54 protein-coding genes and 3 pseudogenes (1 of these 57 cut by a window edge) are annotated in these 56,783 nt (G+C 54.1%); 28 read left to right on the top strand and 29 right to left on the bottom strand.

Going from position 1 to position 56,783, the window contains the following annotated elements; all coding sequences use genetic code 11:
• Positions 1 to 95: 95 nt before the first annotated feature.
• The 3 genes from CPH80_RS20480 to CPH80_RS21790 all read right to left on the bottom strand — a co-directional run bounded on the left by CPH80_RS20480 (position 96) and on the right by CPH80_RS21790 (position 3,609).
• On the bottom strand, positions 96 to 1,013 hold the full coding sequence (locus CPH80_RS20480) for a hypothetical protein (protein WP_172898574.1): 918 nt from the start codon (positions 1,011 to 1,013) through the stop codon (positions 96 to 98).
• A 223-nt stretch (positions 1,014 to 1,236) separates the two neighbouring features.
• A protein-coding gene (locus tag CPH80_RS20475) for an IS3 family transposase (RefSeq protein WP_227520279.1) occupies positions 1,237 to 2,804 on the bottom strand; the annotation gives its coding sequence in 2 pieces (ribosomal slippage) (positions 1,237 to 2,316 and positions 2,319 to 2,804; 1,566 coding nt in all).
• Positions 2,805 to 2,862: 58 nt separating this feature from the next.
• The gene (locus CPH80_RS21790) at positions 2,863 to 3,609 is read right to left on the bottom strand and encodes an IS1 family transposase (protein ID WP_143752942.1); all 747 of its coding nucleotides are present in this window, start codon (positions 3,607 to 3,609) and stop codon (positions 2,863 to 2,865) included.
• A gap of 78 nt (positions 3,610 to 3,687) precedes the next feature.
• Between CPH80_RS21790 and CPH80_RS20470 the strand changes: the two genes are divergently transcribed.
• Positions 3,688 to 4,644, top strand: coding sequence for an IS1595 family transposase (locus CPH80_RS20470; RefSeq protein ID WP_096280971.1), 957 nt, complete (start codon positions 3,688 to 3,690; stop codon positions 4,642 to 4,644).
• Positions 4,645 to 4,805: 161 nt separating this feature from the next.
• Here CPH80_RS20470 and CPH80_RS20465 read toward each other — a convergent pair whose 3' ends face one another.
• Together CPH80_RS20465 and CPH80_RS20460 are read right to left on the bottom strand one after the other, a co-directional pair.
• Positions 4,806 to 5,462, bottom strand: a complete 657-nt coding sequence (locus CPH80_RS20465; RefSeq protein WP_096281834.1) for an OmpA family protein — start codon at positions 5,460 to 5,462, stop codon at positions 4,806 to 4,808.
• Between the two features lie 81 nt (positions 5,463 to 5,543).
• Positions 5,544 to 6,560: an alpha/beta hydrolase gene (locus tag CPH80_RS20460; protein ID WP_096280969.1), complete on the bottom strand. Its 1,017-nt coding sequence runs from the start codon at positions 6,558 to 6,560 to the stop codon at positions 5,544 to 5,546.
• 79 nt (positions 6,561 to 6,639) lie between these two features.
• Between CPH80_RS20460 and CPH80_RS20455 the strand changes: the two genes are divergently transcribed.
• Complete coding sequence (locus CPH80_RS20455; protein WP_096280967.1) at positions 6,640 to 7,533, top strand: alpha/beta hydrolase; 894 nt, start codon at positions 6,640 to 6,642, stop codon at positions 7,531 to 7,533.
• On the opposite strand, the gene CPH80_RS20450 is transcribed toward CPH80_RS20455, so the two are convergent.
• The 4 genes from CPH80_RS20450 to CPH80_RS20435 form a co-directional block, all read right to left on the bottom strand.
• Entirely contained in the window at positions 7,511 to 7,765 is a 255-nt protein-coding gene (locus CPH80_RS20450; RefSeq protein ID WP_096281832.1) for a GIY-YIG nuclease family protein, read from the bottom strand. The two genes, CPH80_RS20455 and CPH80_RS20450, sit on opposite strands and share 23 nt — an antisense overlap.
• A 13-nt stretch (positions 7,766 to 7,778) precedes the next feature.
• Positions 7,779 to 8,687 carry a DMT family transporter gene (locus CPH80_RS20445; RefSeq protein WP_096280965.1) on the bottom strand — a complete coding sequence of 303 codons (909 nt, stop codon included), beginning with the start codon at positions 8,685 to 8,687 and terminating at the stop codon, positions 7,779 to 7,781.
• Positions 8,688 to 9,045: 358 nt separating this feature from the next.
• Positions 9,046 to 9,921, bottom strand: a complete 876-nt coding sequence (locus CPH80_RS20440) for a pirin family protein (RefSeq protein WP_096280963.1) — start codon at positions 9,919 to 9,921, stop codon at positions 9,046 to 9,048.
• Entirely contained in the window at positions 9,918 to 10,886 is a 969-nt protein-coding gene (locus CPH80_RS20435) for a glutathione S-transferase family protein (RefSeq protein ID WP_096280961.1), read from the bottom strand. Before CPH80_RS20435 ends, CPH80_RS20440 begins: the two co-directional genes overlap by 4 nt.
• A gap of 202 nt (positions 10,887 to 11,088) precedes the next feature.
• On the opposite strand from CPH80_RS20435, the gene CPH80_RS20430 reads away from it, so the two are divergent.
• From CPH80_RS20430 to CPH80_RS20410, 6 genes and pseudogenes are all read left to right on the top strand, one after another.
• A complete protein-coding gene (locus CPH80_RS20430; RefSeq protein WP_096280960.1) occupies positions 11,089 to 11,985 on the top strand; it encodes a LysR family transcriptional regulator in 897 nt (298 codons plus the stop codon).
• Between the two features lie 214 nt (positions 11,986 to 12,199).
• Positions 12,200 to 12,799: pseudogene (locus CPH80_RS23455) on the top strand (CHASE domain-containing protein); the annotation flags it as partial.
• Between the two features lie 419 nt (positions 12,800 to 13,218).
• Positions 13,219 to 13,518, top strand: coding sequence for a PAS domain-containing protein (locus CPH80_RS23450; RefSeq protein WP_096280956.1), 300 nt, complete (start codon positions 13,219 to 13,221; stop codon positions 13,516 to 13,518).
• A pseudogene (locus CPH80_RS23445) lies at positions 13,446 to 13,811 on the top strand (PAS domain S-box protein); the annotation flags it as partial. The gene CPH80_RS23450 and the pseudogene CPH80_RS23445, both read left to right, overlap by 73 nt.
• 32 nt (positions 13,812 to 13,843) lie before the next feature.
• Positions 13,844 to 14,197, top strand: coding sequence for a GGDEF domain-containing protein (locus CPH80_RS23440; protein WP_227520537.1), 354 nt, complete (start codon positions 13,844 to 13,846; stop codon positions 14,195 to 14,197).
• A gap of 191 nt (positions 14,198 to 14,388) precedes the next feature.
• The gene (locus tag CPH80_RS20410) at positions 14,389 to 16,965 is read left to right on the top strand and encodes an EAL domain-containing protein (RefSeq protein ID WP_096280952.1); all 2,577 of its coding nucleotides are present in this window, start codon (positions 14,389 to 14,391) and stop codon (positions 16,963 to 16,965) included.
• A gap of 64 nt (positions 16,966 to 17,029) precedes the next feature.
• On the opposite strand, the gene CPH80_RS20405 is transcribed toward CPH80_RS20410, so the two are convergent.
• Positions 17,030 to 17,869, bottom strand: a complete 840-nt coding sequence (locus CPH80_RS20405; RefSeq protein ID WP_096280950.1) for a 23S rRNA (adenine(2030)-N(6))-methyltransferase RlmJ — start codon at positions 17,867 to 17,869, stop codon at positions 17,030 to 17,032.
• Positions 17,870 to 18,052: 183 nt separating this feature from the next.
• On the opposite strand from CPH80_RS20405, the gene CPH80_RS20400 reads away from it, so the two are divergent.
• From CPH80_RS20400 to CPH80_RS20380, 5 genes are read left to right on the top strand one after another with little or no spacing between them, the layout of a single operon-like run.
• On the top strand, positions 18,053 to 19,351 hold the full coding sequence (locus CPH80_RS20400; protein ID WP_096280948.1) for an imelysin family protein: 1,299 nt from the start codon (positions 18,053 to 18,055) through the stop codon (positions 19,349 to 19,351).
• A gap of 33 nt (positions 19,352 to 19,384) precedes the next feature.
• Positions 19,385 to 20,782: a di-heme oxidoredictase family protein gene (locus CPH80_RS20395; RefSeq protein ID WP_096280946.1), complete on the top strand. Its 1,398-nt coding sequence runs from the start codon at positions 19,385 to 19,387 to the stop codon at positions 20,780 to 20,782.
• Between the two features lie 11 nt (positions 20,783 to 20,793).
• Positions 20,794 to 21,828 (top strand): imelysin family protein, encoded by a 1,035-nt coding sequence (locus CPH80_RS20390; protein ID WP_096280944.1) that lies wholly within the window; start codon positions 20,794 to 20,796, stop codon positions 21,826 to 21,828.
• Positions 21,829 to 21,839: 11 nt separating this feature from the next.
• Positions 21,840 to 22,940: a DUF1513 domain-containing protein gene (locus CPH80_RS20385; RefSeq protein ID WP_096280942.1), complete on the top strand. Its 1,101-nt coding sequence runs from the start codon at positions 21,840 to 21,842 to the stop codon at positions 22,938 to 22,940.
• Positions 22,933 to 24,270 carry an MFS transporter gene (locus tag CPH80_RS20380; protein ID WP_096280940.1) on the top strand — a complete coding sequence of 446 codons (1,338 nt, stop codon included), beginning with the start codon at positions 22,933 to 22,935 and terminating at the stop codon, positions 24,268 to 24,270. The genes CPH80_RS20385 and CPH80_RS20380 overlap by 8 nt, the downstream gene beginning before the upstream one ends.
• A gap of 24 nt (positions 24,271 to 24,294) precedes the next feature.
• On the opposite strand, the gene CPH80_RS20375 is transcribed toward CPH80_RS20380, so the two are convergent.
• The 4 genes from CPH80_RS20375 to CPH80_RS20360 form a co-directional block, all read right to left on the bottom strand.
• Positions 24,295 to 24,666 carry a DUF4870 family protein gene (locus CPH80_RS20375; RefSeq protein ID WP_096280938.1) on the bottom strand — a complete coding sequence of 124 codons (372 nt, stop codon included), beginning with the start codon at positions 24,664 to 24,666 and terminating at the stop codon, positions 24,295 to 24,297.
• A 71-nt stretch (positions 24,667 to 24,737) separates the two neighbouring features.
• A complete protein-coding gene (locus tag CPH80_RS20370) occupies positions 24,738 to 26,378 on the bottom strand; it encodes a methyl-accepting chemotaxis protein (RefSeq protein WP_096280936.1) in 1,641 nt (546 codons plus the stop codon).
• 238 nt (positions 26,379 to 26,616) lie between these two features.
• Positions 26,617 to 28,647 carry a PhoX family protein gene (locus tag CPH80_RS20365; RefSeq protein WP_096280934.1) on the bottom strand — a complete coding sequence of 677 codons (2,031 nt, stop codon included), beginning with the start codon at positions 28,645 to 28,647 and terminating at the stop codon, positions 26,617 to 26,619.
• 196 nt (positions 28,648 to 28,843) lie between these two features.
• The gene (locus tag CPH80_RS20360) at positions 28,844 to 29,137 is read right to left on the bottom strand and encodes a hypothetical protein (RefSeq protein WP_096280933.1); all 294 of its coding nucleotides are present in this window, start codon (positions 29,135 to 29,137) and stop codon (positions 28,844 to 28,846) included.
• Positions 29,138 to 29,398: 261 nt separating this feature from the next.
• Here CPH80_RS20360 and CPH80_RS20355 point away from each other — a divergent pair, with 261 nt between their 5' ends.
• Positions 29,399 to 30,700: an alkane 1-monooxygenase gene (locus CPH80_RS20355; RefSeq protein WP_096280931.1), complete on the top strand. Its 1,302-nt coding sequence runs from the start codon at positions 29,399 to 29,401 to the stop codon at positions 30,698 to 30,700.
• A gap of 24 nt (positions 30,701 to 30,724) precedes the next feature.
• Here CPH80_RS20355 and CPH80_RS20350 read toward each other — a convergent pair whose 3' ends face one another.
• Both CPH80_RS20350 and CPH80_RS20345 read right to left on the bottom strand, forming a co-directional pair.
• The gene (locus CPH80_RS20350; protein WP_096280929.1) at positions 30,725 to 31,504 is read right to left on the bottom strand and encodes a crotonase/enoyl-CoA hydratase family protein; all 780 of its coding nucleotides are present in this window, start codon (positions 31,502 to 31,504) and stop codon (positions 30,725 to 30,727) included.
• Entirely contained in the window at positions 31,504 to 33,306 is a 1,803-nt protein-coding gene (locus CPH80_RS20345) for an acyl-CoA dehydrogenase (RefSeq protein WP_096280927.1), read from the bottom strand. The genes CPH80_RS20350 and CPH80_RS20345 overlap by 1 nt, the downstream gene beginning before the upstream one ends.
• A 174-nt stretch (positions 33,307 to 33,480) precedes the next feature.
• On the opposite strand from CPH80_RS20345, the gene CPH80_RS21905 reads away from it, so the two are divergent.
• The 9 genes from CPH80_RS21905 to CPH80_RS20300 all read left to right on the top strand — a co-directional run bounded on the left by CPH80_RS21905 (position 33,481) and on the right by CPH80_RS20300 (position 42,073).
• Positions 33,481 to 33,645: a hypothetical protein gene (locus tag CPH80_RS21905; protein WP_166671492.1), complete on the top strand. Its 165-nt coding sequence runs from the start codon at positions 33,481 to 33,483 to the stop codon at positions 33,643 to 33,645.
• A gap of 370 nt (positions 33,646 to 34,015) precedes the next feature.
• Positions 34,016 to 36,817, top strand: coding sequence for a monovalent cation/H+ antiporter subunit A (locus tag CPH80_RS20335; RefSeq protein ID WP_096280922.1), 2,802 nt, complete (start codon positions 34,016 to 34,018; stop codon positions 36,815 to 36,817).
• Positions 36,817 to 37,185 carry a Na+/H+ antiporter subunit C gene (locus tag CPH80_RS20330; RefSeq protein ID WP_096280919.1) on the top strand — a complete coding sequence of 123 codons (369 nt, stop codon included), beginning with the start codon at positions 36,817 to 36,819 and terminating at the stop codon, positions 37,183 to 37,185. Before CPH80_RS20335 ends, CPH80_RS20330 begins: the two co-directional genes overlap by 1 nt.
• Positions 37,182 to 38,720, top strand: a complete 1,539-nt coding sequence (locus tag CPH80_RS20325) for a monovalent cation/H+ antiporter subunit D (protein ID WP_096280916.1) — start codon at positions 37,182 to 37,184, stop codon at positions 38,718 to 38,720. Before CPH80_RS20330 ends, CPH80_RS20325 begins: the two co-directional genes overlap by 4 nt.
• Complete coding sequence (locus tag CPH80_RS20320; protein ID WP_096280914.1) at positions 38,720 to 39,208, top strand: Na+/H+ antiporter subunit E; 489 nt, start codon at positions 38,720 to 38,722, stop codon at positions 39,206 to 39,208. The genes CPH80_RS20325 and CPH80_RS20320 overlap by 1 nt, the downstream gene beginning before the upstream one ends.
• Complete coding sequence (locus CPH80_RS20315; protein ID WP_096280911.1) at positions 39,205 to 39,474, top strand: K+/H+ antiporter subunit F; 270 nt, start codon at positions 39,205 to 39,207, stop codon at positions 39,472 to 39,474. The genes CPH80_RS20320 and CPH80_RS20315 overlap by 4 nt, the downstream gene beginning before the upstream one ends.
• A 15-nt stretch (positions 39,475 to 39,489) precedes the next feature.
• On the top strand, positions 39,490 to 39,822 hold the full coding sequence (locus CPH80_RS20310) for a Na+/H+ antiporter subunit G (RefSeq protein WP_096280909.1): 333 nt from the start codon (positions 39,490 to 39,492) through the stop codon (positions 39,820 to 39,822).
• 18 nt (positions 39,823 to 39,840) lie between these two features.
• Positions 39,841 to 41,484 carry a fatty acid--CoA ligase gene (locus tag CPH80_RS20305; RefSeq protein WP_096280906.1) on the top strand — a complete coding sequence of 548 codons (1,644 nt, stop codon included), beginning with the start codon at positions 39,841 to 39,843 and terminating at the stop codon, positions 41,482 to 41,484.
• Positions 41,485 to 41,602: 118 nt separating this feature from the next.
• Positions 41,603 to 42,073: a DUF4442 domain-containing protein gene (locus tag CPH80_RS20300; protein ID WP_096280904.1), complete on the top strand. Its 471-nt coding sequence runs from the start codon at positions 41,603 to 41,605 to the stop codon at positions 42,071 to 42,073.
• On the opposite strand, the gene CPH80_RS20295 is transcribed toward CPH80_RS20300, so the two are convergent.
• The 5 genes and pseudogenes from CPH80_RS20295 to CPH80_RS20275 form a co-directional block, all read right to left on the bottom strand.
• The gene (locus CPH80_RS20295; RefSeq protein WP_096280901.1) at positions 42,070 to 42,426 is read right to left on the bottom strand and encodes a translation initiation factor Sui1; all 357 of its coding nucleotides are present in this window, start codon (positions 42,424 to 42,426) and stop codon (positions 42,070 to 42,072) included. The two genes, CPH80_RS20300 and CPH80_RS20295, sit on opposite strands and share 4 nt — an antisense overlap.
• Positions 42,427 to 42,482: 56 nt before the next feature.
• Positions 42,483 to 43,013 carry a DUF4136 domain-containing protein gene (locus tag CPH80_RS20290; RefSeq protein ID WP_096280898.1) on the bottom strand — a complete coding sequence of 177 codons (531 nt, stop codon included), beginning with the start codon at positions 43,011 to 43,013 and terminating at the stop codon, positions 42,483 to 42,485.
• Between the two features lie 75 nt (positions 43,014 to 43,088).
• Positions 43,089 to 43,694 carry a YigZ family protein gene (locus CPH80_RS20285; RefSeq protein WP_096280895.1) on the bottom strand — a complete coding sequence of 202 codons (606 nt, stop codon included), beginning with the start codon at positions 43,692 to 43,694 and terminating at the stop codon, positions 43,089 to 43,091.
• 19 nt (positions 43,695 to 43,713) lie between these two features.
• The gene (locus tag CPH80_RS20280; protein WP_096280892.1) at positions 43,714 to 45,030 is read right to left on the bottom strand and encodes a sensor histidine kinase; all 1,317 of its coding nucleotides are present in this window, start codon (positions 45,028 to 45,030) and stop codon (positions 43,714 to 43,716) included.
• Positions 45,027 to 45,125, bottom strand: a pseudogene (locus CPH80_RS20275) (winged helix-turn-helix domain-containing protein); the annotation flags it as partial. The gene CPH80_RS20280 and the pseudogene CPH80_RS20275, both read right to left, overlap by 4 nt.
• A 239-nt stretch (positions 45,126 to 45,364) precedes the next feature.
• Here CPH80_RS20275 and CPH80_RS20270 point away from each other — a divergent pair.
• Positions 45,365 to 46,543 carry a GNAT family N-acetyltransferase gene (locus tag CPH80_RS20270; RefSeq protein WP_096280889.1) on the top strand — a complete coding sequence of 393 codons (1,179 nt, stop codon included), beginning with the start codon at positions 45,365 to 45,367 and terminating at the stop codon, positions 46,541 to 46,543.
• Between the two features lie 39 nt (positions 46,544 to 46,582).
• Here the strand turns inward: CPH80_RS20270 and CPH80_RS20265 are convergent, their stop codons facing one another.
• The 3 genes from CPH80_RS20265 to CPH80_RS20255 form a co-directional block, all read right to left on the bottom strand.
• On the bottom strand, positions 46,583 to 46,798 hold the full coding sequence (locus CPH80_RS20265; RefSeq protein ID WP_096280886.1) for a dodecin: 216 nt from the start codon (positions 46,796 to 46,798) through the stop codon (positions 46,583 to 46,585).
• 126 nt (positions 46,799 to 46,924) lie between these two features.
• Positions 46,925 to 47,236 carry an AzlD family protein gene (locus CPH80_RS20260; protein ID WP_096280883.1) on the bottom strand — a complete coding sequence of 104 codons (312 nt, stop codon included), beginning with the start codon at positions 47,234 to 47,236 and terminating at the stop codon, positions 46,925 to 46,927.
• A complete protein-coding gene (locus CPH80_RS20255; protein ID WP_096280880.1) occupies positions 47,233 to 47,967 on the bottom strand; it encodes an AzlC family ABC transporter permease in 735 nt (244 codons plus the stop codon). The genes CPH80_RS20260 and CPH80_RS20255 overlap by 4 nt, the downstream gene beginning before the upstream one ends.
• 428 nt (positions 47,968 to 48,395) lie before the next feature.
• Here CPH80_RS20255 and CPH80_RS20250 point away from each other — a divergent pair, with 428 nt between their 5' ends.
• Together CPH80_RS20250 and CPH80_RS20245 are read left to right on the top strand one after the other, a co-directional pair.
• The gene (locus CPH80_RS20250; RefSeq protein WP_096280877.1) at positions 48,396 to 49,496 is read left to right on the top strand and encodes a Leu/Phe/Val dehydrogenase; all 1,101 of its coding nucleotides are present in this window, start codon (positions 48,396 to 48,398) and stop codon (positions 49,494 to 49,496) included.
• An 85-nt stretch (positions 49,497 to 49,581) separates the two neighbouring features.
• On the top strand, positions 49,582 to 50,991 hold the full coding sequence (locus CPH80_RS20245; protein WP_096280874.1) for a sodium-dependent transporter: 1,410 nt from the start codon (positions 49,582 to 49,584) through the stop codon (positions 50,989 to 50,991).
• Between the two features lie 39 nt (positions 50,992 to 51,030).
• Here CPH80_RS20245 and CPH80_RS20240 read toward each other — a convergent pair whose 3' ends face one another.
• From CPH80_RS20240 to CPH80_RS20225, 4 genes are read right to left on the bottom strand one after another with little or no spacing between them, the layout of a single operon-like run.
• Positions 51,031 to 51,933 carry an NAD-dependent protein deacetylase gene (locus CPH80_RS20240; RefSeq protein ID WP_096280871.1) on the bottom strand — a complete coding sequence of 301 codons (903 nt, stop codon included), beginning with the start codon at positions 51,931 to 51,933 and terminating at the stop codon, positions 51,031 to 51,033.
• Positions 51,934 to 51,949: 16 nt separating this feature from the next.
• Positions 51,950 to 52,681 (bottom strand): spermidine synthase, encoded by a 732-nt coding sequence (locus tag CPH80_RS20235; RefSeq protein ID WP_096280868.1) that lies wholly within the window; start codon positions 52,679 to 52,681, stop codon positions 51,950 to 51,952.
• Positions 52,682 to 52,717: 36 nt separating this feature from the next.
• Positions 52,718 to 53,266: a DUF1415 domain-containing protein gene (locus CPH80_RS20230; RefSeq protein WP_096280865.1), complete on the bottom strand. Its 549-nt coding sequence runs from the start codon at positions 53,264 to 53,266 to the stop codon at positions 52,718 to 52,720.
• Between the two features lie 37 nt (positions 53,267 to 53,303).
• Complete coding sequence (locus CPH80_RS20225) at positions 53,304 to 54,890, bottom strand: ABC-F family ATPase (RefSeq protein WP_096280862.1); 1,587 nt, start codon at positions 54,888 to 54,890, stop codon at positions 53,304 to 53,306.
• 182 nt (positions 54,891 to 55,072) lie between these two features.
• On the opposite strand from CPH80_RS20225, the gene CPH80_RS20220 reads away from it, so the two are divergent.
• Complete coding sequence (locus CPH80_RS20220) at positions 55,073 to 55,351, top strand: peptidylprolyl isomerase (RefSeq protein WP_096280859.1); 279 nt, start codon at positions 55,073 to 55,075, stop codon at positions 55,349 to 55,351.
• A gap of 62 nt (positions 55,352 to 55,413) precedes the next feature.
• Here the strand turns inward: CPH80_RS20220 and CPH80_RS20215 are convergent, their stop codons facing one another.
• On the bottom strand, positions 55,414 to 56,232 hold the full coding sequence (locus CPH80_RS20215; RefSeq protein WP_096280857.1) for a DUF2059 domain-containing protein: 819 nt from the start codon (positions 56,230 to 56,232) through the stop codon (positions 55,414 to 55,416).
• 167 nt (positions 56,233 to 56,399) lie between these two features.
• Here CPH80_RS20215 and CPH80_RS20210 point away from each other — a divergent pair, with 167 nt between their 5' ends.
• A protein-coding gene (locus CPH80_RS20210) for a lysozyme-like domain containing protein (protein ID WP_413772275.1) crosses the window boundary here: on the top strand, positions 56,400 to 56,783 show its 5' portion. Its footprint extends 210 nt past the window's final position; only the first 384 of its 594 coding nucleotides appear in the window; the start codon lies at positions 56,400 to 56,402; the stop codon falls past the right edge of the window.

Below are 56,783 nucleotides of genomic sequence, written 5' to 3'. Positions count from 1 at the left end.
TTTTTTCATTCAAAATTTCTGAACGCAGACGTTTTGGCATCCCTGCTTCCCAACGAAAAAAGCCTGAGCTTTTGGCTTGAATTAGCCGGTCAACTCTATCCAGCATATCGATTGTAATAAATGATTTTCTCGACAGTAACTGGGGCTTTTGCAAGCCCCAGTTTCATGGCGGGTGTGTCCTTTTTCTTTGATCTTGTGCAGTAGTTGTAATGAATCCTGAATATGTCACCCACTATGGTGTACATCTCAGGGTTATATGCAGAGTATCCGTGCCAGATACGCCCCATCCCGGTGCCTGACTGGAATGGCCTTTCAAAGTACATAGACATCCTGCGGATATTCATAAAAAAGCGATCTACTGGAGCTAGGGTCACCATGCGGTAGAGGTTGGCCTGGTGCAGAATGTCGTACCTAGACACATTCGTCACCGCAGCCACCATTTTCTCCGGCTCTGCCTTGGACACCCATGGATGCTCAATCCAAAACTCAGGCGAGTTCGGAACCTTAATGGGTTTCTTTAAACGCTCCGCGATAATTCCGTTAGTTACATCCATTAGGATTTTGAAGGTCAGCTGTTTGACTGGGGTTCCTGACATTTTGGAAACCATGCGTTTGAAATTTGCTACCAGCTTTTCTTTCTCATCATTTGTTTTATTTTTCGAAGCCCTAACTAAGAACCCATCGGATCGGCCTTCTCCAATTTCCTCACGAAACGCAGAAATATAGGCCGTCTTCATCCCGCTATCCAGATCCAGAAAGAAGCGAGTTTTCCCTGTGCTCCTGAAAAACCGTTTCAGTAAAAAGAAGTGAGCCAGCATGGTGTATTCGTTATGAACCAAGGCACCGCGATTAGGAAGACTTTTTGTTTGATCGATGTTCTCCGACGAATCGGGAACATTAGAGCTTTTTTCGATCAGAGCTCTGATCTGAATTTCATCTCTAAGATTTCCGGCATATGGTAACTTCTCTCTAGGTAAGCGATTCTTTACAGCGTCATTGAACTCCTCGCTCAACCAGACTCTAGCGTGTTTTCGGTGGTGTTTTGGTCTTTCGTGATCACCACTATCAACTGAGTCCCGCTCTGCCAAACTGGAGTCCACAGAGCCATCGTAATTAAAGTTGAAAGCGAAAACGTAGCCTGAGTTCAAGCATGCCGTGGCAATTCCGTAGAGGTCGCAATTCCTTTTGTCACCTCGTTGACGGTGATTTGCAACCCAGTTGTCCATATAGCTGCGTTTAAGCAGCCTGTTTATTGCGCTCAATTTCCTGCAATTTTCCAGGGTTGAGGGATACGGCTCCGGCGACTGCCCAGTTTCGAGTATCACCAGACCAACGCCTAGGATTCAGACTCTTTGCTCGTTCATAAACCGCTTCACGTTTGGCTAACAACTCTGCATCAACACCCTGGTGCCGTTGTGCGGGCGTCACGAAGTTGATGCCGCTGTGCAGGTGCTCTTCGTTGTAAGCCTGCTCGAACAACAGCATCCATTTGCGCACCGCCGTTAGTGATGAAAAGCCCTTGGCTGGCCATTTTGGACAGTACTTTAGCGTCTTGAACAACGACTCTGAGTAAGGGTTGTCGTTGCTTACTCTGGGTCGGCTGTGAGACATCAGCATACCCAGGTCTGCCAGCCGCGCTTTCAGCGTGTAGGACGTCATCGGCGCGCCGTTATCTGAGTGCAGCACCGGTGGGTTTTGCCAACATCTCTCGCGTAACAGAGCTCGATCAATGAGCTTTTTGGCAAGCTCGCCAGACTCTGATTCGTGGATTTCCCACGCCACGATTTTGCGACTGTAGATGTCCATGATCAGGTACAGATACCAGTGCTGACCGCGCACCTCTGAGGGGCAATAGCTGATGTCCCAGCTCCACACCTGGTTCGGGCCTGTGGCGGTAAAGCTGGTGGGCTCAGGGACCTTGCGCGGCGGTTTCATGCGGCCCCGATGATTCACTTGCTGGTACTTTTTGAGCACTCGGTAGAATGAGGACTCAGAGGCCAGGTAAAGCCCTTTATCAGCCAGTCGAGGCACGATCTGGGACGGTGGCAAGCTCTGGTACTCCCGTTCATTGCAGGTGTCTAGAATGGCCGCTTCTTCAGCGTGAGTGAGCTGGTGTGGCTGCACAACGCGCTCCGCTTGCGGGCGTTGATCTTCCGCTACAGCGCCATTAGCCTGTCGCCAGCGCTTCAACGTGCGCTGACTCAGCTCCATCAAGTCGGCCGCCTTGTACCGGGCTGCGCCACTGGCGACAGCTTCGTCATAGTCGTTTAAAAGCCTTGTACGTTCGGTCAGCGGTGTTAACTGTCCTCGCTGTCCGGGTCCTCGCCGTACAAGGCTTCGAGCTTTTTTGACAGCACCAACAATGAGGTCGTTTCTGCCAGAACCCGATCCTTACGGCGCACTTCCGCTTGCAGCTTCTTGATGGTCTTACGGGCATCACGCTGCTGCTTCTGAGCGGCTTTCCCTTGCCCTTCTTGCAGACCGGCACCGTGTAGGCAGGCGTCTTTCCAGCGTTGTACCTGCTCGGGATACAGACCTTTCTGGCGGCAATACGCACTCAGTTCAGCTTCGGACATAGACGCCGTTTCGATCACGACGGCTAACTTGGCATCAGGAGACCCATCGTCTCCAGCATTACGATAACCCGGCACAGGCACCCCTTGTTGTCGACACTGTTTTAACCAATTGTACAGAGTCACTTCGGATATGCCTTCCTTTGCGGCCACCGACACCACACTGCGGTTCTGCGGAGGTAACAACTTCTTCAACACGGCCGCTTTACGTTCCTCGGAATAACGTGGCATGACTACTCTCATACCGCCCAATCTGACATGAATTCAGGCGAAATCGCCAACTGGACATCTAGGCTGGCAGAGGGGGTTGAGTCCAGTTGGTCATCAGAACTTGACGGTCTGTTGAAAGATAAAATCGCTCAAAAACTCTGCTCTCAAGTCTTCTCTCTCGCTCAGAAACAAACGATAAACACTGGCGATGAATAAATCTGATTTTGTCGTAAACCGTTTTTTCTGAAATATCCAAAACATCAGCAATACGGTTGATCGGTTGTTTGTTGACCAGGAGCTTGAATAGTAACCTGTTTAAATGAGGCTTGGAGTGCTTGCGAGCCTTCGGTTTACCACAAAAACTCTTCCGACAGTGAAGGCAAATATACCTTTGGTTTCCGCTAGTCGTTTTGCCATTCTTTTTGACGGAAATAGGCTTTTTATCCATATTGCTTGAGCATTTTGAGTTTGGGCAGATAATTGATTTTGGATCTAGGTGGCTCGATATCCTACTAAGCTCTTCGTGGACAGCCTGATTACTCTTTAGAGCGGTTGATACAGCATTAACATCTTCACCCAGAGCTTTTTTCTTGGAGCAAATCTCACAAATCAGAGATGCCTTGGCTTTACCCCTTCCAGATAGACGATAGGATCCGCCGCCTCTCTGGAAGGCTTCAGGAAAACCCCCTTCACATCCATCAATATTTTTGATCGGACTAAGCGTTAAAAAATTCTCACACGTCGGATTTCGACATCCATTGACTTGAATACCTTCGAACGGGAAGGGAATGCGGGGCGGTTTATTCTGGAAAGATTTCTTTCCCATAAAAAGAAGCGCCTATACTGTCTGTATATGGCGCTGTTGTGCTTATCTGTTGGTGGTCTACACTTACTCCATACCTGAATGTATTTGGAGGCTACCGTGCAGCACGATGATTTCAACGACCTTCTACGCCGCGTTCCTGACTTCACCACCCCACAGTTGAAAAGGCTACGGCATCATATTGAAAAACGCGTCAAACTGGATGCTGTTTACGAGACGCTGACGGCCAGTGAAGAGGCGGTTACCCAGTGCCCTTATTGCCAGTCCAAGATGTTTATTCGCTGGGGATCATCCGGGAATGAGCGCCAGCGCTACCGCTGTAAACGTTGCGCAAAGACCTTCAACGCGCTGGTGGGTAGCCCGCTGTACCGCATGCGTAAAGAAGAGCTCTGGCTAGAGTATGTGGAAACGATGCGCTATGGCCTATCCCTACGCAAAGCGGCCAAGGTGACCGGTGTCAGCCTACGCACGGCCTTTCGCTGGCGTCATGCCTTTCTAAGCAGTCCCAGAGATCATAAGGCTACGTCGTTGTCCGGCATCATCGAGGCCGACGAGACATTCCTGCCGGAGTCCTTCAAGGGAAAAAAGACGATGCCTCGGCCAGCCCGTAAACGTGGGGGCGGTAAGGTGACTCTGGTGCCCATCGCATTGGCGCTGGATCGCTCCGGACACATTACCCACCATGTTCTAGAGCACGACACTAAGGAGGAAATTATCGCAGCCTTGGCCCCAGTGATCCGCGAGAACTCCGTCTTGTGCACAGATGGCAACCTTTCCTATGTAGAAATGGTGAAGACGTTTGACCATCTTGAGCATAAGCGATTGATTGCGAAGGATAACAGCCGGGTTGTTGAGGGTGTTTACCACATCCAGACCCTGAACAATTTTACCCAACGCTGGAAGGGTTGGCTTAAGCGCTTCCACGGTGTCGGAACGGCCCACGTGGACAATTACCTGGCGTGGTTCCGCTTTATGGATGAAAGGGAGGAGTTTCAAGATGTTGCTTGGGTTCGGGGGGCGATTCCCAGTTTGGAATAGCCTACCAACATGTAAGCACAACAGCGCCCTGTATATACAGTAGTATAGGCGCTTCTAGCGGTTTTGTCAGTAACCTCAGCCACACTTAAGGTGAATGGCTTGGCACGCAGCTCCGGTTTTTTTATGCCCGGACAAAGCCGGGACTTCAGATTAGTTTCAACCTACTTCGTAGGGATCAACGTAAGCTCAACACGACGATTCTGCTCACGGCCACCCGCGTTATCGTTAGAAGCGATAGGATAACGCTCGCCGTATCCCACTGCACGGGTGCGCTTAGGCTCAATACCCTGATTAAGCAGGAAGTCCCGCACGGTGCCCGCACGGCGCTCACTCAGCAACTGGTTATAGTTATCAGCGCCGGAACTGTCTGTATGACCCTCGATCTGAATCGCGGTTTTTTCGAACTCTTTCACCACCAACGACACCGATTCTAAGGTCTCTGTGAAACCCGGGCGAATTGATGTTTGATCCAACTCGAACGTGATGTTCCCAGGCATGACGAGTTCTATTTCATCCCCGTTACGAACAACCCGGACACCTGTACCCTTCAGCTTATGTCTCAGCTGGGCTTCTTGCCGATCCATATAATAGCCAATGCCGCCACCAACGGCTGCACCGCCTGCCGCACCGATCAGTGCGCCTTTACCACGGTCACTTTTGCTTGAGGTTGCAGCGCCTATGGCTGCACCACTGATAGCGCCGACAATGCTGCCCTTCGTGGCACTCGAGGTTTTCTCTTCATCGGTGTATGGGTCATACGTCATACAACCGGCAAGGCCCATGGTCGTCACTGTTAATGCAAGCATCGTTTTCTTCACAGAGTTCTCCTGTGGCTGGTTTTTCTGCATACGCCTTTCAAGCTTCGAGCCTTCAATCTCTCTGGCCACCTCATCATGGCTTCAGGAGTTTTCAGGTGCGTCTGCTGTTGAATGTTCAAAGGTGTCAATAATCGAGTTAAACACGGTAGCTTGTAAATCTTTAGCTTCGTTCACCAGATGGTGTCGGCCGTCGGCGATTCTTACTTCCTTTACCGACGCAAACTTGTTGCGGATAATTCTCAAATTGTGCTGCCAGTCTACTGTCTGGTCTTTTTCGCCCTGAACAACCGTGATCGGGAAGTTAACTGGCCGTGCAGATTCAATGTGCGGAATCCATGTGCGCAGCGCGCTTACCCAATCCACGTGAACGGCTCTTGCCTGCAGCGGATCGTGCTCGCGCAGGAAGCGCAAAAAGCGGGTGTTGCCGCTGTTTGCTGAAAACACTCGTTGCCACCGGTTAATAAACGGTTTTGCCGCAGTGTGCAAAACCTTGGCACCAAGCCAGCCTGCAGGTCGCACCAGAGGCGCCAGCAACACCACTTTACGAAACTCCGATGTCTCTAGGGAGTGGTGATTCGACAGCAGGTAGTCGATCAATATGCCGCCCCCTGTACTCTGGCCAACCGCAAACCATGGCCCGCGAATTTTGTCACGGACATGGGCCATAACCTCTGACAATACCCCCTGGTATTCCAGGAAGCTGCCAATGGCCGCCGGTGTCCCGCTAGAAAGCCCATGGCCCGGCTGGTCATACGCCACCACATCAAAACCGGCTGCAAGGCAGCGATCAATCAACTGACTGTACAAGCCCACATGATCAAAATAGCCGTGTAGAATGAATACGGTGCCGCGCTGCCCACGAGATTCCGGCAGCCGGAAATAATGTACCATGACATCGTGCCGAACTGCCGTTACATAGCCCTGATGGTAAGCAACTTCCGGGTGCTCCACCCAGAGATCAAGGCCATAAAAATGGCAGTAAGCCACCATCTCTTCGCTAAGCTCTTCCCGCCCTTCCGGGTCAAAAGGCTCAAGCCTGTCCAGCAGGGATTTACGATCCCAATTCGGTATTTCTATGGTATCTGTTTTCCAGTACACGTAGAGTTAAACGCCTGTCATGGATAGATAATACGAATGTTGATGCACAATCCTAACCCATAGCGGGGGCATAACACAGATGTTGCAACATCTTCTTGAGACCGGGCTGCGCCAAACCATGAATCGTCTAGTCAAGCCGGCACTTCATCCGGCAATACCGGTTTCAGTTCAGCGCGCATTGATAAGCCAAGCCTACCGGAGCTCTGTTCCTCCCCGTGGCTGCCGATTCCAAAAAGACACACTGGCAAACATGCCGGTTATCAGGAGCTCGTTCGGCCAAGCCTCGCGCGGCGCAGTGCTGTATCTGCACGGCGGCGGGTACATCATCGGCTCCGCTGCTACCCACAAAGGCCTTACCGGGCATATAGCTAAGGCAAGCCGGTGCATGGTAGTTGCGCCAGATTACCGTCTCGCTCCAGAGCACCCTTTCCCGGCCGCACTGGACGACGCAGAAGCCGCCTGGCTGGCACTGATCAACGAAGGTTTTTCTCCTGGGCAAATTGCCATCGCCGGTGATTCTGCCGGAGGTGGCCTGGCCATTGCGCTGGCTATGCGCTTGCGTGACAGCAATCAGCCACTGCCTGCTTCCCTTACGGTTTTTTCGCCCTGGGTGGATCTGACTCAGGAAGCTCTGTATTCACCAACCTGCGAGCCCGTACTACAAGCTCGCTGGACAACGAAAGCTGCAACACTTTACGCCGGTCAGGAATCCCTACGCAATCCCCTGCTTTCACCGGTGTTCGGGAACTTCCAGGGCTTGCCACCGCTGCTGATTCAAGTGGGAAGCCAAGAAATCCTGCTAAACGATGCGGAACGACTTGCGAGTGCGGCCCGCATGGCCGGCGTAACCACGCAGCTTGAGGTGTTCAACAGTCTTTGGCACGTATTTCAGGTTCATAGTGGCCAGCTAGACAGAGCCACCGCAGCGGTAAACACTGCAGGCGAGCATATCAAAGAACATCTGGCAGACTGAGCGTGCCCAACACAAGCGCCTCTTTGCGCTGCCTTGGCCACTGTTTAATATGCCACTCCAGCTTTGATGCCCGGCTGCGGTCACCTGCTGGCGAATGGAACACCAGCTCCAGCGGGCCCTTGCCCCTCAGGCTTCGCGCTCCCTTAGGGGCGCCGGCTTGATGCTCAACAAAGCGACGGGATACATCCGTGGTAATACCGGTATAAAGCGCGCCACTGGCGGTACGAACCATGTATACAAACCAATCACTGGCCACCCGCTAGCCCCCGCTCACGCTCCTTTGTCTTTTTCTGTTGTAACCAAAGCCCCATCATAATCAGCACCAGGCCGATATAGGTCGATGGCAGAATCTGCTCGCCAAGAATAAAATAGATGAATACGAGTGACAGGAACGGCGAAATAAAAATCAGGTTGCTCACTCTGGAGGTATTTTCCGCCTTTTTCATGGCATAAGACCAGAGCACAAAGGCTATGCCCATCTCAAACACACCTACGTAGACAGCCGCCACCAACGAACCCGTTACCGGCAGTGCTAACCCCTCTGTCCACCAGCAGATCAGCACGATCACCGGAAGGCCAAACAGAAAATTGAGAAACAGCCCAACCACCGGGTCCCGGGTGTCGCGGGTAGCAATGATCCAGTAGGAGGCCCACACCAGCGTGCTGCCAATGGCCAGCGCGACGCCCAGAGGGTCCGAAAAACTCAGCGTAGTAACGGCGCCCCGGGTAGCAATTACCACCACCCCGGCGTAACACACCAACCCGGCCAGAATATCCAGCTTGCGCAAACGGTGTCCCAAAAAGGGCACCGACAGGTAAGCCAGAACCAGCGCCCAAGTATAATTTAACGGTTGAGCCTCTTGGGCTGGTAGCCGATCAAAAGCGCCGAAAAGTAGAAAGTAGTAGAGGCAGGGGTTTATAAGGCCCATACCAAACGATTGAACGTATTGCTTTCTTTGCAGTGAAAACACTAAATGCCAGCGTTTTTGCAATACCAGGATGATTGCCATAACCAACACAGAGGCGATGCAGGCAACCAACAACATTTGCACGGGCGCGAGGTCTGCCAGAGCCAGCTTGAAGGCCGTTGCCACCGTGGACCAGAGCAGAACGGTGCCCAGCCCATACATCATGGCTGTTTTCTGATCTTTCATTACGGCTCCCCCGGCTGTTCTCGCACACTGCTGCTTTCAGAGTGTGGCTCATCACGGCTTTAAGCAGCGGAACCACAATACTCAACACGAGAGTTAATTGTATGGATCCGATAACTTGGCCCGCGTTTCTCAGGGAAGGTTTCATTCTGTCGCCAACGACATAATTGCCACACTCTTTTGCCACATGTGACATTTCGCCACAACCCTCATTACTCCGGATTAACTATAATAAAACGCAACTCACTGTTTTTTAAATTAAAATGTTGAATTTTTAGAAGCGAGGACTCCAGCAGCTACTCAAACCCTGCGGTGGCGGGCACCCAGAAACACAACTATACCGACGCTAAGTTGAAGAAATTCATCGCGGGGTTTGTTCTTTGTGAGCTTTTCTACCGGACGTTAATCGGTTTAGAAACTGCGGGTTGCTAAAGTCTTTCAATGCCTGCTCAATTTCCTCGGGTGTATTCATCACAAAAGGCCCGTATTGCACCATGGGCTCTTCAATAGCGCGGCCGCTCAGTACTAGTATATCCGCGCCCAAGGGGCTGGCCTGCAGTTGCAACGTGCTGCCTTTGGCGTAGACGCCCAGCTGCCGCGCTTCGATCAAATCTGTCGCGCCTTTGTAGACATACACCAGTGCAGGGTTATCGGCATTGAAAGACAACCCAACGGTTTCATTGCCAGCCAGGTGCGCATCGACAAAAACAGGCTGGGTTGAACTCTCTGGCAGCGGGCCTCGCCGTGAATGTTGGTTGATGGTCACGTTACCTGCGATAACGCGAACCATCCCGCCGGTCGATAGCCGCTGTTCGGATACATCCGCGCTAGCAATTTCCTGATAGGCAGCGGGCTTCATTTTCTCAGCGCCGGGCAAATTCAGCCAGATTTGAAAGCCGTGCAACAGGCCGTGTTCCTGCTCGGGCATTTCCGAGTGAAGTACGCCTGCGCCAGCGGTCATCCACTGCACATCACCAGCACTAATAACGCCTTCATTGCCCATGTGGTCGCGGTGGCGCATGCGCCCGGCCTTCATGTAAGTAATGGTTTCAAAGCCGCGATGAGGGTGTTCAGGAAAACCGCCAATATAGTCCGCAGCGTCGTCGGAGTTAATTTCATCAATCATCAGAAAAGGGTTGAGTACCTGATGCAGACGCTGACCCGCAAGGCGGTGAATTTTGACTCCGTCACCATCCTGGGCAGGGCGAGCGGTTATAACTTGAAGCAATTCTCTCATGGGTTTTCTCCAAGCCCTTCTCGGCCATGGGCCGCGGTAAAATCCTGTGCTGGGCCCACGGGAATTATCCCGGTGGGATTGATCATCAGGTGGCTCCCGTAATAGTGCGTTTTGATATGCTCAAAGCTGACGGTGTCAGCGACGCCAGGTATCTGGTATAGCTCGCGCACATACCCACTAATCGCCGGATAATCGGCCAGCAACTGACGGTTGGTTTTAAAGTGGCCGAAATACACCGCATCGAAACGAATCAAGGTGGTAAATAAACGCCAATCCGCTTCCGTCAACTGCCCGCCCGCCAGATAGCGCTGCTGGACTAACAAGCTCTCGACCCAATCCAACGAATCGAACACGCTGTGGTAGGCCTTTTCATAGGCTTCTTGGGTAGTGGCGAAACCGGCTCGATAAACGCCGTTGTTGATGGTGTCGTAGATACGGTCATTCAGGGCGTTGATCCGCTCGTGTAACGTATCAGGGTAGTAATCTGCGGTGTTGCCCGTTAAATGATTAAACGCCGTATTGAACATACGGATAATCTCTGAAGACTCATTGCTGACAATGGTCTGTGTTTGCTTGTCCCATAAAGCCGGCACCGTAACGCGGCCCTCATAGCCAGAATCCGCCCTTAAATACAGTTGATACAAAAAGTCCAACCCGTATAGCGGGTCATTCATTTCCCAGCCATTTTCCAGCATCACCGGGTCGACCACGGTGACGTCAATATAATCTTGCAACTGCTTTATCTGGCGAAAAATCAGTGCGCGGTGTGCCCAAGGGCAAGCCAGTGACACATACAAATGGTAGCGGTCTTTCTCGGCTTTAAAGCCGGGTTCCCCGTTTGGGCCGGCTTTGCCATCGGGTGTCAGCCAATTTCTGAAGCGACTGTCCTGACGGCGAAATTCACCACCGCTATTGTCGGTGTCGTACCACTGGTCAACCCATTCACCCTTTTGTAATAAGCCCATTATGCAACTCCTCGAGATTCATTAGCCAAAACTTCGGTATCAGAATGTCATCCAGCCTGCTGTGCGCCTAGGCCATAGCCGCAAAAAATAGCTAAACGGTTTTTAAAGCAATGAGGTCATTGTAACGATTAAAAAAATATCAATAAGAGTTATTATTTGTTCAGAATGTTCTAAATATCAGAACAATCATTCTGGAGGCGTAATGGCAAAGAACCCGATTACAATAGAGGTTCTGGAAACACTGGATGCCATAGACCGGCGCGGAAGTTTTGCGAAAGCGGCTGAAGAGCTGAACAAAGCGACGTCGGCCGTTTCCTATGGGGTGCAAAAACTGGAGGAGCAGCTGGGCATTGCTCTATTCCAGCGGCAGGGGCGCCGTTCGGTATTAACGTCTGCTGGGCGACTGATATTGCTCGAGGGGAGGGAAATACTTCAAACCACCGCGCGACTGGCGAACAAGGCAAAGGAAGTGGCCACGGGCTGGGAGCCACGCATTAGCATCGCTGTAGAGTCACTGCAGTTCTACCCGGCCTTTTTTGGCGTGTTGGGCGAATTTCTCAAGACCCATCCCACGGTTGAATTTGATGTCTGTGAGTCGGTGCTGAATGGCGGGTGGGAGGCTCTTGAGCAAGGCCGGGTAGATTTGATTGTCGGCTCACCTGGGCCAGTCCCGCTGCAAAAAGGTTACCGGGCGGTTTCATTGACGCGTGCTGAACTGATGCCAGTTGTTGCCTCTCACCATGAGCTGGCGAGCATAGCGGCTAACACGGAGGCTTTACAGGGGCGCTTGCCGGAAGTCGGGAGGGTTATTACGCATGATACGTCCGTCGTTGATATTACCCGAAGCGCAGGTCTAAGCAGCGACGGTAAACATTTCTACGTGCAAAACATAGACCAGAAAGTTGAGGCGATAGTGGCAGGAATAGGCGTAGGCCATCTACCGCGACAGCGTATTCAAAACCAACTCAACAGTGGCGAGCTTGTAGAGCTGGCATTAAATGAGAGCTCTGTTTTCGAGCATTATCTCGCGTGGAAGATCAGTCACAAAGGCAAGGGGTTGAAGTTGCTAACCCAAAAATTGTCGGCCGTATTTGGTTAGATGTTAATATGTAGAGAACCGGTTTTTGCAAGAAGCTACAGGAACTCAATAGCCCGAAAATGGCTTCGCGTTGCGCGCAGACCAGCATTAACCATTGCCGTGCTTGTGACGGGTCTGTTGCTGTCAATGCTGGCATGGCAAAACGCGATTGACGTGGTTACTGCGGAAGATCAGGAGCGCTTTCAGCAATAGCCTGGAGCTAACCCAAGAGCGGATGGAAACTTATGGGCAAGTTCTCAGAGGCTTGAAAGGGATGTTCGCCGCGTCAGAAAATATCAGTAGGCGTGAGTTCCAAGCCTATATGGGAGAGCTTGATCTGGAGCAAAATTATCCAGGAATCCTTGGCCTCGCATTCGCTCTTAACATTGCCCCGGATGAACTCGAACGGCACATAGCTAACATCCGGGCTGAAGGTTTCCCACAGTATACCCTGTCGCCCGACGGTGATCGGGAGCAGTATACGGCCATCCTATTTATCGAACCATTCAGCGGAAATAATTTGAAGGCTTTCGGGTTCTACATGTATTCCGAATCGGTCAGACGAGAAGCGATGGATAGAGCACGACTTAATAGTGAACTAGCGCTTTCAGGCAAGGTGAGCCTGGTGCAGGATGTCGGTCGTGGCCCTATCGCTGGTGTATTGCTGTACCTGCCTGTCTACCAGAGAGACGTCAATCAAACTGCAGATGATACAGGTGATTTTCTGGGCTGGGTTTATGCGCCTTTCAGTATGGACATACTGATGGAAGGTATTCAGCTGGATGAATCGCTGGTTGGTTTGGGCATTTATGATGGCGCCTCCGTCAGCGCAGAGGCGCAGCTGTATTCATCGAGGGGAAACCTTCAACAATCCACCGGATTGCCCTTTTGGCGAACCGAGCAGCTTGTGATTGCCCAACGACCCTGGACAATTGTGTTTTCGGCAGACAGCAGTTTCGTCCAAGCGCATGACAACACTGAGCCGGAGGTTGTGTTGCTTGTCGGCGGGTTGTTTACAGTTCTGATGGCGTTGTTTGTCTGGTCTTTGTCCTCCGCCAAAGAGCGTGCTGAAACTAAAGCAGCGGCAATGAACCGGGAGTTGTCTGAGGCAGAGTTCAGATGGAAGGCAGCATTGTCCGGCGCGGGACACGGCGTATGGGATTGGAACAACCTGACCAACGCAGTGACTTTCGACACTAAATGGAAATCCATTCTGGGATATGCCGATGATGAAATCGAGAATAATTTTTCAGAATGGCAACGTTTGGTACACCCCTTGACCTGGAGCGTGCCGAAGCGGCAATCAGTGACTTCGTCGCTGGTAAGACCAAGACTTATGGCCTGGAACACAGGCTTAAAACCCGCGACGGACAGTGGATGTGGATTGTTACCAAAGGGGATATTGTTAGCTGGACTGACGATGGTCGAGCTGCCCGCACCATAGGCACTCATACTGACATAAGCCCTCAGAAAATCTGGAGTTGGCGCTTATCGAAAGCGATCAACGGTTCAGAGGAGCATTTGAAACCGCAGCAATGGGTATGGCTCTTATAGGGTTGGGCGGCGAGTGGATTGAAGTCAATGAGGCTGTGCTGAACATGCTGCAGTACTCGGAGGAAGAACTTTTAAAGCTGACGTTCCAGGATATTACCCATCCGAAGGATCTCAGCCTGGATCTGGAGCATTTAACAGCGCTCACGGCCGGGAAAATACGAAGCTACCAGATGGAGAAGCGCTATTTCCGCAAGGATGGCTCTGTTATCTGGATCAACCTCAGTGTTTCCATGGTGACAGACATCAATGGGAATCCGGCCCACTATGTCTCGCAGATTGAGAACATCACCGAGCGTAAGGAGCTTCACTCGATCACTTCAAGAAGATCAACGACCGCCATGGTCATAGGGGAGGAGACGAAGTACTCAAAGTATTTGTCACTCTGGTACAAAAGACTTTGCGTCCAAGCGATCTGGCTGGGCGCATCGGCGGTGAGGAGTTTGCACTTATCCTGCCTGACACTTCGCTCGAAGGCGCCACGATGGTGGCGGAACGACTACGGCAGCTCACCGAAAGCGAAGTTGTTGCGTTTGCCGGGACTCACATACGGTTCACGGCGAGCCTCGGTGTTGCACAGTACGGTTCCGACGGAGATACCTATGAATCCGTAATCGAAGCTGCAGACAGCCGCATGTATCGCGCAAAGCAGGCAGGACGAAACCAAGTCATCGCTCGGTGAGATCCGTGTTATCCAGCAGGTACGATTACTCGCAGTCGTACCCCCAAAATATTTGATCTCCATTAACTTTAGTTGGCTAGGTTTTATGGAGAAACGTAATATAAATTGTGCCGACCGGCTCGGGATTGCTCTGGAGATTTTGCGTTAAGCGCTTACCGCAGAGAGCCCCACCTCTGAACGGAGTACGCATTATGAGCGACATTGAATTTTCTTTGCTGGAAGCGCAGCAGAAAATCCATGAGCTGATTGCACAACAACACCCGCTGGAACAGACCCTGGACGCGATAGCCAGCTGGGTAAGCAGCATGATGCCCGGCGCGCTGGTTTCCATCATGCGCTTTCATTCGGACACCAACAGCCTAAGCCTGATTCCCACCAGCCGGTTTTCAGACGATTTTTTCCGGGCCATGCAGGGTATTCCGGTGTCTGAGACTACGGGTACCTGCGCTGCGGCGGCTTGCACCAAACAACTGGTTATTACTAACAGCATTCAGAAAGATCCCCACTGGGACGGTTACCACGAGATCGCTGAGGCTGAAGGGGTTCACGCCTGCTGGTCTATGCCGATTCTAACCCCCAGTGGAGAGCTCCTGGGCACCTTCGCCACCTACTATCACACTCCGGCCACCCCGACTGCGGAAGCTCAGCGCGATCTTATTCGAGGCGCCTCACTGGCTTCCTTGGCTATTCTCCGCCAACGAGATGCGGACGACCTTCTGGTTCTCTCCCAGTGGCACCAGACCCTGTTCGATAACCACCCGGATGGCGTGTACACGCTTGATCTCAAAGGATACTTCCAGAGCTGTAACGCGGCGGTGAGTCGCCTCACCGGTTATACGGCAGATCTCGCACATGGCCAGCACTTCAATGTCTTTGTTGAACCCGATTATCGCGCACTAACTGAAGCGGCGTTCGAAAAAGCCCGAAGCGGTGAAGCTATCACCTACGAAACTATGGGGCGTCACGCATCCGGGCACACCTATTTTTTGGAGGTCACCAACTTTCCGGTCACCATCCAGGGTGAGATTGTTGGCGTCTACGGTAGCTGCCGGGACATCACTAATCGCAAAGATCAGGATGCGGAACTGCGGCTGCTTAAGCGGGGCATTGAGGCAAGTCCCAACGGTATACTCATGGCGGACGCGCGCAGCCCGGATATGCCGGTGGTCTATGCCAACCCGGCGTTCGCAGAAATAACTGGTTATTCCCATAATGACCTCATCGGACGCAACTGTCGCTTTCTTCAGGGGGAAGACACGGCCCCGGAAGCCATCGAAGCCATACGGCACGGGCTGCGTCATCAAACCGAGGTCAACGTTGAACTGATTAACTATCGAAAGGACGGCACGCCTTTCTGGAACCATCTGCGGATAAGCCCCGTGTCTGATAATGACAGCACCTGCACTCACTTCATCGGTATCCAGCAGGATATTACCCACCAAAAGGAGCAGGAAGCTCAGATCGCCCACCAGGCAACCCATGACCGGCTTACGGGCTTTCCTAACGAGGCCTCGTTTAAGGAGAAGCTGCGTGTCGCTCTAACGACGGGTGGTGGGCGCGAATCGTTGGTCGCCATGTGTCTGGGCTTGGACGGGTTCAAGTCCATTAATAGAGAACTCGGGCATCTTGTGGGCGACCAGATACTCATGACCATTGGCCGGCGCCTGACTGATCTCGTTGGGCCTGAGGCGACCGTTGCTCGGCTGGACGGGGATGAGTTTGGCCTGTTGATACCCGACTACACTCACTGGAACGAGGTCATCGAGCTGGCTGAGCGCATATTGGTAAACCTTGCACAGCCAATCGGTGTGGATGGCCGGATGATTCACATCAGTGTCAGTATCGGCATAGCCTGTAACAGCACGCCTGCGGACACTCCCCATGAACTGCTTCAGTTTGCCGGCCTCGCTCTAGAGCAGGCCAAGCGACAGGGCAGAAACACTTGGCAACGGTACAGCAGTCATAAAACCGAGCGCAGCCAGAACAGCGTTAACCTGAGGCATGATCTTCACGCAGCGCTGAATGAAAGCCAGTTTGAAATCTATTACCAGCCCTTGGTAGACGCGGTCACCGGGCGCATGCGCAGTGTTGAAGCTTTGGTGCGGTGGCATCACCCGACCCGGGGGATGGTCGCCCCCGGTGAATTCATTCCATTGGCTGAGCAGACCGGCCAGATCATACCCCTGGGCCTCTGGATACTCAGGCAGGCCTGCACAGAAATGGCGGGATTCAATGCCCACCGAGAACGGGCGCTGCGGGTTGCCGTCAACATATCATCCCTGCAGTTTGTTCGTGACGGCTTTCTGGACGACGTTCGCCAGGTGCTCAAAGAAACCGGCATTCCGCCACAATTGTTGGAGTTTGAAGTCACCGAAAGCGTCTTTCTGGACGGTACAAAGCCCGTTATTGAACTGATGGAAACCCTGAAAACCCTGGGTGTGCGCGTGGCCTTAGATGATTTTGGGACGGGTTATTCCAGCCTGAGTTATCTTCGGGACCTACCCACTCACAAAGTGAAACTTGATCGCAGCTTTGTGGAGAAAACCACAACAGATCGCTCGATTGCCGCCATCGTTCAGGGCGTGATCACCATGGCCCACCATATGGATCTGATCGTGGTCGCGGAAGGGATAGAAACCCGGGAGCAGCAGGAAGACCTGGCCCGCCGGGGCTGCGATATCCTGCAGGGGTACCTGTTTGCCCGGCCAATGCCCCTGGCCGAGTTGAAAAAGCTGCCTGACCTCTTGCCGGTGAACCCCGCGCCGTGAGTTCCGAGAAAGGCGGCGCCACCAGGAAGACAAGGATTGACCTCTTGCTCGTTGGCTTTAGTCTTCATTCTGGTATCAGCCATCCGTGTTCGTGGGAAAGGCCTAGGGCCTGCTCTCCGACAATATCCTTAATCATGGCAGCAAAGCGATCATCAAACCCCCATGGCGGATTGACCACCAACATGCCAGAACCAGTCATGCCTCGCTCCGGAGGCGTTTTCAGGTGAACTTCGCTATACCACACCTTGCGCAGCGGGCTGTCTTTGAGGGCCTGTTTCAGTGTGGTTTGCAAACCACTGGCAAGGATAGGATACCAAACAAGATAAACCCCGTGGCGGCACTTCTGCCATGCCTTTTGCAAGGTCTTTGCCACATCAGAATACTCTGATTTGATCTCGTAGGAGGGATCAATCAGCGCCATTAATCTGGGCTGCGCAGGTGGCAGCTGCCTTAATAGCCCCTTTAGCCCATCTTCGTGCATAACCCGCACCCTCTGCTCTGCGGCCCAACCGGCAAGTTGGTCACTTTCTGTGGGGTGTAATTCAAAAGCCGTCAACGAGTCGCCCTGGCGCAGGAACTGACGAAACCAGGCGGGAGAACCAGGATAAACGGTCAGCCGGCCCTCACCTGCGTTGAAGCGCGACAGCACCTGCATAACCGACTGCCAGTCGTCGGAATGTAAACCACTCCGGCAAGCCCAAAGCTTTTGCACGCCTGCATCCGCTTCTGCAGTTTTTCGGGCCCGCTCACTCTTGAGATCGTAAATCGCACTACCCGCGTGAGTATCAAAGCAGGCAATGGCCGACGGCTTCGCCTGCATCATAGACATAGCAAGCGTTAACGCCGCGTGCTTCTGAACATCAGCGAAGTTCCCTGCGTGGAAAGCATGGAGGTAACTCAGCATAAATTGGCTCCCTAGCAACAGGAGCCATTAGGCCCGAGCGGGTGCTGCCAGTGCAAGGGACACCCTGAAAAGGCCTCTGACTCAAAGCCAAAACGTTCTTGCGTTGTGGCGTTTTAGTCAACATAATTGCGAACGCTAATGCATCCTATTACCATAACCGTTCGCAGAAACCCGGAGTTCTCAATGAAAGCAACGTTTCGACCGGCCTCTTTGGCACTCACTATCGCCGCCGTCATGAGCGCTGGCTGTGCCAACACCACTCCGTCAGATTCAGAAAATACCCAGCCTGCTACCAAAGCGTCGGTTGTAGAGCACTACGCTAACCTGGCCCATGCCGGTTATGAGGATGCACTGATTACTGCCAAGGCCCTGAATGAGGCTACCGACCAACTGCTCGCCAACCCAACAGAAGCCAACATGGCGGCTGCTAAAGAAGCCTGGCTTGCTGCTCGCGTGCCCTATCAGCAAACCGAAGTGTTCCGTTTTGGTAATGCGGTTGTGGACGACTGGGAAGGTCAGTTGAATGCTTGGCCGCTAGATGAAGGCCTGATCGATTACGTGCAAACAGACGACTACCAATATGAATTGGGCAACGCGGGCGCCACCGCCAACATCGTTGGCAGCAAAAGCGTCAACGTTGGCGGCGAAACTCTTGATGTCACCAACCTGACACCCGAGTTGCTTGCCGGCCTGAATGAAATCGGTGGTTCAGAATCAAACGTGGCCACCGGCTACCATGCGGTTGAGTTCCTGCTCTGGGGTCAGGATCTGCATGGTTTTGAGTTGGGCAACGGTGAGCGCCCAGTTACCGATTACGTAGCCGGCGCCAACTGCACCCATGGCAATTGCGACCGCCGTGCGGACTACCTAGACGCAGTCACTGACCTTCTGGTGTCTGATCTGGAATGGATGGTAGACCAGTGGGCAGCGGATAACTCTGACAACTACCTCAGCCAACTTTTGAAGGCCAGTGCTGACGAAGCCGTTCAAAAAATGCTGTTCGGCATGGGCTCCCTATCGCTTGGCGAGCTGGCCGGCGAGCGCATGAAAGTGGCTCTGGAAGCCAACTCATACGAAGACGAGCACGACTGCTTCAGTGACAACACCCACAACTCCCACTACTACAACGGCCAGGGTATTCAGAACGTCTATACCGGTAACTATCGCCGCGTAGATAGCAGCCTGGTATCTGGCCCGTCGTTGTCTGATCTTGTAGCGCAGAGCAATCCCGAGCTGGATGCCCGCCTGAATGCGCAACTGAAGGCATCCATGAAAGCTCTAGGCACGATGAAGAGCAAGGCAGAGTCAAGCCAGAACCCCATGCCGTTTGATGTGATGATTGCACCGGGCAACGCCCAGGGCGCAAGCATCGTGAATGGCGCAATTATGGCACTGGTTGAGCAAACAGGCTCTATCGAACAGGCAGCCCGCCAACTGGGCCTTGAAGCCCTGTCACCGGACGATGCCGGCCACTCTTTCTGATCGCAGTGAGGAACAATGACCAGAAAACAAATAATGATAGCGCTGCTACCGTTGCTGTGCGGCATCAGCCTGTCGGTTTACGCCAGTACCCACGCAGGCTTCCCGCTGCAGGACACACCTAACACCGGCGGTGATGGCACCGTTGAGCAGCCAGACACCAACGCCTACTCGCTGCCCCAGGGCAACCTTTCGATGACAAAGCGCCTGGATTTCAGCGTTGGCAACAGCTTCTTCCGCAACCCATGGGTTGAAGCACCGGCCAGCACCGCTGCGCGGGACGGTTTAGGCCCACTGTTCAATACCAACTCGTGTCAGGGCTGCCACATTAAAGACGGCCGTGGGCACCCGCCCAGTGCTGTTGAGCGGCCAGTATCACTGTTCCTGCGTTTGGCCGTTCCGGCGGACCCAGACGCTGACGCGGAGATTCTGCGCACCCACGGGTTCAAACCTGCACCTGTGTACGGCAGCCAGCTACAGACAGCCGCCCTGCCCGCAGCCAAGCCAGAAGCCGACTTGAGGTTAACGTGGGAAGCAGTCACTAAAACCTATGCAGACGGCACTCAGGTCGAGTTGCGCAAGCCTGTATACAGCATCGAGAACCCGAACTACGGCCCCCTGCCCGATGACCTTCTTATTTCGCCTCGAGTAGCACCACCCATGATTGGAGTGGGCCTGCTGGAAACAATCCCGATTGCCGACCTCGAAGCGCTGGTTGATCCTCAAGACACAGACAATGATGGTATTTCCGGCAAGCTCAACCAGGTTTGGGACATGGCAACCAAGCAAACAGTACCCGGCCGTTTTGGCTGGAAAGCCGCAGAGCCAAACGTGCACCAGCAAAGCATGGGCGCGTTTGCGGGGGATATGGGGCTAACATCCAGCCTGCACCCCTCCACCGACTGCACCCCGGAACAGGAATGCGAGCGGTTTGCGGAAGGCGGCGAGCCAGAAGTGAGCGACAAGATTGCAAACTTTGTGACCTTCTATTCTAAAAGCCTGGCCGTTCCGGCGCGGCGCGATATGAATGCTCCGTCGGTGCAACAAGGCGCCCGACTCTTTAACGAAACCGGTTGTGCCGCCTGCCATACACCCAAGCACATCACGGGAACCGACGAGGAGCGTCCAGACTTGAGCAAGCAGACGATTTGGCCCTATACAGATCTGCTGTTGCACGATATGGGGCCGGCCCTTGCCGATGGCCGCGACGAGTTTCTTGCCAATGGCAACGAATGGCGCACAGCACCGCTTTGGGGCATTGGCCTAGCGCAAACAGTTAACCCGCAAGCCGGCTTTTTGCACGACGGCCGAGCACGCTCTCTGGAAGAAGCCATACTCTGGCACGGCGGCGAAGCAGCCCCGGCGGTGGCACGCTTCAGCCAGTTCAGTGCCGACAAGCGCCGGGCCCTGCTCGATTTTCTGAACTCACTTTAGCGGAACCCTATATGCAGCGACTGACACTTTATATCTGCCTAGCCTCATCACTCGCAGCTTCCCCTTCGATGGCGGCTGATATTAACAACGCTGACTATCGAGCGCAGTGGCACACTGACATTCACACGGGTTATCAGAACCTCGCCACCCAAGGCCAAGCACTGGCAGACCAAGCAGAGATCTATTGCAAAGCGCCCTCGGCAGAAGGGCTTGAGCAGACAAAACAAGCCTGGCTGGATGCATTTCTTGCCTGGCAGCAGGTTCGTTATGTGGATTTTGGCCCAGTAGAACAGGAGAACCGCGCTTGGCAGTTCCAGTTCTGGCCAGACCCCAAAAACCTAATAGCCCGCAAAGCCACGTATCTGCTTCAAGATGAGGCGGCAATAACCCCTGAAAAAATAGACGAATCCGGCGTGGCAGTTCAGGGTTTCCCGATGGTGGAATACCTGTTGTACGACCAGGCATTCAGCGAAGGCAGCAGAGCCCTGCCGGCTGATCGTAGTTGCCAGCTATTGGTTGGCGTCTCCAACCACATCGCTGATAACGGCGAAGCCCTAGCCAATGACTGGGGCGATTTTAAAAACAGCTACGTGGACAATGATCAGTACACGGATACCACCATCCGTGCGGCAATGGCCGGGTTGGAACTTCTTGAAGAACGTCGACTTGCCCAGCCCATGGGGTTACGTGGTACCGGCAAACGCTCGGTATACAGTGCGGATGCTTGGCGCAGCGGCGCCAGCCTGAGCTCAGCGAACGCAACGGTGCAGGGAATTCAGCAGCAATTCCTACCTACTTTCTCTAAGCTACTCAACGATCGCGGACATGCTGATCTTGCGGAGCGTATTGAAGAACAGGCTGAGGAAGCGCTAGCCAAATTTCCCGAGCTAGACCGCCCAATGGCGCCGCTACTGGCTGACGACAGCGAGTTCAGAATGCTGCAAAGCCTTTATGTGCATATCTCTCAGCTGACAGCGTTAGTGAATGATCGGGCAGCCGTTGAGCTGGGTGTGGTGCGTGGTTTTAATTCCAGCGATGGAGATTGAGGACAGGGCCCATGCCTGAACTGACTCGCAGAAGCCTCATCAAAGCGGCACTCGCCGGTAGTGCGGCGGTCACGCTCACCGGTTGCAGCATGCTGCCCCGCAAAGCCAGCAGCCATGGCCCGCAGCAGTATACGGGCGCCATTGGCTTGCCAGATGGCAGCTTTGCCGTGGGCGCCATCGCGCCAGACGGCAACATGCTCTGGCAGTCGCCGGTAAACACTCGCTGCCACAGTGGCTGTAACCGCCCGGGAACCGCCGAAGTGTTGTTTTTTGAGCGCCGACCTGGCTGGGCGTTCTACGTGCTCAATAGTAAAACGGGTAAGCGACTGCACCGTATTGAAGCTGCGGAAGGCGAGCACTTTGTAGGTCACGGCGTATTTTCCCTAGATGGGCGGTTTCTTTATGCCACGGCTAGCCGCTACGAACCCGGGGAAGGCATAGTGGCTGTGTACGACAGCCATCATAACTATCAGCGGGTAAACACCTTTGAGCTAAACGGCGTAGGCCCGCACCAGCTCACCCTGCACCCGGATGGCCGAACGCTGATCGTCGGATTGGGCGGCATCCTGACCCACCCGGATTACGATCGCATCAAACTTAATCTAGATACCATGAAGCCCGCATTGGTTCTGGTGGACAGGCTCTCTGGTGAGACCCTTGGCCGGTTCCGGCCATCCCACCACCAACTCAGTACCCGGCATGTGGATGCAGCGCCAGACGGTACTATCTATGCTGCCTACCAATACCAGGGGCCGGCCCATGAACTGCCACCGTTAGTAGCGCGCTATCGAAACGGGCGCTATGAAGAGATCGACTTTGGTGAACCAGTGCACCGGGAACTGGGCAACTATATCGCGAGTATTGTCGCGCACCCGGAGAACGATCTAGTTGCGATTGCATCACCCATTGGTGGCACTGCACTGATCTTCGATAGCCGCTCTGGAAAGGTGGTTGAAAAAGCTTCTATAGCCGACTGTGCTGGCGTAGAAGCACTAGCTGGGGGTGACTTTCTGGTTTCATCCGGGCAAGGTAAACTTGTTCGAATGAGCCAAGGCAAACCGACAACCGAGATTGCCAGCATGTCAGTACAGTGGGATCACCATCTTGTCTGAAAAACATACTAATGCACAAACCGGAACGCTCGAACGCTCTGCTGACCGGCTATACAGCCTGATTGCGAACGAGGAAGACGCCCGGGTTTGCAAGGATATCCCGCCGGAAGCCTGCCATGCGGTGCCACGCAATTTCTTTCTGATTCTGGCAGCCAACATACTGACCAAACTGGGCGATCTTCTGATCAGCCCGAAAACGGTTCTGGCGTGGCTGATGACCGCGATAGGCGCACCAACGCTGGTAGCTTGGCTCGTTCCCATCCGGGAATCCGGCTCCATGGTGCCACAGATGATGATCGCCGCCTGGGTTCGTCGCAAACCCGTGCGCAAGTGGTTCTGGATTCTGGGTAGTTTTGGTCAGGCGGTAAGCGTTGTGGCCATGGCGGCCTCTGTCTGGTTTCTTGAAGGCTACACCGCAGGTGGCGGCATCATCGGCGCGCTGATTCTGTTTTCCCTGTCACGGGGTTTCTGCTCCGTGGCCATGAAAGACGTGCAAGGCAAATGCGTTCCGAAAACCCGCCGGGGCAGGCTCTCTGGCCTCGCCGCCACCATCGGCGGCACCGCCACTGTTATCCTGACGGTGTTACTGTTCTGGGAGCGAGGTGACCCGACTCTTGCTTTTTACAGCCTCGTATTTCTACTGGCGGCCGCACTTTGGGTTATTGCAGGGTTCCTGTTTGCGGGCGTGAAGGAGCACGAAGGTGAAACCGGCGGTGGTGGCAATGCCATCAATGAAGCCTTCAAAAGCCTATCGTTGCTGCGCGACGACGCGCCTTTTCGTCATTTTGTTATTACTCGCGCACTACTGCTATGCTCGGCTCTCGCCTCTCCGTACTTTGTGGTGCTGGCGCAGAAAGAATCGGATACGGCTTTAATGCTTGGTGTGTTTCTTTTGGCTAGTAGTCTAGCGAGCTCCGTATCCGCCAGTTTCTGGGGCTGGATGGCTGATTCGTCGAGCCGCCGGGTAATGATTCGCGGCGCAGCTATCGCCAGCGCGGTGTGCTTGGCTGTTGGTCTTACTGCCATGTTTGCTGGCACAGGCTTAGGCAACGGCTGGTTTTATCCTCTGGCTTTCTTTGTGCTTAGCATTGCCCATGCGGGTGTAAGGCTGGGCCGAAAAACCTATCTGGTGGATATGGCGGGAGGGAACAAACGCACAGACTATACGGCCGTCAGCAACACCGTCATCGGCTTCTTACTGCTTGCTACGGGCGGCTTCACTGCGCTGATCTCACTGATATCAGACGCCGCTGTTATTCTGGTGCTCGGGCTGATGGGGCTAGCCGGAACCTTTAGTGCCCTTCGATTAAAAGAGGTGACCGACGACTGACACGCCAGCCGTCGGGCAGATACTTCAGACAGGTGCCTTGCCATCATTCAGCGCCAGGGCGCCTTTTACAATTCGGTAGATCACCCAGATCGAGATGCCCAGAAGAATGAACCACCCGACAATCAGAAAGGTGGTCACAACACCAATAACCGTCCACAACAACCCTATCCAGAAGGTGCGGATCTGCCAGCGAAAGTGCGGCTCCACCCAGGTGCCGCGAACATCATCCTGCTTTACGTAATTGATTATCACGCCAACCAGCCCGGTGATACCCCCCAGAAAAAACGACAGCCCCTGAAGGATATAAACCACCACGGCGAGGTTTCGCGCGGGATCGGCGCGGCGTGATAACTCGTTCGCTTGAGCGTCGGCAGGAATGAAATCCGAGTCAGCCAAGGCACATCTCCTTTTTCAATATGAGCCTAAAGTCTAACACAGGCCTTGGCGCTGACTTCCCGCGCGCACGATCAGTGATTGTCCGGACGGTATCCAAGCCGGAAGCCACCCCATTGCCGGCCATTCACATAAACTGGAACAGAGAGATCGTGCATTATTTCGCCTGTATCTCGGCGATAGGTTTGCAGCAGCATATCCTCAGTGTGGCTTCCGCATCGGATTCCCGTGCGATCATTAAACAGCCGCTTGCTACGGCTGCGCACAAGATCCGCCTCAGCATCGCCGGTAGGCGCGTGAGCAAATTCCTGATTGTGGGTCGGAATATAGCCATCCGGCGCCGCCACAATCGCAAACACCAGAGCCGCGTGCGAGCTCTTCACTTTCTCCTGAACCACTGGCAAAAACCGATCAGTAAAGGCGTCAAAGCTGCTTGAATACTTAGTGGGCTGGGTGTTGGGGATGGGCTTTCTCGATTTATCGAACAGGGCATTTTCAGTCAGTTTGCCATCGCGGATGGCCTGCCCAAAGATCTGGCCGATCTGCTCTGCCCCAGCGCGCGCCTGATCGTAGAAGAATCTGTGATAGCTGGAGCCACTGTTCCGTGCGAACGCCGCATTAGCCACTTCTGCAAGCTCCATCAGTGTGGCTGCCTGCTCCGCCAGCGAAACAACACTGGTATCGCTTTCAGAGATCTGGTCCCTTACGGTTTCGATAGCCGAGAATACGTGAGTCAGGCTGACTTCGTTGTTTTGATCAATCTCCGCAATACGGGCGATTTGTTGCTGAACGCGATCAGACTGGTCACGTATCTGATCAAGCCGCTCTCCTACGGTTTCTACCGACGCAAGGCCCTCCTCAACGCTGCGGGCAAGATCTTCAATACGGGTAACGATCAATGCGGTATCGGAACGAACCTCCTGCAGCGTTTTCGCTACTTCGCCAGTCGCTTGAGCGGTGCGACCAGCCAGTTGCCGGACTTCATCAGCAACCACTGCAAAGCCTCGCCCCTGATCTCCGGCCCGGGCGGCTTCAATGGCCGCATTAAGCGCCAGCAGGTTCGTCTGCTCTGCAATGCCTTGAATGGTGGTGGTCACCCCCTGAATTTTGTTCGATTTGTCATTAAGCTCCTGGATCAGACGCAGGTTTTCCCCTGATTGCTGATGCACTACGCGTATGCTGTCAATCGCTGTGGTGAGTGCCTCGCGCCCCTCGGTGCTGGCTTGCCGGTTCTGCAAGGCCATGGTGGCAGCATCGCTAGCTTGTTGTGAGGATTCCCTTACGGTTTCGGTAATCTGTCCCGCGTAATCGGCCATTTGTGCGGTTTCCTGAACCTGAAGATCCAGCTGTAATTTGAGCTGGTCTGCAGCGTAGGAAACCTGCGCAGCAGAAATGGCATTTTTATCAGCACTTCCAGAAAGTGCCTCTACCAACGCCCTGCCTGATCGTGCGTCGGCAAGCAGCTGCTCACACTTGGATCGTAGAGGGTGATTTTCGTCCAGCGTTCCATTATTCAACCCGTCCAGCCCGCGATCAACTGGCTCCAGAACCCTCACAATCAGGAACGCTGCCGCAGCCACAAGGCCAATGACCAGACCGATAGACAGTGATGCCGGATCCAGACCTAACAAGGGCGCCACCAACACACTGGCAACCGCAAGAACAATTGCAATTGCGCTGCCCCAAAAAACCGTTACGCGATCAAGCAACCCCATAAAAACCTCGTTGTTGTTATCATTTCTGCTCGTAGTTTTTGTTATGTCTGATAGCCAAACGGTTATCCAGCCAGTTTAGAGACTAGAGAGTTGAAGCGGATTAATAACTTATACTTAAGTAGATTTACCTAACTTAACGGCCAGGTTGAGCGATTCTTAAACAAAAAAACCGCAAACCCGATGCCCCTTTATGATCAGGCCACCAGGTTTACGGTTTTCTGCAAGGCTAGCCTAAAGCTCAGGCGCCAATCACACCCTTGTCGTCGCGGGTAACGATGACGGTTGCGTCTCGGGGGTGGTCGCCTTCGTTACCAAAGGGCCAGTCTTTTTTGGGATGCTGGATATTTACAAACATGGTTCTAACATCCGGCGTGGTTACAACTCCGGTTACCTCACAGCCCTGCGGCCCCACGAAGAAGCGCCTAATATCCCGGGTTTTGGGGTTGGCCGCGAGCATCATGTTGTTCTGATACGGTGGCGCATCAGAGCCATCTGTCTGGATCCAGAGGCGGCCATTGTAGTCAAACCACAAGCCATCCGGGCTATTGAAGATGTTGTCGTCAGTCAGCGATACAACAACTTCGCCATCCGCCACCGTTTCTGTTCCCTGCGTTCCAGCAAACACAAAGATATCCCACTGGAACCCAGTTGCGGCGAAATCGTTGTCGCCTTCGCTCCAGCGAATAATGTGGCCCGTGCGGTTTTCTGCATTGGGGTTCGCAGCATCAACCTGTTCTTCCGTGCGCTTGGAGTTGTTGGTCAGGGTGAAATAGACCTCACCTGTGTTCGGGTCAACCGCTCCCCACTCCGGGCGATCCATAGGAGTCGCTCCTGCGATATCGGCTGCCAGGCGTGTATTCAGAAGAACATCCGCCTGATTTTCAAAACCCTCAAACTGCACATCACCCACCAATGAACCCTGTGCCGTTTCCACACTGGCCGCAAAGGCCGGGTCATCAAGGGTCAAAGGCAGCCAGTCGCCAGATCCGTCCTCATTAAAACGCGCGACATACAAGGTGCCTTCATCCAGCAAATAGCCGCTGGCAGTTGCTGCGTAATAAGGCCTTGAGGATACAAATTTGTAGATATATTCAAAGCGCGAATCGTCACCGGAGTAACAGACAACGGGTTTGCCTTCCTCTACCGGCGCAAAGATTACGCCCTCGTGCCCAAACCGGCCCAAAGCCGTGCGCTTCTGAGGTTTGCTCTCTGGCGTAAACGGATCGATTTCTACCATGTACCCAAAGGTGTTGGTCTCATTACGGTAGTCCTCCCCAGCGCTCTGTGCCGTGGGCGTGATGTTGAACCGAACGTACTGGTCGTCCCCGCCTTCAGCAAGTTCCCAGTCGTAGCGAGTTGAACTGCCAACGCCATGGCGAGTCTGTTCCCGTGGCTGCGTTTGCGCGCTGTTTGCAAAGTAACCGTGCCAGTTTTCTTCCGCCGCGAGGTAGGTTCCCCACGGGGTTGGGCCCATAGAGCAGTTATTCAACGTGCCCCGGGTCTGGGTGCCATTATGGCTGAACCGGGTCGCGAGCTTGTGGTAACCGCGAACCGGTCCACGGATATCCATATCCGTATTCCCAGTAACCCGGCGGTTGAAGGGGCTTCCGAATACAATGTCCCAGGTACCCGCGCTGTCTTGCTTTATGTGAACCACAGATACGCCGTGAGCGGCTACTTCCTTACGCACTTCATCGGTCGGGCGCATGCCATTCGAGTTATAGGTTGGTCCTTCGGGATGCAGAGCAGCCTGATTAATATACTCATGGTTCATTACCAGCAGCCCTTCGTCAGAGCGATTGCCGCCAGCTTTGAAATCAATCGGGAAAAAGTGCATGCCATCGTGGTGCATGCCTACCTGCTGTTCCTGATCCGCCCCCGAGTTGGAAGCGTCTGCCCTGAATGCTGGATAGGAGCCGGTAATCGGTGTTCCCCAAGGCAAAAAGGCTTTTGCGGAGTATCCCGCGGGTACAACGACGTTGTTTGCAGTGGATACGGCTATCGCTTCAAAACCAAGATCGGTTGCATTCGTATTATCGACATCAGGGTCTGTGCCCTCACTGCCGTTATCACCCTTGCTGTCGCTTCCACAGCCGGCAAGGCCAACACCCATGATGCTGGCCAAGGCCGCGCCCACGCCGCCTTTCATCAGAGTACGGCGCTGCATTCGCGCCGCCAGCACCTCGTGGAACACTCGGTTTCCGGAGTGGTTCACGACGGGTTCGTAATCGGGATCCAGGTAGTTGGAATCAAGGTTGTGCTTGGCCATGTTATGTCTCTCTCTGTCTTTCGCTGATCAACATACGGATGTTGTCGAAGTGACAGTGTCGGCAGGAGACATGACAATGCGGGGACAGTAAAAAGACAAAACCGTTAATCTTTTCTGAAAAAGACTAACGGTTTTAACTCACACTAATAGAAGTGCTCCGACGCAAGTAAAACGCGCCGGAGCAAAAAAGCGACTGTTAGTCGGTCACTTCGTCGTAGCCTTCTTCAATGGAGTCGCCGGCTTCATCGGCGGCATCACCCATTTCGTCGCCGGCGTTTTCAGCACCTTCTTTCATTTCGCCCATCACGCCTTTGTCTTGGCCGGTGGCTTCTTCATAGGTCTCTTCCATCGAATCGCCTGCATCGTCCACCATTTCTTCAGCGTTGTCAGCGGCTTTATCGAAATCAGCTCCCTCATTATCTTCGGAGCTGCAAGCTGCAAGACCCAAAGTCAAAAACATAAGAAGTGCGCTGAGAGTTAACTTATTCATAACATATCCCTCTGTTGGTAAACGTTTGTAACCGTGTACAGAGTAAAGCCATGTTCGGCACCACACAATTACCTGCTGATTACCCTTTATTTAACCAATCGCTCCGCAGACCCGCTAAAAGCCCGGCTTAGGCTTGCTCATTCGGCTAACCAAGTACCCTTTGTCATTTCGAGCCAACCTCCCCAACACGACCTTAAATTGTTGCATTGAAAGATTGTCCGACATAAGTTCAGGTTACGCGCACCGCATTGGAGAGACACCATGAATGCAAAAACCCGTGACAACCTTGATTCGCAATCAGCTAAAAGGCTGGTAAAAAGCCCTATAGCAGCCAGCACTGTGGAAAAGTGGAAAGACCCGAAACGTTACCTTTGGCTTTTAGGGCCGGCCTTGCCCGGCATAGGTCTGGCAGCACTAACCGGTTATGCAATAGCTCCAAAAAAGCTCAAAGCCCTTGCGTGGACTGGCCCAGCACTGGTTCATGGCATTATTCCGGCGTTGGATCGTGCCATTGGAGAGGATAAGAGTAACCCGCCAGAATCGGCAGTCGATTCACTGGAGCAGGACAAGTATTACGGCCGCATCGTAAAGGCATTTATCCCCACACAGTATGCAATGACGTTTATGGGTGCCTGGTTGGCCAGCCGTAAGAATACGCCCATTGAGGACAAAATCGGTTTGGCACTGACCGTTGGCGCCGTCAATGGCATTGGCATCAACACCGCTCACGAGCTGGGCCATAAATCCAGCAAGTTCAACAAACTGATGGCTATGGCTGCTCTGGCACCAACGGGCTACACCCACTTTGTTGTTGAGCACAACTTTGGTCACCACAAGCGGGTAGCAACTCCAGAGGATCCCGCGAGCAGCCGCATGGGTGAAAGTTTTTGGAAGTTTTTACCGCGCTCGGTGTTTGGCGGTATGAAATCGGCCGTGGAGATTGAGAAGGCGCGCTTGGCCCGCAAGGGCAAAAGCTTCTGGAGCCTGAACAACGAGCTGTTACAGGGCTGGGCCATGAGTGCCGGCTTCTTCGGTGCGACCACACTGGTCTGTGGCCCACGGGCGGTGCCGTTCTTGGCCGCACAGGCAGTGTACGGCGCCAGTTTGCTGGAGAGCGTGAATTACATTGAACATTACGGACTACTACGCCAGAAAGACAATAACGGGAAATATGAGCGCACACAGCCAGAACACAGCTGGAACAGTAATCACATTGTGACGAATCTGTTCCTGTATCAGTTGCAGCGCCATTCTGATCATCACGCCCACCCGCAGCGAAGCTACCAGGCATTGCGGCACTTCGAGAAGGCGCCGCAGTTGCCCGGTGGCTATGCCTCGATGTTAGTGCCTGCCTACGTGCCGCAATGGTGGTACGAGACCATGGATAAGCGCGTGATTGAGCACTACGAAGGCGATATAAGCACGATCAACTGGGACCCGAATCGCAAGGCGGAGCTGATGGCGAAGTATGCGGATTACGCTGCGGAGGTTGCCGCCAAGGCTGAGGCGCGCAGGGAAAAGAGGCTGGTTCAGCTTCGGAGAAGGCCGCCTAACAAGCTCTAATCTCTGAAAGATCGGAGTATTCGGTCACCTTCCTTTGAAGACTGCATCCCGTCTTTCAAGGAATGACTGAATGCCTTCCTTAACATCTTCGCTGGCCATTACTGGCTGTAGATCTGGAAACAACCGCTGCTTTGCCGCTTCCTGGCCTTCGCTTACTGCGATTTTGGATGATTTCAAACTGCCACGCACACCCAGCGGTGCGGCGCTGGCTATCTTCTCCGCGATTTCCAGAGCCACGTTGAACTGTTCACCCGGCTCAACAAGTTCCTGTATCAGCCCCCACTCAAATGCCTGCTCTGCCGTCCATTCGTCGCCGGTCAGGAGATAACGCTGGGCGTTGCCCCAACCGATTTCACGCTGCAGGCGGATTGTCGCACCACCGCAGGCGAAGATGCCGCGTTTGACTTCCAGCTGTGCAAAGCGAGTGCCTTTGGCCGCTACACGGATATCTGTGTTCAGCATCATCTCGACACCGCAGGTGAAGCAGATGCCTTGAGCCGCGAACACGACAGGTTTGCTGAGACCGTCACCGGTTATATGAAACGGATCTAACTCGCCGTCACCTGGCTCTATACCCTGCCCGTTAGCGAATACACCCGCCCAGTCGTCCAGTTGCAGGCCGCTGGTGAAGTGGTCGCCTTCTGCATACATCAGCCCTACTCTCAGATCGTCATCGTGTTCCAGCTGGTAATAGGCAGCAGCTATCTCGTGGTACATGGCACGGTTCATGGCGTTCATTTTTTCCGGGCGGTTCAACCCGATCAGCAGGATATGACCTTTCTTTTCAACGTTAACCAAAGCCATCAGAACCACTCCGCCTTCATGTTCAGGCACGTGTCGTCCATATTCCGCAACAGCACCAAATCCTGAGCGACCGTCGGCAGCTCCCAATGGAAGAAGTACTGGGCGGCCTGGAGTTTGCCTTGGTAGAAGTTGCGTTCGCCGTCGGTGTTGGCTGAAGCCAGCGCATTGGCGGCAGCGTTAGCTTGGCGCAGCCACATCCAGGCGACAATAATGTGCCCAAACAGGTGCAGATAACAGGAAGCGTTGGCGAGGGTCTTGTCCACTTCGCCGCTCATGAGGGATTTGCCAAGGTCTTGGGTGACTTTAACAGCCTGTTGCAGTGTTTCACTCAATGACAACGCCCATTGCTGGCAGCGGTCGGTGGTGGCGCCTTCCAAATCTACCTGCATTTCCTGCATCAGTAGCTGCAAGCCATGGCTTTGATCCTGCCAAATTTTACGGCCCAGCAAGTCCAGGCCCTGAATACCGGTGGTGCCTTCATGGATAGGATTCAATCGGTTATCGCGCCAGCACTGTTCCACCGGGTACTCACGAGTGTAGCCGGCACCGCCGTATACCTGAATGGCCAGGTCGTTGGCTTTCGGGCCATGTTCGGAGGGCCAGGTTTTGATAACCGGTGTGAGCAGATCGAGCAGTTTGCCGGCTTCGATGCGCTTTTGTTCATCCGGATGGGTGTGCTGATCGTCCATCAAGCGGGCGCCATACAAGCAAAGAGCCAGCCCGCCTTCGCTGTAGGCTTTCTGGGTCAGCAGCATTCGGCGCACATCGGCATGTTCGATGATCGGTACCTGAGGGCTTTCCGGGTTCTTTTCCGAGGCTTTACGGCCCTGCAGGCGATCTTTGGCATATGCCAGGCTGTGCATATAACCGCGATAGCCGATCACCGCTGCACCAAAGCCCACGCCTACCCGGGCTTCGTTCATCATCTGGAACATGTACTTCAGGCCCTGATGAGGCTCGCCCACCAAATAACCATGACAAGGCGCATCGTCACCAAAACTGAGCGCGGTAGAAGTGGTGCCACGGTAACCAAGTTTGTGGATCAAGCCGGCGAGGCTGACGCCGTTGCGATCCGTCGGGTTGCCATCGGTGTCTATGCGGAACTTGGGAACGATAAACAGGGAGATGCCTTTTACGCCTGCCGGAGCACCTTTGATTTTGGCGAGCACCATGTGAACGATGTTTTCAGTAATGCTCTGCTCGCCACCGGAGATGTAGATTTTTGCGCCTTTAATCAGGTGGTGGCCTTCATCTGTTGGCGTGGCGGAGGTTCGGATATCCGCCAGCGACGATCCGGCATGAGGCTCAGTAAGCGCCATGGTTCCGGAATAACGGCCGCTAAGCATGTTAGGCAGAAAGCTGATTTTCTGTGACTCGTTGCCGAAAACGCGGATGAGGTTGGCGGCCGCAGTGGTTAGGAACGGATAGCCTGCGGTGCCTGGGTTGGCGGCGGTGAAGAAACCGTTGCAAGCGGCCATAACGGATTCAGGAAGTTGCATGCCACCGAGCTCGTAATCATAGCGGCCGGCGATAAAGCCCGCTTCAGCGTATGCGTCGAAGGCTTCTTTTACTTCAGGCAACATTTCCACTTTGCCGTTAACGAACTTGGGTTCGTCTTTATCAGCCGCGCTGTTGTGGCTGGCGAACTTCTCTCTGGCCATTTTGTCGGCGGTTTCGATGACGGCATCGAAGGTATCACGGTTGTGTTCGGTGAAGCGGTCGCGGCTGATCAGGCTTTCGGTATCGAGAACTTCGTAAAGTTGAAACGCCAGATCGCGGCGGTCTATCAGAGTATCAGTCATTTATGCAGCTTCCTGGTGATTGGCTGGAGCATCTGTTGATTGCCTATAGGCTCTCACAACCGGGTTTTCGTGGGAACCCGGTTTGGCCCGGGTTATGCATCGGGTTACCCTAACGGCCACTGGCTGGATGTTTCCGTAAAGTATCTTGACAGGTGTTATGTGGGAGAAAATGCCATGACCTCACCAGTTCGACAACCCCAAGCTGAAATTCTTAGCCGGCTATACAGCATGAAGCTTGCACAGATTGAACAGGCGACCCACCAGGGCAATAGCCTGCGTAATCAGGTATTGGAGGCCGAAGCTGAGGCCATTTTTAATGCCCTTAAATCTGCCCGGTGACAAAAAGGGGCCTCGCGGTGCCCCTCCACGTCACTCTTGAACACAATTTCTGCGTTTGATCGATCACAAGTTGACTTGACCTGCGAGCCCGGGCACGTATCATCAGTTTCCAGGTTTTACTAACGGAGCAACCATGACCGCAAGGTCCGTCGGCTGCATGCAGTTCAATCGCCCCCCAATTACCGCTGACATCGCGCTGCATCGCGGGCGTTTACCGTACCTCCCAGACCCACCAGCCTCTCGCTGAACCAACTCTTGTGGCCCGGCATATTCACTAGATGCAACTTGTGCAGGGTAGCCCACCGGAGACTAGACTCAGGCTAATAAGCCATCTCCATTCAAAAAAAAGAAAACCGCTAACGAGGTTGCGATGTCGCTACCGCTGGTTGTACTACTGCCGTTTCTGGGGGCCATAGCCGCACCCCTGTTTGCCCAAGGCGGGCGAACGGCTATCGCAATAGCATCATCTGTCCCTGCGTTGATTGCACTGGCAGCGCTGTTTCCACACTGGTCTGTTCTTGCCGCGGGCGGTACCGTGCTGCACAGCTATGAGTGGCTCCCTGCACTCGGGCTTTCGTTTAGTTTTCGTCTGGATGGCCTGGCGCTGCTGTTTGCGCTGCTTATACTGGTCATCGGCCTTCTCGTCATTCTCTATGCCCACTACTACCTCAAAGCCCATGAGAATGTAGCCAAGTTTTACTCCCTGCTTTTGTGCTTCAAAGGCTCAATGCTGGGCATAGTGCTCTCTGGCAACCTGCTGTTGATGCTCATTTTCTGGGAACTCACCAGCTTGACGTCGTTCCTGCTGATCAGTTTCTGGACACACAAACAGGATGCTCGGCGTGGTGCACGTCTTTCACTGGCCGTTACCGGAGGCGGCGGCCTTGCCTTGCTGGCGGGCATTTTGCTCATTGGCAATATTGTTGGCAGCTTTGAACTGGACGATGTACTCGCCGCCGGCGATCAAATTAAAGCCCACGCCTTGTACCCAATTGCACTGACTCTGGTTTTGCTCGGCGCCTTCACAAAGTCCGCCCAGTTCCCGTTTCACTTCTGGCTGCCCCACGCCATGCAGGCACCCACGCCGATCTCTGCTTACCTGCATTCTGCCACCATGGTAAAAGCCGGCATATTCCTGATGGCGCGCCTTTACCCTGCTTTGGCAGGAACCGAGCAATGGTTCTACATGGTTAGCTTCACGGGCCTGGTTACCCTTCTGCTTGGCGCCTATGTCGCGATGTTCAAGCATGATCTTAAAGGTCTGCTTGCTTATTCAACGGTAAGCCATCTGGGCCTGATCACCCTGCTGCTTGGCATGGGAACACAACTGGCTACCGTCGCGGCAATATTTCACGTAATAAACCACGCCATCTTCAAGGCGTCACTGTTCATGGCTGCCGGTATCATTGAACACGAAACAGGCACCCGGGATATGCGCCGAATCAATGGGCTCTGGCGTTATATGCCCCATACCGCCACGCTGGCGATGGTTGCAGCCGCCTCTATGGGGGGCGTTCCTCTGTTGAACGGCTTTCTCAGCAAGGAAATGTTTTTTGCAGAATCACTCCAGCTCAACCTTCCTGGCCTGTGGTCATGGGTGCCGCCGATTGTCGCGACCTTGGCGGGCATCTTTGCGATAGCCTACTCGGCGCGCTTCATTCACGACGTTTTCTTCAACGGCAAGCCAGTTGACCTACCAATATTCCCGCCCCATGAACCACCGCGTTACATGAAAATTCCCGTGGAAATTCTGGTGTTCGCGTGCATTATGGTTGGCATTTTCCCGACGTTCTCCGTTGGCCCTCTGCTCTATTCTGCTGCGTCGGCCACCCTCGGTTTTGACGCGCCGGATTATCAGCTTGCGGTGATCCATGGCCTGAACCTGCCCCTGTTGATGAGTTTCCTGGCGTTTTTTGGTGGCTTGCTGATGTACAGCCAGCGTCAGCGCTTCTTCGATTTCCATGACCGTTTCCGGGAGATTGACGAGAAAGCCGTGTTTGAGGCCGTGGTTTCAAAGTTCGTGCATCTGGCTAACCGCTTTACCGGATGGGTCGAAAATGGCTCGCTGCAGCGCTATGCCATGCTTCTGATCGTAAGCGTTATTGCGGTAACCGTCATGCCGCTGATCGACAACGGCTTTTATATTGGCGAGAACGGGCTGAGTGCGATTGACTGGCCAACGGGGATTGCCGCGGGTGTGCTTATGGTATCTGCATTGGCAACGGCCGTTTGGCACCGGGAGCGCTTTTACGCACTGGTGCTGCTGAGCGTGGTTGGCCTGATTGTCGCGCTGGCGTTTGCCCGCTTCTCCGCACCGGATCTGGCCATGACACAGCTCTCAGTAGAAGTTGTCACCATTGTTCTGTTAATGCTAGCGCTCTACTACATGCCTTCTTGGACACCCATGGAGAGTTCCAGGGCCCAGCGCACGCGCGATATCCTCATCGCCCTGGCGGCAGGCACAGGGATGACTCTGATTACACTGGCCATGCTCACTCAGCCGTTCAGTTCCATTTCCGAATTCTTCCTTGAAAACAGCAAACCAGGCGGCGGTGGAACCAACGTGGTTAACGTAATCCTGGTCGACTTCCGTGGCTTCGATACCTTAGGCGAGATAACAGTACTGGCGATTGCGGCGCTTGGCATTTATGCCATGTTGAAAAACACCTCCCTCACGCCACCCCCGGGAGATGGATTAGGGCGCGCTTGGACACGGGATCATTACCCCCTGATGCTCAGACAGATTGCCCGACCTATGCTGCCGCTGGCACTCATGGTGTCTGCCTATATTTTCCTGCGCGGGCACAACTTGCCCGGTGGCGGCTTTATTGCTGGTCTGATAACCTCCGTGGCGCTGATTCTTCAGTACATTGCCAGTGGCATGATATGGACTCAGGATCGTATTCCGTTCCGGTACCATAATGTTATTGGCCTCGGCCTGCTGCTTGCGACCATCGCCGGCGCGGGCAGCCTAGCCTTCGGCTACCCCTTCCTGACGACCGCATTTGGCTATATCACCTGGCCCGTTGTAGGCAAATTCGAAGTTGCCTCGGCTCTGATATTTGATCTGGGCGTATACATGGCTGTGATTGGCGCCACCCTGCTCGCACTGGTCAGCATTGGCCGGCTGTCGCCGCATTCGGCTATCAAGAGTAAAAAGGAGGGCGTGTAATGGAACTGTTATTTGCACTGGTTATCGGTGCCTTAACGGCATCCGGCGTTTATCTGTTGCTACGCGCCCGCACCTTCCCCGTCATCCTGGGGCTGACTCTGCTGTCTTACGGCGTAAACCTGTTCCTGTTCGCCACCGGGCGCCTCGCCACCGGCCAGCAACCTATCATCGGAACCACCGCCAACTATACCGACCCACTGCCCCAGGCACTGGTGCTCACAGCAATCGTTATCGGCTTTGCTATGACAGCGTTTCTGGTTGTTCTGTCCCTACGCAACCTAGCAGATAACGATGGCGACCATGTGGATGGCCAACGCGACAAAGCCCCACCCTCATCGAAACAAGAACGGGAGGTAACCGGTAAATGACTCACTGGCTTATCGCTCCGATTCTGATACCCCTGCTCGGCGGCATTTTGCAGATATTCATGGGCTATGCGCCAGTCAGCCTGCGTCGCACTCTGGCAATCGCCACTACCGTACTCATGCTGGTTTCCACTGTTGTACTGCTAGTGCTTGCCAGTGATGGCAGCTATCGCATTTATGCTTTTGGCAACTGGCAGCCTCCCTTCGGCATCGTGCTGGTTCTCGACCGGCTAGCAGCACTGATGTTGGTGCTCACGGGGGTTCTCGGCTTGTTCTGTCACATCTACGCCAGTGGCGGTGCCGATGAGGGTAATCGGCAGTTTCACGCGCTGTTTCTGTTCCAGTTGATGGGGCTGAACATTGCCTTTCTGACCGGCGATCTGTTCAACCTGTTCGTTGCCTTTGAGGTTCTGCTTATCGCCTCCTACGGGTTGCTCATGCATGGCGGCGGAACGGCACGCACTGTGCCAGGGCTTCATTATGTTGTTCTGAACCTGGTGGGCTCTGCACTGTTCCTGATCAGTGTGGGCATGATTTATAGCGTAACCGGCACACTAAACATGGCGGATCTTGCTGTAAAAATCCCACAAGTGACCGGTAACAACCTGAATATTGTGAAAGCCGGTGGCATGATGCTACTGGTAGTTTTTGGCCTGAAAGCCGCGATTTTGCCGCTGTGTTTCTGGCTGCCCAAAGCCTATGCCAAGGCAACGGCACCAGTGGCTGCGCTCTTTGTGGTTATGACCAAGGTGGGTGTTTACGCCATTATAAGAATCTACCCGTTAATTTTTGGAGAAGGCGCTGGAGAGCTGGCGAATTTGGGTATGGACTGGCTGTTCCCTCTGGCACTGATCACACTCAGCATGGGCGTTATCGGAGCACTGGGTGCCAACAATCTGAAAACGTTGGTGGCCTGGCAGATCATTATTTCCGTGGGAACCCTGCTGGCCCCCATCGCGCTGGGCTCCGTGGCAGGACTATCCGCTGCTCTGTTTTATTTGGTGAGCACCACCTGGACTGCCGCCGGCCTCTTCCTGGTTTCTGAGCTGGTCGCAAGCCAGAGGGGAACGGCCGGCGACAGCATCGTTACCGCACCGAAAATGCGCCACCAGACATTCCTGAGCGTGCTGTTTCTTATCGGCGCTGTGTCTGCCGCCGGCTTACCGCCCCTAAGCGGCTTTTTTGGCAAACTACTGATTCTCCAGTCCGTTGAGCCCGGGGTCGAAATGGCTTGGTTATGGGGCGTTCTGTTGGTGGGCAGCTTCCTGACGCTGATAGCTTACAGCCGCGCCGGCAGTATCGTTTTCTGGTGGCACGTAGATGGCCACCTGGAAACCCCAGAACCCATGAACTACCGAGTTTCAATCTCCACCGGTATTCTTACCTGCCTCACCATGCTGATCGTTGTACTAGCCGGACCTGTAAGTGACTATACTCGTGCGACTGCCGAGCAGTTGCACGACAATCGTGGCTATATCAATATTCTGCAGACTCCCATGCACGTTCCGCAGAACCCTTTGATCGGGGAGAGTAACTGATGTTCGATCGTCTGAGTTTTCCTCAACCCTGGCTGAGCCTGATTCTGTTCGTTACCTGGCAGATCCTCAGCGACGGGGTATCCGGTGGCAGTGCTGTTCTCGGTCTGATCCTGGCCTGGCTGATTCCCCAAATGACTCACGGGTTCTGGCCCGAGCGCCCCGCCTTTGTAAAAACCTGGCGTATGCCGGCATACGTACTGCGAGTGTTGAAAGACATTGTGGTGGCCAGTTTTTCTGTGGCCTGGCTTATCCTCAGTCCCCGCACGCCACGCCCGGCTTTTATCTCTTACCCGCTTAAGCTTGAGCACCCGTTGGCAATATCTATTCTGGCCAGCACCATCTCGCTCACGCCGGGAACCGTCAGCGCGGATATAAGCGATGACAACAAGACCCTGTTGATTCATGCGCTGGACGCCACCAATGATCAAGAGGTTATTGACGCCATTCACAACAGCTACGAAAAGCCGTTGATGGAGATGTTCCAATGATCACTATTGCTCTATACCTCACCATCGGCATGGTGACCCTGGCCGCGCTGCTAAACGTATACCGTTTAATCAAAGGGCCGGATGAGCCCGACCGGGTTCTGGCGATTGATACGCTCTATATCAATGCCATTGCTCTGATTATCCTGCTGGGCATTACTCTTGGCACACGTATGTACCTTGAGTCTGCCCTTTTAATTGCGGTTATGGGCTTTGTCAGTACGGTGGCCATGGCTAAATATCTGAAGCGGGGCAGCGTCATTGAGTAATAATCGGAGTAAATCATGAGCCAGTTCGCGGAATACGCCATTTCGGCACTGTTGTTGTTCGGTGGTGCGTTTACGCTGGTCGGCGCAATCGGCCTTGCCCGGCTGCCAGACTTTTACACTCGATTGCACGGCCCCACCAAGGCAACCACCGTTGGCGTAGGCGCCATCATGCTAAGTTCGGTTGTGTACTTCAGCAGTGTGGACCAGGGTATCGATTTTTCCGAAATCCTGATCACAGTCTTTTTGTTTATGACCGCTCCGGTAAGCGCCAACATGCTGGCCAAAGCGGCCATGCATATAGGTGTTAAAACCGTAAAAAATACCGAAGGTAGCCCCTGGCATCAGTAATGAAAGAGGATTTTAAACATGGTACAGACACGAATTTTACCCCCAGCTGACAATGCCCACCAATACCCTCTCCTGATCAAACAATTACTGCTTTCAGGGCCAAGATATGCCCCTGACCAGGAAATTGTGTACGCCAATCGCAGCAAGTACACCTACACCGATCTGATCGAACGCATTCATCGCCTTGCCAACGCCCTCACCGATGCCGGCGTTAAGCCAGGCGACACGGTGGCGGTTATGGACTGGGACACGCCACGCTATTTGGAATGCTTCTTCGCCATTCCCATGATCGGTGCGGTACTGCACACCATCAACGTACGCCTTTCGCCAGATCAGATTGTTTACACCATGAACCACGCCGAAGACGATGTGGTTTTGGTGCATGATGATTTCCTACCGATCCTAGAAGGGTTGCAGAGCGAAATCACCACCGTAAAAACCTATATCCAGCTCAGCGATGAAAACACCGCAAAGGATACACAGTTAGAAACCGCTGGCGAGTACGAGGCACTTCTAGCCAACGCTGCGACCGAGTTCGATTTTCCAGATTTCGACGAGAACAGTGTTGCCACCACTTTTTACACCAGCGGCACTACCGGCAACCCGAAAGGCGTTTTCTTCAGCCACCGCCAACTGGTGCTGCACACACTGGCAATGACCGGCTCGCTGGCCGCCTACGATGAAATGCCTCTGCTGCGCTCGTCGTCGGTGTACATGCCATTAACACCGATGTTCCACGTGCACGCTTGGGGCGTTCCCTACGCGGCGACCATGATGGGAATCAAACAGGTTTATCCCGGCCGCTATGAGCCGGAATTGCTGGTTGATCTGCTCAAGGAACATAAGGTGTCCTTCTCGCACTGTGTTCCAACCGTCATGCAGATGATGATGGGCACAGAGTCCATCAAAACAGCAGATCTGAGCAATTGGCAGGTACTGATCGGCGGCAGCGCCATGACCAAAGGCCTGTGCGATGCTGGCGCCAAACTGGGCATCCGTATGTACACCGGCTATGGCATGTCGGAGACCTGCCCGTTGTTGAGCACAACGTTTCTCAAGCCAGAGGATCTGGAGCTGCCGCTGGAGCAGCAAACGGCTCTGAGGATTAAGACCGGCATCGCCGTACCCATGGTCGATCTGGAAATTGTAGACACCTCAGGCAACCCGGTCGCTCACGACGGCGTGGCCCAAGGCGAGGTTGTCGCCCGGGCTCCCTGGTTAACCCAGAGTTACTTCAAACAACCAGATAAAGGCGAAGAACTGTGGGAAGGTGGTTGGCTGCATACCGGTGATGTTGCCTCCATGGAAGCAGACCACACTCTCACCATCAAAGATCGCATCAAGGACGTGATTAAAACGGGCGGTGAATGGTTGTCATCACTGGATCTGGAAAGCCTGATCAGCCAACACCCTGCCGTAGCAGGTGCTGCCGTAGTGGGCATTCCGGATGAGAAGTGGGGAGAGCGCCCCTATGCTTTGATCAACCTGAAGCCTGGCGAGCAAGCCACTGTGGAAGATATTCAGAGCCACTTGCAGACATACGTTGATAAAGGCGAGATCAACAAGTGGGCCATCCCCAGCCAAATTGAGTTTTCTGAAGATATTCCAAAAACGAGTGTCGGAAAGATCAACAAGAAGCTGATTCGTGACCAGTTGAAGTAAGCAGAGCTGATATCACTATGGCCCGCCAGGTTTTCCTGCGGGCCATTTTTGTTTTTCATCGTATAATCCCCCGCCTCAAACCTTTCTCCACTCACTGCTATAAAAGAGCCTTACCATCATGATGTCCAAACTGCGTAACTGGATAGCCAGCCCGAACGGCGTACGTAAAATAATGAATGTTTACGGCCCATATGCAGGCGCTGGCGTGAAAGTTACCCACATTGCGGATGACTACAGTTCCGCGTCGGTAGAAATGAATCTGCGTTGGTACAACACCAACTATGTGGGCACTCACTTTGGCGGCTCGTTGTATAGCATGGTCGACCCTATGTACATGCTGTTGCTGATGAACAGCCTGGGTGAGGACTACATTGTGTGGGACAAATCTGCCTGCATCGATTTCATCCGCCCTGGCAAAGGCCGGGTAACGGCACATTTTGAGCTGACAAAAGAAAGGCTTGAGGAAATCCGTGTGGCCACCGAAGGCGGCAACAAAATGCTGCCGCAGTGGGATGTAGATATTGTTGATGAGAAAGGCGAACGGGTCGCCCGGGTTAACAAGGTTCTGTACGTTAGGAAAAAACGCTAACCACCGGAGCGTTTTACAACCCAGCCTTTCTGTTCCAGAAGTGGCACAAGCAAGTCCCGCTGATCACCCTGAATTTCAACAACACCCTCTTTTACGGTACCGCCGGTGCCGCATTTGGCTTTAAGCACTTTGGCGTAGGCTTTGAGTTCTTTTTCATCCATGGGGATGCCGGTAACCAGCGTAACGCCCTTCCCCTTGCGGCCTTTGGTTTCCCGGCTTAGCCGTACAATGCCGTCACCCTCAGGTCGCTGAGCCTTGCGGCAAGTGCATTCAGAAACCGGATTGCGGCATTCTGGGCACATGCGCCCCTGCTCGGTTGAAAACACCAGCCCGCTTGCAAATTTCTTCGCCATTTATCCTCCGTATATCATGCCTTTGGAACCCATGCCCCCAAAGACTCGGATGCTTTTTATTTCAAATCAGGAGGATACTTGGTGAACATCTCGGCGACCACCTCGTCAACCAGTTTGCTACGGGTTGCGGGAGACTGGTTTTCATTCAAGTAACGACGGCTGGCTGCGCGCCAAACAACTTCTTCGGAATTCCTGTCTACAAGCTCTACCACCAGCTTGCCTTCTTTCACTTCCCGCACGGGAGGCGGCGAAGAAAGCCCCCAGCCAAAATTACCTGTACCGAAGCCTAAACCAAGCCCCAAACCGGACTGTTCAAGGCGCTCTTCTTCCATAATCCGCCAGTGCACAAGAAGGTCTGCTTCCGACGCCTCAACCTTATTCATCGTCTTATTATTCAGCTCCCGCTCAACCGCGCTCTGAATGCGGTTTCCATCCAGGGAGACAAACGAGGCATTGCCAGCATCAGGCGCGAAGGCCCAGGATGAGTAGTCACTGAAAACGACTGCTGAGTTGTAATCCGTCACCACGTTACTGGCACACCCGGCCATGGCCAGTGTTACCAGAGCTACCATAAGAAAACGGGCCATTGTTTACTCCTTCGTGTGTGAGAGACTTAATACCAGTATACGCACAACACACTTATTCGATGCGCTTTTGACCGCTCATGTTTCAAAACTGTAATCCAGTTTATGGGCGTCACAAAAAGCCGTGAAAACATCGGACACATCTTCCGGAACAAGAACCCGCGCGGTAACCGCAGCGCCGTAGTCGATTGAATCCAGTTCAGCCGAATGTACATCACACCAGTGCCGCAGCGGCTGCTCATCGGCAAAGCCCATCGTTATATTTGCCGCGCTAACCGGCTTGTGAACAATTCTTCCCACCGCTGAAAGCACGCTCTCAGCCGCCCCGGCGTAGGCTCTTACAAGCCCTCCCGCACCCAGCTTAATGCCGCCGAAATAACGGATCACCATCACCAGCAAGTCGCCCATATCTTTGTGCTGAATCACGTTGAGAATTGGCTTACCTGCGGTACCGGAAGGCTCGCCATCATCATTCATTCCAGCTTCTGCTGCGGAGCCGGGACGCCCAATTTGGTAGGCCCAGCAGATGTGGCGCGCATCGGGGTGATCCTGATGTGCCTTTTCCAGCCAGTCTTTTACCTCGTCCCGGGAGCCAACAGGGGCAACTCGAGCAATGAAGCGACTTTTCTTTACTTCGGTTTCGCGCTCAAGGTAGCCGGCAGGTACCGGATATTCCTTTTTCATAAACTGGCCTGCGTTTTCATTAATCGACGGCGAACACCGGTAGCCGGGCCACAATCTGCAAGCCACCGCGTTCGCTGTTGTTTGCAGTGATGTCTCCGTCGTGGGCCAGAATGATGTCTTTAGAGATCGCCAGCCCCAGCCCCCAACCTTGACCGCCCCGGGACTTGTCTGCCCGAAAGAAAGGCTCGAAGAGGTGCTCGAGGATGTCATCTGCGACGCCTGGCCCCTCATCCTCGATCACAAGACTTATCCAGCCCGACGACAACGCCAAAGCAACATGAACCACCTTGCTCGGCGGGGTGTAATCCAAGGCATTCTGTAGAATGTTGTCGAACGCCCGCTGCAGCAAGCCGCTATCGCCCAGCACCGACACGCCGGTACTTTCGGGCATGGAATCCAACTTGCAATCCACTCTCTGGTGCTCCGCATAATCCACCGCATCTCGTAATACGTGATTCAGGATATCCACGGGGCGCACGGCTTCCCGGGCAATGCCACCACCCTGTTCGGTCACCCGGTACAGGGTCAGTATCTGCCCGGTCATGGTTTCAAGGCGTTCGTTCTGGCGCAAAATACTGGCCATTAGCTCGTCTTCCACACCGCCTTCGCTGGCCAGCTCAATAGCCACTCGCTGACGCGCCAGCGGGGTTCGCAAATCATGGGAAATGTCCCGCAACACGTGTTTCTGTCGCTCTAGCAACTTGCAGAGTTGATCGGTCATAGCGTTAAACGCCGTGGCAAGCTGCCCTACTTCGTCCCGGCGTGCGGCTATACGCTCGTTAACCCGCAGTTTGGTATTGCCTCCAGCGATAGCTTGCGCCGTGGCTTCCATGTGCCTCATGGGTCGCGATACAAAACGCGCAATTAGCCAGCAAGCTAGGGTGATCAGAACAAACGCCAACCCCATTTCGATAATCCGGAAAACCTTGGGCTCCAGCCAGCCCTCGCCGTGCATTTTCGGCCAGGCAACCAAACGGTACCCATCACCCATATCGACAATCGCGGGTTTTTGCCGATACCACCCGGATTTGATCCGTGAGCGAATAGCCGAAGGTAAACGGTTGTCATCATCCGCACTGATCATCATCAGATGCAGGCCCAGCTCATCACCTTGCGCATTGAGAAACCTGTGTGCCTCCCGGCGCCCGCGGTTATCGCGGATGGCTGCTACCTCAAACCCAAGGTCTCTCAGTTCAAGCTGGCGCTCAATGGCTGCGCGCTCGCGATCCAGTAATACCCGGGAGGCCAATTTGCTGACAACCACCGTTACGGCCATGGCCAGCCAGATTAGCAAGAAGATCCGCCAGAACAGCGGAACCATCCACCGGCGCTTCATGCCGGCACCCGATAGCTGTACCCGAGACCACGTACCGTCTCGATCCTGGGTGGATTATGGTTACCCAGCTTCTTGCGAAGATTGCTGATGTGCATCGCTTGTCTCTACCCAAATTTTGTCAATCGATGCGTGCTCGATCGATGTGTGCAAGATGTGTTGCCCTAAGTCTAACACGGGCTCCAGAACCTCCCGACTCTGGCCACCGCCCTGCTTGCAGCCAGCCCTATGTTGATGGCCGAAAGGCATGAATAAGCGCTGCGCGCAGTCGCAGAAGTGATCACAAGCCGGGTTTTAACGTAAGGTATCGGGAGCGATCAAGGAGTACGCCCCAGCCATGTCAAAACCCGCAATATCAAACATAACACTCGAGGCCTGCCATTCCCTTTCCGACATCCCCCGGGAGACATGGGAACGTCTGGCAGGCACCGACAATCCGTTTCTCCGATACGAGTTTTTTGAAGCACTGGAAACCTCCCGCTGTACCAGTGCGGAAACCGGCTGGAAACCTTGCCATCTTGTGTTTCGCATGGAAGGCGAGATTGCAGGGATCGCTCCCGCCTACCTCAAATCCCACTCTATGGGTGAGTACGTTTTTGATTGGGCATGGGCGGACGCCTACCAACGTTATGGCCTAGATTATTACCCAAAACTCCTGATAGCCGTCCCTTTTACACCTTCCCAAGGGCCGCGGTTATTACTCGATTCAAAACTACGCAGCGCTCTCGACGCCCAGCAGATGCACGACCTTCTGGATTCCCTTATCGCGCGTATGGGCGCTCACTCGTGGCACCTTTTATTTCCCAATACAGAAGACCAGCAACTGCTCCATCACGAAGAACAGCTACACCGCATAGGCTGCCAGTTCCACTGGCACAATCGCGGCTATGGCGGCTTCGACGACTTTCTGGGCGAACTCACCTCACGCAAGCGCAAGTCCATACGTAAAGAACGCCGCCAGGTGGCGGAGCAAGATATTACCTTCACCTGGTTTCATGGCCGGGATATTCCCGACCACGTTCTTGCCGCTTTTTATGTGTTCTATCAAGCCACTTATCTGAAACGCGGGCAGCGGCCTTACCTGACCCAGCAGTTCTTTGAACAGATGCGGGAAAGCATGCCCGAGCACCTGCATGTCATCATGGCGGTAAAAAATGGCGAGATGATTGCGGGGGCTCTTTTTCTGAGTGGGCGAAACACACTCTACGGCCGCTACTGGGGCTGCCTTGAGGAGTACAACCATCTGCACTTTGAAACCTGTTACTACCAGGGCATTGAGCTCGCAATCGTGTTGGGCCTGCAAACATTCGATGCAGGTGCTCAGGGGGAACACAAACTGGTGCGGGGTTTCGAGCCGGTGTTAACGCATTCGTGGCATGGAGTCGCCCAACCGGCCTTTCATGAGGCCATTGAAGCGTTTACACAGGAGGAGGCAGAGCAGGTTATGGGTTACTTCGAAGACGCCAAAACGGTACTTCCTTTCCGTCAAAACAGCCAACAGAACGACGGAGCCTGATGAGCCGCCCACTTGGCGGCACCCGGCTCCGCATCCACATCAGCTTTCCTTGACCCGAAAACCTATTTTCAGCGACACCTGATAGTGGCCAACCTTGCCATCAACAATGTGTCCGCTGGTTTCCGTTACTTCGAACCACTCCATATTGCGGATACTCTTCGCCGATTCCGCGAGGGCATTTTCGATCGCGCCCTCAATGCTTTTCTCTGACGAACCCACAATTTCGACTTTCTTGTACACGTGGTTATCGGACATACCAAAGCTCCTTGTATTCAGTGGCTTTCACAAAAAGCCTATAGGACAGACCGCTGTCCGGCAAATCACGATCTTGTAACCTCAGGAATGAGCAAACTACCGATTTTTAAGCTATCTACTTATTACCTAAAAGAGATATCGAACGAGTGCAGCCGCAAGAATACCCGCCGCAATGGCTGGCAACGGCTTCTTGAGAATAAGCATCGCAACGGCGGTCACTGAGAGGGCCACAAGCGCGCCTGCGTCACCCGCAAAAGCCATAGGCACGATGATGGCGATGAGCACGGAACTGGCCATGGTGTTGATGAAGCTCTCGATGCGCGGGCTTATCCGCACGAAGGACATCACAAACACGCCCCCGAACCGGGTTAATAGGGTAACCAGCATCATGAGCAATATCAGTGTCAGAACGCCTGTGGTGGTGGTTTCAATGGTCATATCCGCTCCTCCACGCTCTCATCATCTGGCTTCTTTTCGAGCCAGAAAAAGCCGACTAAACCGCCGGCAAGGGCTCCGGCGACTACGTGCGTATTGGCAGGCAGCCACTTCCATGCCGCCAGCGAGGCGACGGCTGCGAACGTCCAGGCCACCAGCACCCGAGGGTTCTTTTTTCCGCCCAAGGCCATGGCCAACAAAAAACAGCCCAAAACCATATCCAGCCCGAGGCTTTTAGGGTTCTGCAAAAGCCCACCGAAATACACGCCCAGCCAGGTACCAATAATCCAAGCCAACCAGAGCACCAGCCCGCCGCCCAAAATCACCTCAAGGTTTCGCCTGCCGCTTTGGTACTCTTGGGCAGACACCGCCCAGTTAGCGTCGGTAAGGAGCAAAATAAGGCCATAGCGTTTAGCCGGCGAGACATCCTTCAGCATGGGATAGAGCGAAGCGCCCATCAGGAGATGCCGGGAGTTGATGGCGAAAACCACGATCATAACGGGGATAACAGAAACTTCTGCGCCCCACATATCGATCGCCGCAAATTGCGAGGCGCCGGCAAATACTAGGGTGCTCATCAGCAAGGATTGGAGAGGATCCAGCCCATTCTGAACGGCGGCCAAGCCAAATGCAGCACCGAACGCCACCACGAACAGTGAAATAGGGAGCATCCGGATAAGTTCAGAACGAACCTTCGCGGGCTGGAACTTATAGGGATATTGCGTGTTTTTCATCTACGCAAGCTAAGGAAATTCCGGCTGTACGCGTATCAGTAGTTTCCGCAGGCGTGAGTTACTGATCTTCCAATATGTTTTGCAAATGCAACTAACACATAACCACCCATGGCTCTTCGCAGCACAGATATTACAATTGACCTCTGAGCTTACAGCGATTAGTTTACGTTTAGTCTGGACCCACAAGGGCAATCCCCTTCGGGAGACCCGGGCACCTGAAATCAAACGCCGGCCACAAGCTGGACGACAAAAACAACACTGCCGCTGCCGCCGAGATCCGGCCAGGTGGAGAGGATTTCAATATGCGTACATCAGCACGTCTTCGAGACGTCTTGTGCAGTGCACAATGGCACCCGTCTGTTAAGATCATCGCCTTTCATTTCCACAGGATAACGCCTATCCAAGCCATGGAAGAGAGGTAAGCCGCCATGAATGTATTCAGCCATCCCGAATTTGATAACCACGAGCATCTTTCTTTTTTCTGCGACCCAGAAAGCGGGCTCAAAGCCATTGTTGCCATACATAACACCTCCCGTGGGCCGGCCCTTGGCGGCTGCAGGATGTTCCCCTACGCCAACGATGAAGAAGCTTTGCGTGATGTGTTGCGCCTGTCACGAGGCATGACCTACAAATCTGCGCTAGCCAACCTTGATCTGGGCGGAGGAAAATCGGTCATCCTTGGCGACCCGCGCAAGCATAAAAGCGAAGCCTTGTTGGAAGCTATGGGCAAGCACCTTGAAGGGCTTGGCGGCCAGTACATTGCAGCCGAAGATTCCGGCACCAGCGTGTCGGATCTGAAAATCATGGGTCGGCACACCCAACACGTTGCCGGTATTGTCGAGCGCACCGCTTACAACGGCCAGCCCAGTAATGGTGACCCTTCCCCTACCACCGCCTATGGCACTTTTATTGGCCTGAAGGCGGCAGTAAAACACAAGCTTGGACGCGAGGATCTGACCGGTTTGAAGGTCGCTATCCAGGGTATTGGCAACGTGGGATACCGCCTAGCTCGCCACCTGAAGGACGCCGGAGCAGAACTTTGGGTTTACGACATTCACCACAAGAACATGCAGCGTGCAGTGGATGAGCTGGGTGCCCATGCGGCATCGGCTGAGGACATCCTGTTTCTGCCGGTAGACGTGGTCGCACCCTGCGCCATGGGTGCCGTGCTTAACGACGACAGCATCCCCCGCCTGAAAGCTACGGTCATCGCGGGCGCGGCCAACAATCTGTTGCAACGCCCGCATCATGATCAGGCCCTAAAAGATCGCGGTATCCTCTATGCGCCAGACTTCGCCATCAACGCCGGTGGTATTATCGATGTGTTCTACGAGCGCACCGGCGCTTCCCCCGAGGACGTACGCGCCCATGTGGAAGGTATAGGCGAAACGCTTGCCGAGATCTTTACACGCTCGGACGACAGCGGCGTTCCAACGGGTGTGGTTGCTAACACACTTGCGGAAGAACGCTTTCGGAAGCATTCCAGCGTAGCGGAAACTTCACGCGAGCAGCTTATTGGCGCCGGTTAATAAACGGCATTTGCTTTGCGGGGCCGTGATCAGTTCACGGTCCCTGTTCTTCCAAAGAAAAACAACTATCTGGCAGGAGACAATTATGTCTGAATCACATGCGCCTACTCTAGGAGCAATGGAAGGCTCGAACGCCAAACGGGGGCTCTGGTCTTCACGTTTAGCTTTTATTCTTGCGGCTACGGGCTCTGCCGTTGGTCTGGGCAATATCTGGAAGTTCCCCTACATCACCGGTGAGAACGGCGGCGGCGCCTTTGTGCTGGTATACCTTCTGTGTATCGCCGCAATTGGCCTGCCTATCATGATGGCCGAAGTGTTGATTGGTCGCCGTGGCGGACGAAGCCCAGTTAACAGCCTGAAACAGATCGCCAAACAGCAAGGGCTTAACCCAGCCTGGCGCGCAGTTGGCGCCGTTGGCGTGCTTGCTGGCTTCCTAATTCTCTCGTTCTACTCGGTTATTGGCGGCTGGGCGGCATCCTATGTGGGCACAGCGGCCACCGGGCAGCTTACCGGCCAGTCTGCGGATGCCATTGGCGCCATTTTCTCTGATTTGCTCGCTGACCCGGTCACTCTGTTGATGTGGCACACCCTGTTTATGGCGCTGGTCATGCTTGTGGTGGCAAAGGGCGTTCGTGCGGGGCTTGAGCGCGCCGTCAGTATCCTCATGCCAGCCTTGTTCCTGCTGCTGCTCACGGTTGTCGGCTACGCCATGACCACCGGTGAGTTCGGCCGAGCGGTGACCTTTCTGTTCCAGCCAGACTTCTCCAAACTCACCACCTCAGGTGTTCTGGTAGCACTGGGCCACGCCTTCTTCACGCTGAGTCTCGGCATGGCAGTGATGATGGCTTACGGCTCCTATCTGCCAAAGAACATTTCCATCGCCAAAACCTCCATTGCCGTATGCGTAATCGATACCGGTGTGGCTCTGCTTGCGGGCTTAGCCATTTTCCCGATTGTGTTCGCGAACGGCCTTGAGCCAGGCGCCGGCCCGGGCCTAATCTTTCAGACCCTGCCGCTGGCATTCGGCCAGATGCCCATGGGCAGTCTGTTCGGAACCCTGTTCTTTGTATTGCTGATATTTGCCGCCTGGACGTCGGGCATTTCCCTGCTGGAGCCCATCGTGGCATGGCTGGAAGAACAAAAAAGCATGAATCGCACCCGCAGCACGCTGGCAGCCGGCTTCGTGTGCTGGTTACTGGGCATTGCGTCGATTCTTTCCCTGAACCTGTGGTCGGATTTTGCGCCACTGGGGTGGATCGGCATGCTTGAAGGTAAAACGATCTTTGATCTGCTGGACTTCTTTACTGCCAACATCCTGTTGCCTCTCGGCGGCCTGCTGGTTGCGGTGTTTGCCGGCTGGGTGATGTCACGCGAGGCGATGGAGAACGAACTGGAGCTCACCAAACCCATGTTCCGTCTGTGGTACATCACCGTACGCTACATTACGCCAGTGGCTGTAGGCGCGGTATTTGTCTATAACCTGTTCGGATCGTGAGCAGCATTGGGTAAGGAGCCCATTTATAACTGATCGGGGCTATAACTGATCGAGGGAGACCTTCAGGGTCTCCCCGATTCTTGCGTTCAGTTTAAGATCCGCCAACTCCTCCGCACGGGTCCGGCCTAGATTAAGGGTGGCAATAGGCTTGCCGAATTCTTTGGCGTACCGGCAAAAACGGAAGCCCGAGTACACCATCAGCGACGATCCAATCACCAACAAACCATCACTGGCTTTGAGTGCATCCAGTGCTGAATGCACCCGTTGCTTCGGCACATAATCCCCGAAAAACACCACGTCCGGTTTCAGGATGCCGCTGCATTGGGGGCAATCTGTCAGACGAAACCCGGAGAAATCCACGTCCAGATCCGCATCACCATCTGGGGCGACATCAGCTTCGTATTGCGCGAAATCCGGATTGAGATCGGCACAGCGTTCGTGCACATCATCCCGGGGGCATCGGTAGCCACAACTCATACACAGCACTTCATCCGCGCGGCCATGCAAGTCGCTCACACCGTGAGTACCGGCTTTCTGGTGCAGGCGGTCTACATTCTGGGTCACCACCAGACTGGAGTGATTACGCAGTTCAAGGTCGGCAATGTAGTAATGGGAGGGGTTGGGGGTGGCATTACGCATCACTGGCCAGCCAATCAGGCTGCGCCCCCAGTAACGCTGGCGGGTTTCAAAGTTCTCCATGAACTCGCGGTGCTGAACCGGCTGTTTGCGCTTCCAGGCACCTTCGCCATCGCGGTAATCCGGAATACCGGAATCGGTGCTGACGCCAGCGCCGGTCAAAATCAGGAGTTTGGGATAGCGGTGAATAAAATCCGCCAGCAGCTCACCGGCCTGCTCCGGTTCATGCAGAATCGATGGCTCATCCAGCTCCGGGAGGCGCTGGTTTGAACTGAAAGGATGAGTACGGTGGGTCGTCACTGGCATACACACTCCGGCAGGTTCAGCCCGGCTTGCGGGCCACGTAAACGGTGTTGAAAGATTCTCTGTTCTGGAATGGATTATAGAAGCTCACAACATGACAGACCACTTCAGTGAACACTTCCCGCAGCACGTCCATGAATACGGCGTCTTCGCCCTCGTTGGACCACATAGCAAAGATGCCACGGGCTTTGAGTTGACGGGCCATACGGCCGATATTTTCCGTGGTGTAAAAGCTGGCGTTCGAGTCGTTCAGCAGGGCGCGGGGTGAGTGATCGATGTCCAGCAAGATGGCATCAAACTCTTTGCCGGGCGCTGTCGGATCAAAACCACCGCTTTGAGGATCGGCAACGGCCAGATCAAAGAAGCTGCCGTGAATGTAGCGGCTGCGCGCATCTGCGTTGATGTCTTTGCCAAGGGGTACCTGCTCTTGCTGGTGCCAGCGAATAACCGGCTCCAGGTAATCAACAATCAGCAACTCCCCTACTCGCTTATGATTGAGCGCAGCCACGGCGGTATAGCCGAGCCCCAAGCCGCCTACAACAACACTTAGGTTGTCGCCTTCGGTTTCGCCTAATCCGAGATCAGAGAGGGCTACTTCGGCGTCCACAAACATGCTGGACATGAGAAACTCTTCACCCAGCTTTACCTCGAAGATATCTCGATCGCCCAGCGCCGGGATGCGGCGACGGCGCAGTGTGATCTCACCAATTTCGGAGGGCTGACTATCAATTTGCGCGAACAGGCGTCCCACTGTATTGCCTCTTTTTTCGTGATTGGTCGTTTAGCCTTAAACCTGCTTATGGGAAGCAGAGAGGATCGCACGCATTTTCTCGGCGCCTAGCTTGTTCATCAGCTCGATGTTACGCGATGGAATTCCATCCACATCCGGATGGCTATCAATCGCAGCTTCCAAGCTGGCTTCCCGTAACAAGTGCAGCATGGGAAACGGAGAACGATTGGTGTAGTTCTCCGCTGCACTCGGCTTCGTGTCTGCAAACTGATAATCCGGATGAAAACTGGCGATTTGGTAAACACCTTCCATATCCAGATACGTGAGCAACCCTTCTGCAGCGTCCAGAAACTCGTTGTAGAGGCCGAATTCCTGCATTACGCGGGGATGAATCAGTAGAGTGGTTTCAATATCCGGCTCATCGTCCAAGCGCAGGAGTTCAGTTTGGAGGGCTTGGAGTAATGAATCCTCGTTATCAGCCTCAGAAACCACAAACCTCACACGATCCCTGACCAGTTCCCGTTTGGCGAACGGGCACAGGTTATAACCAACCACAACGTCCTCGACCCATTTCTGGGTCGCCTGAACTACCGATTCTTCGCTCACTGCAGCTTCCTCGTGTGGTTGATCGAATCTACGAAACTCAAACGTATCCCTGACTACGCAGGTAATCGTCGTAGCTGCCGCTAAAGTCAGTAATACCCTCAGGCGTCAATTCAATAATCCGAGTCGCCAGTGAAGATACAAACTCACGGTCGTGGCTCACAAAAATCAATGTACCCGGGTAGTTCTCAAGCGCCAGGTTCAACGCCTCGATGGACTCCATATCCAAGTGGTTGGTGGGCTCATCCATCAGCATCACGTTTGGCTTTTGCAGAATCAGCTTGCCGAACAGCATGCGCCCCTGTTCACCACCGGAGATTACCCGCACCGACTTAGCAATGTCGTCGCCAGAGAACAGCATGCGCCCCAGCGTGCCGCGTATCAGTTGCTCACCGCCCGTTGTCCACTGAGCCATCCATTCTGTCAGCGTATCGTCTGCGGCGAAATCCGCCGTGTGATCCTGAGCGTAGTAGCCCACTTCGGCGCTGTCCGTCCACTTTATCTCACCGCTGTCAGGCTCGTACGCGCCGGTCAGGCACTGCAGTAGCGTGGTTTTACCGATACCGTTAGCACCGATGATGGCCACGCGCTCGCCGGCTTCAACCTGCAGGTTCAGCTTGTTGAATAGAGCCTTTTCATCGAAACCCTTGGTCAGTTCCCGAATGGTTACCGCCTGGCGATGTAGTTTTTTGCCTTGTTCAAAGCGGATGAACGGGCTGATGCGGCTGGAAGGCTTTACTTCATCTAGCTGGATCTTATCGATCTGGCGTGCGCGAGAGGTCGCCTGCTTCGCTTTCGAGGCGTTGGCGGAGAAGCGGCTTACAAACTGCTGCAGCTCTGCAATCTGGACCTTTTTCTTCGCGTTATCCGAGAGCATACGATCACGTGCTTGTGTGGCGGCAGTCATGTACTCATCGTAATTCCCCGGGAACAGCTTCAGCTCGCGGTAGTCCAGGTCCGCCATGTGGGTGCACACGCTATTCAGGAAGTGGCGGTCGTGGGAAATGATGATCATGGTACTGCTACGAGCCACCAGAATGTTTTCCAGCCAGCGGATGGTGTTGATATCCAGGTGGTTGGTAGGCTCGTCCAGCAACAGAACGTCTGGGTTCGAGAACAGTGCCTGAGCCAGCAGTACCCGCAGTTTCCAGCCTGGCGCCAGGCGACTCATAAGCCCATTGTGCTGCTCTAGGGGAATGTCCAATCCTAAAAGCAGCTCACCGGCGCGGGATTCGGCTGTGTAGCCGTCCATCTCAGCAAACTGTACTTCCAGATCCGCAACCGCCATACCGTCTTTTTCGCTCATCTCTGGGAGCGAGTAGATGCGATCACGTTCTTCTTTAACCTCCGACAGCTCTTCATGGCCCATGATGACTGTGTCGATAACAGAATAGGTCTCAAAGGCAAACTGATCTTGTCGCAGTTTGCCCAAGCGAACGTTCGGCTCTAGCATGACCTGGCCTCCGGAGGGCTCGAGGTCACCGCCGAGGATCTTCATCAGAGTGGATTTACCGCTGCCGTTGGCCCCGATCAGGCCGTAGCGATTGCCGTTACCGAACTTGGCAGAAACGTTTTCAAACAGGGGCTTGGCCCCGAATTGCATGGTAATATTGGCAGTAGAGATCAAGAAACAAACCTATAGATGTGAGGGCCAGCGCCGCGCCGGCTAAAGAAAGCGGGCATTGTACAGGTTTGCAGTGACAACCGTGAGGTCGCAAAAACCCCGATAAAAAGGCTTGCCTCAAGCGAAGGGGACGGGCAGCATTCCTCCTCTGAAGTACCCATTCATTCTCTTTAAGGATAATTACCATGGCAGAAGCAACCGCACGCCACATTCTGGTAGACAGCGAAGCAAAATGTGAAGAACTGAAGAAGGCCATTGAAGGCGGCCAAGATTTTGCAGAAGCTGCCAAGCAGCACTCTTCTTGCCCTTCCGGTCGTAGCGGCGGCGACCTAGGCACCTTTGGCCCAGGCCAGATGGTTCCCGAGTTCGACCATGCAGCATTTAACGGCGAACTGAACACCGTGATCGGCCCCATCAAAACCCAGTTTGGCTACCACCTGCTGGAAGTAACCGGTCGCAGCTAAGGGTTTTCTAGGCGCGGTTAAGGGCTTTCTAAGCACAGCTAAGTGCTCTTACCGCGCCTGCCCTATTTTTGCGGGGAGAGAAAACGCGCCATCTGATTGCCGATGGATTCAATCGGATCGGTAATGGCCTGTTGAATACTCTGGGTAACCGTTTTTGAAAACGCAGATCCCGGGCCACTTTCCAGAAAATCGATATACAACCCCATCTCCTGAGCGCTGATTTTTTCATAGGTGTGCAGATAACTGTCATACACCTGCTGCTCAACAACGCCCCGAATTTGGCCGCGCTGGTTCTCTATGTTCTGTTTGAGCGCATCGTAATTTTCTGAATCACTGCTGAACGCTGCCATAGCGGTTGCCAGCCCAAGCTGCACGGCAATGGTGGTATCTACTGCGCTTTCGGTGGCGCGGGCTGCACGGTCAAACCGCTCAAACGTCTGGGCGCGATCCGTGCCTTTGTATTTCTTGTTCAGCTCCGGCGCCCTAGCCTGAATCTGTCGCCAAGCAGCTGGGTCTGAAGCCGCCACTTCCGCAGCCGAGATTTTCTTGGCCACGGGTGTCTTGTACCAGCTCTCTACTGCTTCAAGCTGCTTCCCGGAGAGGTCACGCTCGAGATTCTTCACAATCTGCTGCTCTATATCCGCAGCACGGAAGCTGTTAGTGACGACATATCCAATGGTGTCCGCAACCATTGGTGGAAGCTGCTGGTTCCGCTTCAGACCCTCGCGGATGCCTTCGCTCATCATGGCGGGGTAGCGATCAACAATGTCGTCGATAGGTGATGCCGACAGAACCTGCTGGGCACTAGGCGCGGCCATGGCAGGGCCAGCCAGAAACAGACCGGTGATTAAAAGAGGTTTAACTAGGGTGCCAAGCTTCATTTAACTATCATCCTGTTTGGTGGATGCTGCGTTTATGACACGCGCACCCTCCCCTGAGCAAGCAATCCATGGGTTCTGGAGATGACAGTTTGGTAGGAAAATTCTGGCAACCGACACGCCCACGCAGGAAACGGCGCCAAACCCGCCGTGATCGATGGTTATCCCGGTTGAAATGGTACGGCCTTCCGGTGCTCGGGGTGCTTATCGGCACATGGGCAACACTACGTTTTAGCCTGCTAGCCCCCAACCCACCGGTTAACCCCGATGATCTGTGCGAAATTTTCCGGAAGCATACCGTCTGGTACGACTACGCAAGCGATTCGCAGGCACGTTGGGGTACGCCCATCGCGACCCAAATGGCTTTCGTTTACTACGAGTCCTCATTTCGCAGCCACGCCCAGCCACCCAGAACGGTGTTGTGGGGCTTTATACCTTGGAGCCGCCCAACCACGGCGTACGGCTACGCCCAGGCTTTGGACCCCGCGTGGGGGGAGTATCTTGCCGCCAATGGCGACGGTTTTTTCACCGTACGCACCGATATGGAGCACGCA

The organism is Marinobacter sp. LV10R510-11A, assembly GCF_900215155.1.
Classification (GTDB): Bacteria; Pseudomonadota; Gammaproteobacteria; order Pseudomonadales; family Oleiphilaceae; genus Marinobacter.
This window is presented reverse-complemented; position numbering and strand designations above follow the sequence as displayed.

Bases quoted from the DNA above. Each gene is read 5' to 3' on its own strand.
- CPH80_RS20215 (WP_096280857.1), bottom strand. From the start codon at position 56,232: ATGAAGCTTGGCACCCTAGTTAAACCTCTTTTAATCACCGGTCTGTTT.
- CPH80_RS20260 (WP_096280883.1), bottom strand. From the start codon at position 47,236: ATGACCATTGAAACCACCACCACAGGCGTTCTGACACTGATATTGCTC.
- CPH80_RS21790 (WP_143752942.1), bottom strand. From the start codon at position 3,609: ATGGGAAAGAAATCTTTCCAGAATAAACCGCCCCGCATTCCCTTCCCG.
- CPH80_RS20345 (WP_096280927.1), bottom strand. From the start codon at position 33,306: ATGACTGATACTCTGATAGACCGCCGCGATCTGGCGTTTCAACTTTAC.
- CPH80_RS20265 (WP_096280886.1), bottom strand. From the start codon at position 46,798: ATGTCCGATAACCACGTGTACAAGAAAGTCGAAATTGTGGGTTCGTCA.
- CPH80_RS20350 (WP_096280929.1), bottom strand. From the start codon at position 31,504: ATGGCTTTGGTTAACGTTGAAAAGAAAGGTCATATCCTGCTGATCGGG.
- CPH80_RS20435 (WP_096280961.1), bottom strand. From the start codon at position 10,886: ATGGGCTTATTACAAAAGGGTGAATGGGTTGACCAGTGGTACGACACC.
- CPH80_RS20270 (WP_096280889.1), top strand. From the start codon at position 45,365: ATGTCAAAACCCGCAATATCAAACATAACACTCGAGGCCTGCCATTCC.
- CPH80_RS20325 (WP_096280916.1), top strand. From the start codon at position 37,182: ATGACTCACTGGCTTATCGCTCCGATTCTGATACCCCTGCTCGGCGGC.
- CPH80_RS20335 (WP_096280922.1), top strand. From the start codon at position 34,016: ATGTCGCTACCGCTGGTTGTACTACTGCCGTTTCTGGGGGCCATAGCC.
- CPH80_RS20385 (WP_096280942.1), top strand. From the start codon at position 21,840: ATGCCTGAACTGACTCGCAGAAGCCTCATCAAAGCGGCACTCGCCGGT.
- CPH80_RS20290 (WP_096280898.1), bottom strand. From the start codon at position 43,013: ATGGCCCGTTTTCTTATGGTAGCTCTGGTAACACTGGCCATGGCCGGG.
- CPH80_RS20220 (WP_096280859.1), top strand. From the start codon at position 55,073: ATGGCAGAAGCAACCGCACGCCACATTCTGGTAGACAGCGAAGCAAAA.
- CPH80_RS20450 (WP_096281832.1), bottom strand. From the start codon at position 7,765: ATGGTTCGTACCGCCAGTGGCGCGCTTTATACCGGTATTACCACGGAT.
- CPH80_RS20295 (WP_096280901.1), bottom strand. From the start codon at position 42,426: ATGGCGAAGAAATTTGCAAGCGGGCTGGTGTTTTCAACCGAGCAGGGG.
- CPH80_RS20320 (WP_096280914.1), top strand. From the start codon at position 38,720: ATGTTCGATCGTCTGAGTTTTCCTCAACCCTGGCTGAGCCTGATTCTG.
- CPH80_RS20255 (WP_096280880.1), bottom strand. From the start codon at position 47,967: ATGAAAAACACGCAATATCCCTATAAGTTCCAGCCCGCGAAGGTTCGT.
- CPH80_RS20400 (WP_096280948.1), top strand. From the start codon at position 18,053: ATGAAAGCAACGTTTCGACCGGCCTCTTTGGCACTCACTATCGCCGCC.
- CPH80_RS20285 (WP_096280895.1), bottom strand. From the start codon at position 43,694: ATGAAAAAGGAATATCCGGTACCTGCCGGCTACCTTGAGCGCGAAACC.
- CPH80_RS20410 (WP_096280952.1), top strand. From the start codon at position 14,389: ATGAGCGACATTGAATTTTCTTTGCTGGAAGCGCAGCAGAAAATCCAT.
- CPH80_RS20355 (WP_096280931.1), top strand. From the start codon at position 29,399: ATGAATGCAAAAACCCGTGACAACCTTGATTCGCAATCAGCTAAAAGG.
- CPH80_RS20470 (WP_096280971.1), top strand. From the start codon at position 3,688: ATGTATTTGGAGGCTACCGTGCAGCACGATGATTTCAACGACCTTCTA.
- CPH80_RS20250 (WP_096280877.1), top strand. From the start codon at position 48,396: ATGAATGTATTCAGCCATCCCGAATTTGATAACCACGAGCATCTTTCT.
- CPH80_RS20280 (WP_096280892.1), bottom strand. From the start codon at position 45,030: ATGAAGCGCCGGTGGATGGTTCCGCTGTTCTGGCGGATCTTCTTGCTA.
- CPH80_RS20330 (WP_096280919.1), top strand. From the start codon at position 36,817: ATGGAACTGTTATTTGCACTGGTTATCGGTGCCTTAACGGCATCCGGC.
- CPH80_RS20305 (WP_096280906.1), top strand. From the start codon at position 39,841: ATGGTACAGACACGAATTTTACCCCCAGCTGACAATGCCCACCAATAC.
- CPH80_RS20315 (WP_096280911.1), top strand. From the start codon at position 39,205: ATGATCACTATTGCTCTATACCTCACCATCGGCATGGTGACCCTGGCC.
- CPH80_RS20395 (WP_096280946.1), top strand. From the start codon at position 19,385: ATGATAGCGCTGCTACCGTTGCTGTGCGGCATCAGCCTGTCGGTTTAC.
- CPH80_RS20390 (WP_096280944.1), top strand. From the start codon at position 20,794: ATGCAGCGACTGACACTTTATATCTGCCTAGCCTCATCACTCGCAGCT.
- CPH80_RS20405 (WP_096280950.1), bottom strand. From the start codon at position 17,869: ATGCTGAGTTACCTCCATGCTTTCCACGCAGGGAACTTCGCTGATGTT.
- CPH80_RS20455 (WP_096280967.1), top strand. From the start codon at position 6,640: ATGTTGCAACATCTTCTTGAGACCGGGCTGCGCCAAACCATGAATCGT.
- CPH80_RS20430 (WP_096280960.1), top strand. From the start codon at position 11,089: ATGGCAAAGAACCCGATTACAATAGAGGTTCTGGAAACACTGGATGCC.
- CPH80_RS20445 (WP_096280965.1), bottom strand. From the start codon at position 8,687: ATGAAAGATCAGAAAACAGCCATGATGTATGGGCTGGGCACCGTTCTG.
- CPH80_RS20360 (WP_096280933.1), bottom strand. From the start codon at position 29,137: ATGAATAAGTTAACTCTCAGCGCACTTCTTATGTTTTTGACTTTGGGT.
- CPH80_RS20440 (WP_096280963.1), bottom strand. From the start codon at position 9,921: ATGAGAGAATTGCTTCAAGTTATAACCGCTCGCCCTGCCCAGGATGGT.
- CPH80_RS20245 (WP_096280874.1), top strand. From the start codon at position 49,582: ATGTCTGAATCACATGCGCCTACTCTAGGAGCAATGGAAGGCTCGAAC.
- CPH80_RS21905 (WP_166671492.1), top strand. From the start codon at position 33,481: ATGACCTCACCAGTTCGACAACCCCAAGCTGAAATTCTTAGCCGGCTA.
- CPH80_RS20365 (WP_096280934.1), bottom strand. From the start codon at position 28,647: ATGGCCAAGCACAACCTTGATTCCAACTACCTGGATCCCGATTACGAA.
- CPH80_RS20300 (WP_096280904.1), top strand. From the start codon at position 41,603: ATGATGTCCAAACTGCGTAACTGGATAGCCAGCCCGAACGGCGTACGT.
- CPH80_RS20240 (WP_096280871.1), bottom strand. From the start codon at position 51,933: ATGCCAGTGACGACCCACCGTACTCATCCTTTCAGTTCAAACCAGCGC.
- CPH80_RS20370 (WP_096280936.1), bottom strand. From the start codon at position 26,378: ATGGGGTTGCTTGATCGCGTAACGGTTTTTTGGGGCAGCGCAATTGCA.
- CPH80_RS20310 (WP_096280909.1), top strand. From the start codon at position 39,490: ATGAGCCAGTTCGCGGAATACGCCATTTCGGCACTGTTGTTGTTCGGT.
- CPH80_RS23450 (WP_096280956.1), top strand. From the start codon at position 13,219: ATGGCAACGTTTGGTACACCCCTTGACCTGGAGCGTGCCGAAGCGGCA.